The organism is Stenotrophomonas sp. TWI1149 (genome assembly GCF_039673155.1).
Classification (GTDB): Bacteria; Pseudomonadota; Gammaproteobacteria; order Xanthomonadales; family Xanthomonadaceae; genus Stenotrophomonas; species Stenotrophomonas maltophilia_AA.
In genome coordinates, this window is the sequence record NZ_JBDJLB010000017.1 from 1 (window position 1) to 57267 (window position 57267).

52 protein-coding genes (1 of these 52 only partly in view) are annotated in these 57267 nt (G+C 68.7%); 12 read left to right on the plus strand and 40 right to left on the minus strand.

Annotated elements, in window-relative coordinates; all coding sequences use genetic code 11:
- Positions 1–53: 53 nt before the first annotated feature.
- Complete coding sequence (locus ABE424_RS17390; protein ID WP_346492820.1) at positions 54–956, minus strand: LysR family transcriptional regulator; 903 nt, start codon at positions 954–956, stop codon at positions 54–56.
- Between the two features lie 126 nt (positions 957–1082).
- Between ABE424_RS17390 and ABE424_RS17395 the strand changes: the two genes are divergently transcribed.
- Together ABE424_RS17395 and dkgB are read left to right on the plus strand one after the other, a co-directional pair.
- The gene (locus ABE424_RS17395; protein ID WP_346492819.1) at positions 1083–2297 is read left to right on the plus strand and encodes an MFS transporter; all 1215 of its coding nucleotides are present in this window, start codon (positions 1083–1085) and stop codon (positions 2295–2297) included.
- Positions 2298–2439: 142 nt separating this feature from the next.
- Complete coding sequence (dkgB, locus tag ABE424_RS17400; protein WP_346492818.1) at positions 2440–3243, plus strand: 2,5-didehydrogluconate reductase DkgB; 804 nt, start codon at positions 2440–2442, stop codon at positions 3241–3243.
- Positions 3244–3393: 150 nt separating this feature from the next.
- Here the strand turns inward: dkgB and ABE424_RS17405 are convergent, their stop codons facing one another.
- The 3 genes from ABE424_RS17405 to mgtE all read right to left on the minus strand — a co-directional run bounded on the left by ABE424_RS17405 (position 3394) and on the right by mgtE (position 8311).
- The gene (locus ABE424_RS17405; protein ID WP_346492817.1) at positions 3394–4089 is read right to left on the minus strand and encodes an alpha/beta hydrolase; all 696 of its coding nucleotides are present in this window, start codon (positions 4087–4089) and stop codon (positions 3394–3396) included.
- Positions 4090–4136: 47 nt separating this feature from the next.
- On the minus strand, positions 4137–6866 hold the full coding sequence (locus ABE424_RS17410; RefSeq protein WP_346492816.1) for a bifunctional acetate--CoA ligase family protein/GNAT family N-acetyltransferase: 2730 nt from the start codon (positions 6864–6866) through the stop codon (positions 4137–4139).
- Positions 6867–6940: 74 nt separating this feature from the next.
- Positions 6941–8311: a magnesium transporter gene (gene mgtE / locus ABE424_RS17415; RefSeq protein WP_176987840.1), complete on the minus strand. Its 1371-nt coding sequence runs from the start codon at positions 8309–8311 to the stop codon at positions 6941–6943.
- Positions 8312–8656: 345 nt separating this feature from the next.
- On the opposite strand from mgtE, the gene ABE424_RS17420 reads away from it, so the two are divergent.
- Positions 8657–10462, plus strand: a complete 1806-nt coding sequence (locus tag ABE424_RS17420; RefSeq protein WP_346492815.1) for a monovalent cation:proton antiporter-2 (CPA2) family protein — start codon at positions 8657–8659, stop codon at positions 10460–10462.
- 72 nt (positions 10463–10534) lie between these two features.
- Here ABE424_RS17420 and ABE424_RS17425 read toward each other — a convergent pair whose 3' ends face one another.
- The 21 genes from ABE424_RS17425 to ABE424_RS17525 all read right to left on the minus strand — a co-directional run bounded on the left by ABE424_RS17425 (position 10535) and on the right by ABE424_RS17525 (position 31247).
- Positions 10535–13870 carry an ankyrin repeat domain-containing protein gene (locus ABE424_RS17425; protein ID WP_346492814.1) on the minus strand — a complete coding sequence of 1112 codons (3336 nt, stop codon included), beginning with the start codon at positions 13868–13870 and terminating at the stop codon, positions 10535–10537.
- On the minus strand, positions 13863–14129 hold the full coding sequence (locus ABE424_RS17430) for a YcgL domain-containing protein (RefSeq protein WP_346472261.1): 267 nt from the start codon (positions 14127–14129) through the stop codon (positions 13863–13865). The genes ABE424_RS17425 and ABE424_RS17430 overlap by 8 nt, the downstream gene beginning before the upstream one ends.
- A gap of 229 nt (positions 14130–14358) precedes the next feature.
- Positions 14359–14796: an excinuclease ATPase subunit gene (locus ABE424_RS17435; protein WP_319207511.1), complete on the minus strand. Its 438-nt coding sequence runs from the start codon at positions 14794–14796 to the stop codon at positions 14359–14361.
- Between the two features lie 75 nt (positions 14797–14871).
- Entirely contained in the window at positions 14872–16113 is a 1242-nt protein-coding gene (locus tag ABE424_RS17440; RefSeq protein ID WP_346492813.1) for a beta-ketoacyl-ACP synthase, read from the minus strand.
- Entirely contained in the window at positions 16113–16844 is a 732-nt protein-coding gene (locus ABE424_RS17445) for a 3-ketoacyl-ACP reductase FabG2 (protein WP_179459729.1), read from the minus strand. The genes ABE424_RS17440 and ABE424_RS17445 overlap by 1 nt, the downstream gene beginning before the upstream one ends.
- Positions 16841–17302, minus strand: a complete 462-nt coding sequence (locus ABE424_RS17450) for a hypothetical protein (RefSeq protein WP_179459728.1) — start codon at positions 17300–17302, stop codon at positions 16841–16843. The genes ABE424_RS17445 and ABE424_RS17450 overlap by 4 nt, the downstream gene beginning before the upstream one ends.
- Complete coding sequence (locus tag ABE424_RS17455; RefSeq protein WP_346492812.1) at positions 17299–18486, minus strand: beta-ketoacyl-[acyl-carrier-protein] synthase family protein; 1188 nt, start codon at positions 18484–18486, stop codon at positions 17299–17301. Before ABE424_RS17455 ends, ABE424_RS17450 begins: the two co-directional genes overlap by 4 nt.
- Positions 18483–19034, minus strand: coding sequence for a DUF3261 domain-containing protein (locus ABE424_RS17460; protein WP_346492811.1), 552 nt, complete (start codon positions 19032–19034; stop codon positions 18483–18485). Before ABE424_RS17460 ends, ABE424_RS17455 begins: the two co-directional genes overlap by 4 nt.
- A complete protein-coding gene (locus ABE424_RS17465; RefSeq protein WP_346492810.1) occupies positions 19022–20263 on the minus strand; it encodes an NAD(P)/FAD-dependent oxidoreductase in 1242 nt (413 codons plus the stop codon). Before ABE424_RS17465 ends, ABE424_RS17460 begins: the two co-directional genes overlap by 13 nt.
- 44 nt (positions 20264–20307) lie before the next feature.
- Positions 20308–22653, minus strand: a complete 2346-nt coding sequence (locus ABE424_RS17470; protein ID WP_346492809.1) for an MMPL family transporter — start codon at positions 22651–22653, stop codon at positions 20308–20310.
- Positions 22646–23266, minus strand: a complete 621-nt coding sequence (locus ABE424_RS17475; RefSeq protein WP_346492808.1) for an outer membrane lipoprotein carrier protein LolA — start codon at positions 23264–23266, stop codon at positions 22646–22648. The genes ABE424_RS17470 and ABE424_RS17475 overlap by 8 nt, the downstream gene beginning before the upstream one ends.
- Complete coding sequence (locus ABE424_RS17480) at positions 23263–23685, minus strand: thioesterase family protein (RefSeq protein ID WP_346479175.1); 423 nt, start codon at positions 23683–23685, stop codon at positions 23263–23265. The genes ABE424_RS17475 and ABE424_RS17480 overlap by 4 nt, the downstream gene beginning before the upstream one ends.
- Entirely contained in the window at positions 23672–25228 is a 1557-nt protein-coding gene (locus ABE424_RS17485) for an aromatic amino acid ammonia-lyase (protein WP_346492807.1), read from the minus strand. Before ABE424_RS17485 ends, ABE424_RS17480 begins: the two co-directional genes overlap by 14 nt.
- A complete protein-coding gene (locus tag ABE424_RS17490) occupies positions 25218–26165 on the minus strand; it encodes an acyltransferase (RefSeq protein ID WP_346492806.1) in 948 nt (315 codons plus the stop codon). Before ABE424_RS17490 ends, ABE424_RS17485 begins: the two co-directional genes overlap by 11 nt.
- Positions 26162–26947 carry a glycosyltransferase family 2 protein gene (locus tag ABE424_RS17495; protein WP_346492805.1) on the minus strand — a complete coding sequence of 262 codons (786 nt, stop codon included), beginning with the start codon at positions 26945–26947 and terminating at the stop codon, positions 26162–26164. Before ABE424_RS17495 ends, ABE424_RS17490 begins: the two co-directional genes overlap by 4 nt.
- Entirely contained in the window at positions 26940–28625 is a 1686-nt protein-coding gene (locus tag ABE424_RS17500) for an AMP-binding protein (RefSeq protein WP_346492804.1), read from the minus strand. Before ABE424_RS17500 ends, ABE424_RS17495 begins: the two co-directional genes overlap by 8 nt.
- The gene (locus tag ABE424_RS17505) at positions 28618–29169 is read right to left on the minus strand and encodes a hypothetical protein (RefSeq protein ID WP_176987822.1); all 552 of its coding nucleotides are present in this window, start codon (positions 29167–29169) and stop codon (positions 28618–28620) included. The genes ABE424_RS17500 and ABE424_RS17505 overlap by 8 nt, the downstream gene beginning before the upstream one ends.
- Before the next feature lie 22 nt (positions 29170–29191).
- Positions 29192–29449 carry an acyl carrier protein gene (locus ABE424_RS17510; protein ID WP_346492803.1) on the minus strand — a complete coding sequence of 86 codons (258 nt, stop codon included), beginning with the start codon at positions 29447–29449 and terminating at the stop codon, positions 29192–29194.
- A 20-nt stretch (positions 29450–29469) separates the two neighbouring features.
- Positions 29470–29730, minus strand: coding sequence for a phosphopantetheine-binding protein (locus ABE424_RS17515; protein ID WP_019185497.1), 261 nt, complete (start codon positions 29728–29730; stop codon positions 29470–29472).
- Positions 29717–30520, minus strand: a complete 804-nt coding sequence (locus ABE424_RS17520) for a lysophospholipid acyltransferase family protein (protein ID WP_346492802.1) — start codon at positions 30518–30520, stop codon at positions 29717–29719. Before ABE424_RS17520 ends, ABE424_RS17515 begins: the two co-directional genes overlap by 14 nt.
- The gene (locus tag ABE424_RS17525) at positions 30513–31247 is read right to left on the minus strand and encodes a beta-ketoacyl synthase chain length factor (RefSeq protein ID WP_346479180.1); all 735 of its coding nucleotides are present in this window, start codon (positions 31245–31247) and stop codon (positions 30513–30515) included. The genes ABE424_RS17520 and ABE424_RS17525 overlap by 8 nt, the downstream gene beginning before the upstream one ends.
- 181 nt (positions 31248–31428) lie before the next feature.
- Here ABE424_RS17525 and ABE424_RS17530 point away from each other — a divergent pair, with 181 nt between their 5' ends.
- Positions 31429–32451, plus strand: coding sequence for a pteridine-dependent deoxygenase (locus ABE424_RS17530; protein ID WP_346492801.1), 1023 nt, complete (start codon positions 31429–31431; stop codon positions 32449–32451).
- Positions 32452–33127: 676 nt separating this feature from the next.
- Here ABE424_RS17530 and cydB read toward each other — a convergent pair.
- Both cydB and ABE424_RS17540 read right to left on the minus strand, forming a co-directional pair.
- Positions 33128–34141, minus strand: a complete 1014-nt coding sequence (gene cydB / locus ABE424_RS17535; RefSeq protein ID WP_176987818.1) for a cytochrome d ubiquinol oxidase subunit II — start codon at positions 34139–34141, stop codon at positions 33128–33130.
- 1 nt (position 34142) lies between these two features.
- Positions 34143–35540: a cytochrome ubiquinol oxidase subunit I gene (locus tag ABE424_RS17540; protein WP_346492800.1), complete on the minus strand. Its 1398-nt coding sequence runs from the start codon at positions 35538–35540 to the stop codon at positions 34143–34145.
- Positions 35541–35870: 330 nt separating this feature from the next.
- Here ABE424_RS17540 and ABE424_RS17545 point away from each other — a divergent pair, with 330 nt between their 5' ends.
- The 5 genes from ABE424_RS17545 to hemF are packed head-to-tail and all read left to right on the plus strand — an operon-like array spanning position 35871 to position 41963.
- Positions 35871–38237 (plus strand): S9 family peptidase, encoded by a 2367-nt coding sequence (locus tag ABE424_RS17545; protein ID WP_346492924.1) that lies wholly within the window; start codon positions 35871–35873, stop codon positions 38235–38237.
- A gap of 28 nt (positions 38238–38265) precedes the next feature.
- Entirely contained in the window at positions 38266–38685 is a 420-nt protein-coding gene (locus tag ABE424_RS17550) for an NUDIX domain-containing protein (RefSeq protein WP_346492925.1), read from the plus strand.
- A gap of 30 nt (positions 38686–38715) precedes the next feature.
- Positions 38716–39315, plus strand: coding sequence for a hypothetical protein (locus ABE424_RS17555; protein WP_346492923.1), 600 nt, complete (start codon positions 38716–38718; stop codon positions 39313–39315).
- 52 nt (positions 39316–39367) lie between these two features.
- Positions 39368–41014 carry a hypothetical protein gene (locus tag ABE424_RS17560; RefSeq protein ID WP_346492922.1) on the plus strand — a complete coding sequence of 549 codons (1647 nt, stop codon included), beginning with the start codon at positions 39368–39370 and terminating at the stop codon, positions 41012–41014.
- A gap of 52 nt (positions 41015–41066) precedes the next feature.
- A complete protein-coding gene (hemF, locus tag ABE424_RS17565; RefSeq protein ID WP_179459709.1) occupies positions 41067–41963 on the plus strand; it encodes an oxygen-dependent coproporphyrinogen oxidase in 897 nt (298 codons plus the stop codon).
- Between the two features lie 61 nt (positions 41964–42024).
- Here hemF and ABE424_RS17570 read toward each other — a convergent pair whose 3' ends face one another.
- Both ABE424_RS17570 and polA read right to left on the minus strand, forming a co-directional pair.
- Positions 42025–42498, minus strand: coding sequence for a YetF domain-containing protein (locus tag ABE424_RS17570; protein ID WP_176987812.1), 474 nt, complete (start codon positions 42496–42498; stop codon positions 42025–42027).
- Positions 42499–42855: 357 nt separating this feature from the next.
- Positions 42856–45627, minus strand: coding sequence for a DNA polymerase I (polA, locus tag ABE424_RS17575; RefSeq protein ID WP_346492921.1), 2772 nt, complete (start codon positions 45625–45627; stop codon positions 42856–42858).
- A 97-nt stretch (positions 45628–45724) separates the two neighbouring features.
- On the opposite strand from polA, the gene ABE424_RS17580 reads away from it, so the two are divergent.
- Both ABE424_RS17580 and ABE424_RS17585 read left to right on the plus strand, forming a co-directional pair.
- Positions 45725–46006, plus strand: coding sequence for a DUF2782 domain-containing protein (locus ABE424_RS17580; protein ID WP_176987810.1), 282 nt, complete (start codon positions 45725–45727; stop codon positions 46004–46006).
- Positions 46007–46088: 82 nt separating this feature from the next.
- Complete coding sequence (locus ABE424_RS17585) at positions 46089–46328, plus strand: hypothetical protein (protein WP_176987809.1); 240 nt, start codon at positions 46089–46091, stop codon at positions 46326–46328.
- Between the two features lie 192 nt (positions 46329–46520).
- Here the strand turns inward: ABE424_RS17585 and ABE424_RS17590 are convergent, their stop codons facing one another.
- The 10 genes from ABE424_RS17590 to rpmB all read right to left on the minus strand — a co-directional run bounded on the left by ABE424_RS17590 (position 46521) and on the right by rpmB (position 54826).
- Entirely contained in the window at positions 46521–46967 is a 447-nt protein-coding gene (locus ABE424_RS17590; protein WP_346492866.1) for a universal stress protein, read from the minus strand.
- Positions 46968–47043: 76 nt separating this feature from the next.
- On the minus strand, positions 47044–47613 hold the full coding sequence (locus tag ABE424_RS17595; protein ID WP_176987807.1) for a sugar O-acetyltransferase: 570 nt from the start codon (positions 47611–47613) through the stop codon (positions 47044–47046).
- A 49-nt stretch (positions 47614–47662) separates the two neighbouring features.
- Entirely contained in the window at positions 47663–47920 is a 258-nt protein-coding gene (locus tag ABE424_RS17600; RefSeq protein ID WP_346492865.1) for a hypothetical protein, read from the minus strand.
- A gap of 199 nt (positions 47921–48119) precedes the next feature.
- Positions 48120–48674, minus strand: coding sequence for a hypothetical protein (locus ABE424_RS17605; protein ID WP_346492864.1), 555 nt, complete (start codon positions 48672–48674; stop codon positions 48120–48122).
- Positions 48675–48815: 141 nt separating this feature from the next.
- Complete coding sequence (locus ABE424_RS17610; RefSeq protein ID WP_346492863.1) at positions 48816–49142, minus strand: low molecular weight protein tyrosine phosphatase family protein; 327 nt, start codon at positions 49140–49142, stop codon at positions 48816–48818.
- Positions 49143–49157: 15 nt separating this feature from the next.
- Complete coding sequence (gene uvrD, locus ABE424_RS17615) at positions 49158–51347, minus strand: DNA helicase II (protein WP_346479190.1); 2190 nt, start codon at positions 51345–51347, stop codon at positions 49158–49160.
- 63 nt (positions 51348–51410) lie between these two features.
- The gene (locus ABE424_RS17620; RefSeq protein WP_346492867.1) at positions 51411–52802 is read right to left on the minus strand and encodes an FAD/NAD(P)-binding protein; all 1392 of its coding nucleotides are present in this window, start codon (positions 52800–52802) and stop codon (positions 51411–51413) included.
- Positions 52803–52838: 36 nt separating this feature from the next.
- Complete coding sequence (gene cls, locus ABE424_RS17625) at positions 52839–54257, minus strand: cardiolipin synthase (protein ID WP_346492862.1); 1419 nt, start codon at positions 54255–54257, stop codon at positions 52839–52841.
- 154 nt (positions 54258–54411) lie between these two features.
- Positions 54412–54579, minus strand: a complete 168-nt coding sequence (gene rpmG, locus ABE424_RS17630; RefSeq protein ID WP_172407465.1) for a 50S ribosomal protein L33 — start codon at positions 54577–54579, stop codon at positions 54412–54414.
- A 10-nt stretch (positions 54580–54589) separates the two neighbouring features.
- Complete coding sequence (gene rpmB, locus ABE424_RS17635) at positions 54590–54826, minus strand: 50S ribosomal protein L28 (RefSeq protein WP_019185625.1); 237 nt, start codon at positions 54824–54826, stop codon at positions 54590–54592.
- A gap of 317 nt (positions 54827–55143) precedes the next feature.
- Here rpmB and ABE424_RS17640 point away from each other — a divergent pair, with 317 nt between their 5' ends.
- Positions 55144–56358, plus strand: a complete 1215-nt coding sequence (locus ABE424_RS17640) for a glycosyltransferase (protein WP_346492861.1) — start codon at positions 55144–55146, stop codon at positions 56356–56358.
- An 84-nt stretch (positions 56359–56442) separates the two neighbouring features.
- On the opposite strand, the gene ABE424_RS17645 is transcribed toward ABE424_RS17640, so the two are convergent.
- Positions 56443–57267, minus strand: partial view of a CusA/CzcA family heavy metal efflux RND transporter gene (locus tag ABE424_RS17645; protein ID WP_346492860.1) — the end only. The gene runs 2358 nt beyond the window's last position; the window shows 825 of its 3183 coding nt (coding positions 2359–3183); its start codon lies off the right edge, out of view; the stop codon is at positions 56443–56445.

The window sequence follows — 57267 nt, forward strand, 5'->3', positions numbered from 1 at the left end:
GGCCGGCAACCGTATGCAGCAGGCATCGCGAAAATGCCGGCCAGCGGCCGGCACTACCGGACGTAGGGGGTGCCCACCATGGCCTCGGCCAGGTGATCGAGGAACGAGCTGATCCGCGCCGAGACCGCCGTGTTGCGGTAGTACACGGCGTGGATCGGCTGGCGCACTTCCACGGTGATTTCCGGCAGCAGCTGCACCAGGTCGCCGGCCTCGCGGTCGCGGTGGGTCATGAAGTCGGACAGGCAGACGATGCCGACGCCTTCCAGCGCGAGCCGGCGCAGCGTTTCGCCGCTGGACACCGCCACCGCCGGGCGCACGTGCAGCAGCGCGTCGGTCGCGCCGGGCAGTGGCCAGTGGTTGAGCGAATCGGGCTCGTTGAAGCCGAGGAGGGTGTGCTCGCCGAGTGCCGCCACATCGCGCGGGGTGCCGTGCTGCTGCAGGTAGGCCGGGCTGACCATCACGCGCAGGCGGCTGTGGGCCAGCGGCCGCGCATGCAGGGTGGAATCGGCCAGCGGCCCGATCCGGATGGCGACATCGGTGCGCCGCTCCAGCAGGTCGATGTAGCGCTCGCTGCTGTTGAGCTCCAGGGCCACGTCGGGATAGCGCGCCCGATAGCTGGCCACCAGCGGGGCGATCACGTGCAGCACGAAGGGCATCGCCGCATCCACGCGCAGGCGGCCGGCCGGGCGTTGGCGCCGCGCGGCGATCTGCTCCTCGGCCGCTTCCACGGAGGCCACGATGGCGCGGGCCTGGGCCAGGAAGGCGTCGCCTTCTTCCGTCAGCTGCAGGCGCCGCGTGGTACGGGTCAACAGCGTGGTGCCGAGCTTTTCCTCCAGCCGGCCCAGCGCCCGGCTGACCCCGGAGGTGGTCTGACCCAGTTGCTCGGCGGCGGCGGTGATCGAGCCGCTGTCGATCACGGCGATGAAGGCCTGCATCTCATCCAGGGTCGTTTTCATGGCGGCGGCACGGTGGAGGTGCTCCATTATTGACCATGGGGCAACAGTGATTGGCGTGAAGGCCGCTTTTTCCGCAAGAGTACGGCGCGCAGACTGCGCAGCCTCATTCCCCACCGGTATCCGTCCATGTCCCGTGGTATCCCCTTGGCCTTGTTGGCGTTGACGCTGGGTGCGTACGCCATCGGCACCACTGAATTCGTCATCGTCGGCCTGATTCCGACCATCGCCGCCGACCTTGGCGTCACCCTGCCCTCGGCCGGGCTGCTGGTGTCGCTGTATGCATTGGGCGTGGCGGTCGGTGCGCCGGTGCTCACCGCGCTGACCGGCCGGGTGCCGCGCAAGACCCTGCTGGTCGCACTGATGCTGCTGTTCACCCTCGGCAATGTGATCGCCTGGATGGCCCCGGGCTACGGCTCGCTGATCGTGGCGCGCGTGCTGACCGGCCTGGCGCACGGTGTGTTCTTCTCGATCGGCTCGATCATCGCCACCTCGGTGGTGCCCAAGGAAAAGGCCGCCAGCGCGATCGCGATCATGTTCACCGGCCTCACCGTGGCGCTGGTCACCGGCGTGCCGCTGGGTACCTTCATCGGCCAGCACCTGGGTTGGCGCGCCACCTTCCTGGCCGTGGCCGCGCTCGGCGTGATCGCGCTGATCGGCAGCCTGCTGTTCGTCCCGCGCAACCTGCAGCGCAGCGCGCCGGCCACGTTCGGCCAGCAGCTCGCCGTGCTCGCCCAGCCACGCCTGCTGCTGGTGTATGCGATCACCGCGCTCGGCTACGGCGGCACCTTCCTGTCGTTCACTTACCTGGCCTCGATCCTGCAGGACGTCACCGGCTTCTCCGCCAATGCGGTCAGCGGCGTGCTGCTGGTGTATGGCGTGTCGGTGGCGATCGGCAATCTGTGGGGCGGCCGGCTGGCCGACCGTCGCGGCCCGATCCCGGCACTGAAGCTGATCTTCGCGTTGCTGGCCGCCGTGCTGTTCGTGCTCACCTTCACCGCCTACAACACCTGGCTGGTGCTGCTGACCGTGCTGGCGCTGGGTGCGGTGGCCTTCGGCAACGTCCCGGGGCTGCAGGTGTACGTGGTCAAGCAGGCACAGCGGTTCGCCCCGCAGGCCGCCGATGTGGCCTCGGGCCTGAACATCGCCGCGTTCAACGTCGGCATCGCGCTCGGTGCCTCGCTGGGTGGCCTGGTGGTCGATCACTTCGGCCTGATGCACACCCCGTGGCTGGGCGCGCTGGTGGTGATGGGTGCCTTCGGCCTGACCGCATGGAGTGGCCGCCTGGACCGTCGCGATGGTGTGGCCGACCGCGCCGAAGGCATCGCGGTGAGTCCGCATTGATCGATCCGGACCGACGGTTCGCCTTACCAGACAGCAGTCGCCCAACGATTCGTTTCACGCAACCGCAGCCGACCAACGGTCGGCTCTACGTCGCTTTACGGTGCACGGCGTAGCCTGCACCTCACCCCATGAAGGAGTTTCCATGAGCATTCCCGCATTCGGCCTCGGCACCTTCCGCCTGAAGGGCCAGACCGTGATCGACTCGGTGCGCAACGCACTGGACGTCGGCTACCGCGCCATCGATACCGCACAGATCTACGAGAACGAGGCCGAGGTCGGCCAGGCCATCGCCGAATCCGGCGTGGCCCGCGATGATCTGTTCCTCACCACCAAGATCTGGATCGCCAACTTCCAGCACGACGCGTTGCTGGCCAGCCTGCGCGAGAGCCTGCGCAAGCTGCGCACCGACCACGTCGAGCTGACCCTGATCCACTGGCCGTCGCCGAAGGATGCCGTGCCGATGGCCGAGTACCTGGGCGCGCTGGCCGAGGCCAAGTCGCTCGGGCTGACCCGGCAGATCGGCATCTCCAACTTCACCATCGCCCAGACCCGCCAGGCCATCGACATCCTCGGGGCAGACGCGATCGCGACCAACCAGATCGAAGTCCACCCGTACCTGCAGAACCGCGCGCTGATCGCGTTCCTGAAGGAACAGGGCATCCATGTCACCGCCTACATGAGCCTGGCCTACGGCGAAGTGCTCAAGGACCCGGTGATCCAGGCCATCGCCGACCGCCACCAGGCCACCCCGGCCCAGGTCGCGCTGGCCTGGGCGTTGCAGCAGGGCTACGCGGTGATTCCGTCCTCGACCAAGCGCGACAACCTGGCCGGCAACCTGCTGGCGGTCGAGCTGCGCTTGAGCGATGAAGACATGGCGCAGATCGCCACGCTGGATCGCGGGCATCGCCTGGCCAACCCGGAAGCGATCGCGCCGGCCTGGGATTGATCGGTAGCGCCCGACCGTTGGTCGGGCGTGGGTGGTGCGTGCCGACCAACGGTCGGCACCTACCGGAAGAGCCCGCGCCCGATCAACGGCGTGGACATCATCGGGTAGTGCCGGCCGCTGGCCGGCATCACCTGAAGTGCGTGGCCGGTATCACCGCAACCAGTCCCGCATTGCCGCGCTGACCTCGTCGGGCTTTTCCATCGGGGCCAGATGCCCACAGTCGGGCAGCACCACCAGGTTCGAGTGCGCCACCAGCGCATGCATCTCCTCGCTGATCGCCAGTGGGGTGACGCGGTCGTTCGCACCGCACACGATCAACAGCGGATCGCGGTATCCGGCCAGCACATCATGGCCATCCACGCGGTCCAGTGCGCTCTGGCGCAGGAACACCTCCGCGCCCAGCCGCGCGGTCATGTCGCGCACGCGCTGGACCAGCACGTAGTCATCCAGCCGCGAGGCATCGATATAGCTGCGCATCAGAGTGTCGCCGAAGCCGTGGAATTTCCCGGGCAGGCGCACGCTGGCCCGCTGGGTCTGGCGCTGCCTGGCACGCTCGGGCGAGTCGGCATGGATCGAGGTGTCGATCAGGGCCAGCCGCAGCACCCGCTCCGGTGCGGTGCGCAGGATCGCCTGCGCCACGAAGCCACCCAGCGAGAATCCCGCCAGCGCAAAGCGCGCCGGTGCCTGTGCCAGCACGTCCTCGACCACCGCCTGCATCGTCTCGCCGCGGGTCTGGTCGCCGACGATGCAGTCGGCGATATCGGACAGGTCGGCGATCTGCGCACGCCAGAGTTCAGCGTCGTTGAGCAGGCCAGGGAGCAGCAGCAGGGGGAAGCGATCGGTCATTCCCTATTGTCGCCCCGCCCACGTGCATGCGCCGTACCGCGATCGGCTCAGTGCGTTGCAGGATCGGGCGCCTGCGGCACTTGTACGTTCTGCACCGGCAGCGTCACCACCATCACCGTCGAATCGTCCGGGTCGAGCTTGGTCTTGAAGCCCAGGCTCTGGCACATCGCCAGCATGGTGCTGTTCTCGCGCAGCACCTGGCCTTCGATGATGTTCAGGCCGAGCCACTGGGCGTACTCGATCATGATCGCCATCAGCCGCCAGCCGATGCCATGGCCCTTGAGGTCGGAGCGGATCAGGATGCCGTACTCGCCGCGGTCGTAGTCCGCATCGGCGTGCAGGCGCACCGCGCCGAGCATGTCGCCGCTGCGCGGGTCGATGGCCACCAGCGCGATGGAACGCGCGTAGTCGAGCTGGGTCAGGCGCGCGATGAATTCGTGGCTGAAGTGCTTCACCGACTGGAAGAAGCGCAGGCGCAGGTCGTCATCGGTGACGCGCGCGAAGAACGCGCGGAACAGCGCGTCATCCTCGGGGCGGACCGGGCGCACGAAGGCCGGCGCGCCGTCGGACAGGGTGATGGTGCGCTCCCATTCCTTGGGATACGGGAACACCGCGAAGCGCGGATGGCCGCGGCCCTTGTGCAGCTTGCGCGACGGTGCGATCGCCACGCGCGCATCCAGCGCGATCACGCCATCACGGTCGGCCAGCAGCGGATTGATGTCGAGCGTGCGGATCTCGGGAATGTCGGCGGCCAACTGGGCGAGCTTGACCAGGATCAGGGCGACCGCGCGTTCGTCGGCGGCCGGGACATCGCGGTATGCCTTGAGGATGCGCGACACGCGCGTGCGCCCGATCAGTTCGTGCGACAGGCGCAGGTCCAGCGGTGGGAGGGCGATGGCCTTGTCGTCGATCACTTCGACGGCGGTACCACCACGGCCGAACACGATCACCGGGCCGAAGGTCGGGTCGTCGGCAATGCCGGCGATCAGCTCGCGCGCCTTCGGCCGCACGATGGTGGGTTGCACCAGCACGCCATCGATGCGCGCATCCGGTCGCTTCTCGTGCGCGCGCGCGATGATCGAGGTGGCTGCCGCATGCACGGACTGCAGGGTACTGAGGTTCAAGCGCACGCCGTCGACATCGGACTTGTGCGGGATGTCGGCCGAGAACACCTTGATCGCCACCGTGGCGCCCTGCTCCAGCAACGGCTGGGCCAGGTCCATCGCCTCGTGGGCATCACGGGCCTGCATCACCGGTGCCGATGGAATGCCGTAGGCGGTGAGCAGCTGGTGGGTGGCGATCGGGTCCAGCCACTGCTGGCCGGCGGCGAGCGCGGCGTCCACCAGCGCGCGGGCGCCGGCGGTATCGACCACGAAATCCTCCGGCAGGCTGGGCGGAGTTTCCATCAACGCGGCCTGCGCATCCCGGTAGCGCACCAGATGCTGGAAGCCGCGGACGGCCTCGGCTTCGGTGGGATAGGTCGGCACGCGCGCGGCGTTGAGCGTGGCGGTGGCACGGTCGTCGTTGCCCAGCCAGACCGCGAATACCGGCTTGTCGCGGTGATGGCGGGGACGCAGGCCAAGCGTGCGGGTCAGGGCCTGCGCGGCATCGGCCGAGGAGGTGAACGCGGTGGGCACGTTGACCACCAGCACGGCGTCGTTCTCGGTATCGGACATCAGCGCTTCGATCGCGGCGGCGTAGCGGTCGCCATCGGCATCGACCACGATGTCGACCGGATTGCTGCGCGACCAGCCTTGCGGCAGCACCGCATCGAGCTGGGCGACGGTGGCCGGCGACAGCTCGGCCAGGCTGCCGCGCAGGGCCAGCAGCTGATCCACCGCCAGCCGCCCCACCCCGCCGCCATTGCTCAGGATCGCCAGCCGGCGACCGGGGAACGTGCCGAGCCGGCCCAGCGTTTCGGCGGCGGTGAACAGTTCGTCCAGCGCGCTCACGCGCAGCAGGCCCGCGCGGTTGAACGCCGCGCCGTAGACCGCATCGGCGCTGGCCAGCGCCTGCACGTGGGTATCGGCATCGGGGTTGATGCGGATGTGGCGGCCGGATTTGACCACCACCACCGGCTTGGCGCGCGCGGCGGCACGCGCGGCCGACATGAACTTGCGCGCGTCGCGGATCTGTTCGACGTAGAGCAGGATCGCGCGGGTGCGGTAATCGGTGGCGAAGTAATCGAGCAGGTCGCCGAAATCGACATCCAGCGTGTCGCCCAGCGAGACCACGGCGGAGAAACCGACCGAGCGTGCCACGCCCCACTCCACCAGGGCCGCGGCAATCGCGCTGGACTCGGAGATCAGGGCCAGGTCACCGGCCTGCGGGAAATGCGCGGCGATGCTGGCGTTCAAGCGCGCGTGCGGGGCAATCACGCCCAGGCAGTGCGGGCCGAGGATGCGCAGGCCCTTTGGCCGGGCGGCCGCCTCCACCTGCGCGGCCAGCGAGCCCGGGCCTTCGCCCAGGTTGGCGGTGAGGATGATCGCCGCACTGACGCCGCGCTCGGCGGCGGTGGCCACCACCTGCGGCACGATGCTGGCCGGGGCGGTGATCACCACCAGTTCCGGGACCCAGTCCAGGTCCTTGAGCCGCTTCACGGTGCGGATGCCGTCGATTTCGCTGTACCGCGGATTGATCCAGGCGACCTTCCCGGGGAACCCGGTGTCGCGCAGATTGCGCATCACCGCACGGCCGGCGGAGCGTTCACGCGGGCTGCCGCCGATCACGGCGACCGACTGCGGGCGGAAGACGGCTTGCAGGTGGTAGGTGCTCATGCGACCAGACAGTAACAGGGACGGAGGTGGTTAATAACCACCTCCGTCCCTGTTATTAACTACCTCCGTCCCCGTTAAAGGAGGGTGCCGCGCAGGATCATCGCGGCGATGCTGAAGTAGATGACCAGGCCGGTGACGTCGACCAGCGTGGCCACGAACGGGGCCGAGGCGCTGGCCGGGTCGAAGCCGAGGCGCTTGAGGATGAAGGGCAGCATCGAGCCGGACAGCGAGCCGAAGGTGACGATCCCGACCAGGGCCGCGCCGATCGTCAGCGCCAGCAGCTGCCAGTGCTCGCCGTAGTCGTGCAGGCCCAGCAGCTGCCAGGACACGATGCGGATGATCGCCAGCACCCCCAGGATCGCGCCCAGGGTGATGCCGGTCGGCACCTCGCGCAGCGCCACCTTCCACCAGTCGCGCAGGCGCAGCTCGCGCAGGGCCAGGCTGCGGATCAGCAGCGAGGTGGCCTGCGAGCCGGAGTTGCCGCCCGAGCTCATGATCAACGGGATGAACAGCGTCAGCACCACCGCGCGCGCCAGTTCATCTTCGTAGTGCTGCATCGCGCTGGCGGTCAGCATTTCGCCGAGGAACAGCACGCTCAGCCAACCCGCCCGCTTGCGCAGCATCTCGAAGAAGCCGATCTGCATGTACGGCTTTTCCAGCGCTTCCATGCCGCCGAACTTGTGCACGTCCTCGGTGGATTCTTCGATCAGTGCATCCAGGATGTCATCCACGGTGACGATGCCGAGCACGTGGTGCTGCGCATCGACCACCGGGATCGCGAGCAGGTCGTGGCGGCGGATCAGCTGCGCGACCTCTTCCTGGTCCATCTGCACCTCCACCGTCACCGGCGGGTTGACCTGGGCGACGTCGAGGATGGGTTCCTCCGGCAGCCCGGTGATCAGCCGGCGCATGGTCACCACCTGCACCAGCGCGCGGGTATGCGGGTCCAGCACGTAGATCGCGTAGACGGTCTCGCGGGTGCGCTCGACCTCGCGGATGTGCTGCAGGGTGCGCCCGACCGTCCAGTCCGAAGGCACGCTGACGAACTCGGTGGTCATCAGCGCACCGGCGGTGTGCGCCGGGTAGCTCAGCAGCTGCTGGATCGCCTTGCGCGCTTCCGGGCTGAGCAGTGGGATCAGGCGCGCACGCTCGTCCTCGTCCAGCTCGTGGACGATATCGGTGGCGCGATCGTCAGCCATCAGGCCGAGCAGGGCGGCCGCGCGGGCAACGGGCATCGCCGCCACCAGGTCGCCCCCGCGGTTGAGCTCGGGCTGTTCGAGCATCTTCACCGCACGCGGCAACGGCAACGCGGCCAGCGTGTCGGCGGCGCGCGACAGGCTCAGCGTGTTGAGGAATTCCACCGCATCGGCGGTGTTGAAATTATCGAGGGGTGCGCTCAACGAGGCGGCATCGGCCACCGGGCGCAGCAGGTCTTTCTGGTTCATCGTATTCGCCTGTGGGTATCGCATTGCGCGACGCCAACGCTGGCGAACCGACCCGTGTCAGGCGGTAGCCATCGCTGGCGTCGAGCAAGGTCGACTTCTACTGTCGCTGGACATGGGTTGGAGACTCCGGAGGGGTGTACTGCCGACGGCGGACGCGCCAGCAGCGGCGGGCAGTCTGGACCCGGGTGTGACGCAGGTCAACCCTTGGGCCGCGGCCCGTTCGGGTGACAGTGGCCTTCGGCGTCCATGCCGGCCGCATAATGGTGCGTGGCCCCGGCCACGGGCCCCGGCTGCCGGGGAGGTTTTCCACCCGCACGGCACACGATCCCATGAGCAGGTTCTCCCATGCATAGCGGCGCGCTCGAGCTGGCCCTGGTGCTGCTGCTGGCCGCGGTGATCGCGGTACCGGTGTTCAAGAAGCTCGGCCTCGGCGCGGTGCTCGGCTACCTGGCCGCCGGCGTGGTGCTCGGCCCGGATGGCCTGGGCTTCGTGCAGGACGCCGACCGCATCCTCAGTGCCGCCGAGATCGGCGTGGTGATGCTGCTGTTCGTGATCGGCCTGGAACTGTCCCCCGCCCGCCTGAAGGTGATGCGCCGCTCGGTGTTCGGGGCCGGCGCGCTGCAGGTGGCGCTGAGCGCGCTGGTGCTGGGCAGCCTGCTGATGCTGGATCACTTCCAGTGGAAGAGCGCGTTGATCGTCGGCATCGCGCTGGCGCTGTCCTCCACGGCGGTCGGGCTGCAGCTGTTGTCCGAACACAAGGCGATCAACAGCGATTACGGGCGGCTCGGATTTGCGATCCTGCTGTTCCAGGACCTGATCGCGATCCCGTTGCTGGCGGCGATCCCGCTGCTCGGCGGTGCGCGCAACGACACCCTGCAGTGGAATGACGTGGCGATCGCCCTCGGCGCGCTGGCGGTGGTGATCCTGTGCGGCCGGCCGGTGCTGCGCCGGCTGTTCAACATCATCGCGCGCACGCGCAGCCCGGAAGTGTTCACCGCGACCGCGCTGCTGGTCGTGCTCGGCACGGCGTGGTTCATGCAGGAGGCCGGCCTGAGCCCCAGCCTGGGCGCCTTCCTGGCCGGTGTGCTGTTGTCCGATTCGGAATTCCGCCACGAGCTGGAATCGCAGATCGAGCCGTTCAAGGGCCTGCTGCTCGGCCTGTTCTTCATCGCCGTGGGCATGGGCATCGATCTGGACCGCATCGTCGCCGAGCCGATGATGATCACGGCGGGCGTGGCGATCCTGCTGGTGGTGAAGTTCGGCCTGCTGTTCGGCATCGGCAAGCTGGCCAAACTGCGGACCCGCCACGCGGTGCTGCTGGGCAGCGTGCTGTGGCTCGGCGGCGAGTTCGCGTTCGTGGTGTTCAACGAGGCGCAGCGCGCGCATCTGCTCGGCAATGCCAACCATGACCGGCTGGTGGCGATCGTCGGCCTGTCGATGGCGATCACCCCGCTGCTGATGATCGGCCTGATCCGCCTGCTGGGTCGCGATGAGGGCCCCAAGGCCCCCGCCCAGCCTGCCGACACCGTCGATATCAACGATGTGCAGCCCCAGGTGATGATCGCCGGCATGGGCCGCTTCGGCCAGGTGGTGGCGCGCCTGCTGACCGCGCAGAAGATTCCGTTCGTGGCGCTGGAGTCGAATCCGGACACGGTCTCGGACCTGCGCCGCTTCGGCAACAAGCTGTATTACGGCGACCCGACCCGGCCGGAAATGCTGCGTGCCGCCGGCGGCGAGCACATCCGCGTGTATGTGGTCACGCTGGATGATCCGGACGCCAACATGCGGGCCACGCGGCTGATCCGGCGCATGTACCCGGATGCGGTGGTGCTGGTGCGCGCGCGCAACCGACAGCATGCGTGGCGCCTGATGGACATGTCCGCCGAGCCGTTCCGCGAAGTGTTCGGTACCAGCCTGGAACTGAGCGAACGGATGCTGATCGCGCTCGGCATGTCGGTGGAGACCGCGCGCAACCATGTGCAGCGTTTCCGCGAGCACGACGAGAAGCTGCTGCGCGACCAGTACCTGGTCTACGACGACGAAGCGGCGGTGATCCAGACCTCGCGCGATGCGCGTGCGGACCTGATGCATCTGTTCGAGGCAGATGCGGAGAGTGATGGGAAGGGTGCGGACGGCACCCCACCGCGTTGATGAACCTGCGGGTGCACCTGCCCGTGCATCATTGAGCGCTGCCGGCCAGCGGCCGGCACTACCAGGCGGGGCTCAGCCGTTATCGCGCAGGAACCGGGCCATCGATGACACCCCCGGCACCAGCGGTTCGAATTCGCCGGCGACGTCGATGAAACCACGCATCACCGCGATCTCGCGCGGGCTGCGGTTGAGTGCGTCGCGCACGTCCGGGTCGGCGCCGGCACGCAGCAGGCGCTGCACCAGCAGCGGCAGGCCGTGCAGGGCCGCCAGATGCAGCGGGCCGAAGCCACGCGGATCCCGCACGTCCAGCGAGACCTCTTCGTCCAGCAGGCGCTCCACCGCGGCGAGCACGATCTGCTCGTCGCAGGCGGTACCCGGTTCGGCGCGGGCGCCGAGCAGCAGCAGCAACGGCGTGACCGAGCCGGCGGCGGCCTGGTCCGGTTCGGCGCCGGCCAGCAGCAGCGTGTCGAGCAGCGCGAGCAGACGCGAGCGGTCGCGCGCACTGAAACCGTATAGCGCGGCGCAGTGCAGCGGGCCGAGCTGCTGGGCGTCGCCCGCATGGACGTTGGCACCGGCGGTGAGCAGGCGCGAGACGATGTCCGGCAGGCCCAGCGCCGAGGCCAGCATCAGCACGGTGACACCGCCCGGCAGGCGGTATTCGAGTTCGGCACCGGCATCGAGCAGGGCCGAAACGATCTCGATCTGACGCATGCTCACCGCGGCCGACAGCGGCGTGGCGCCACTGGCCGCGGCATGCTGCGGATTCGCGCCGCGGGCGAGCAGCAGGTCGACCACGGCCAGGTGACCGCCACCGGCGGCACGCAGCAGCGCGGTGCAGCCCTGGGCGTCGACCACATCGACGCCGAAGCCGAGATCGATCAGGCGGCGCACGGCATCGGCATCGCCGGCCATCGCCGCAGCCGGCAGGTCGCCGTCGCGCAGCGCGCGGCGCGGCAAGGGCCATACCCGCCAGTCCAGCCAGTCGGCGAGGTCGCGGCGACCGATCGACAGCGCCACGCCCAGCGGCGTCTGGCCGTCGGCCGCACGCGCTTCGGGTGAGGCGCCCTGCTGGACCAGCAGCTTGATCGAGCCTTCGCGTGCGAGCGCGGTGGCCAGATGCAGCGCGGTCATGCCATGGCTGTCGCGCGCTTCGCGGTCCACGCCCTGGGTGAGCAGCGCCTGCTGCAGGCGCAGCCAGCCCAGGCGCACCGCCAATGACAGCGGCGGGTCGCCGGCCGGCGACGGCGCGAACGGATCCGCGCCGCGTTCCAGCAGTTCCAGGGCGAGCTGTTCCAGCCCGCGCGAGGCGTGGTCGTGCTGGGCGCAGGCGCTCAACAGCCGTGCCAGGCCACCGCGACCGGCCGGGGACAGGCCACGGCGCAGCAGCACCTGCAGCGCAGGCACCGCGTCGATGCCCCGCGCCAGCAGCGCGAACATCGGGGTATCACCGCAGGCATCGAGCACTTCGGGCGCCGCGCCGTGCGCGAGCAACCAGTCCAGCGCCTGTGGATCCAGCGCCAGTTCGGCATCGTGCAGCAGCGCACCGAGTTCCTCCGGCGCGCACAGGCGGGCCAGCGCGGCCATGCCCTCCACGTTGCCGAAGCTCAGCGCTTCGCGCAGCAGTTCCAGCGGCGGGCGGTCCGGCAACGAGGGCGCGGCCGCATCGCTGTCACCAGACATCACCAGGCCATCGCTGACCGCGGACGGCAGCGGGTAGGCGGGATCCAGCAGCGAAACGATCGCCCAGCGCCCGGCGCCGGCGGCGATGTCCACCGCACGGCGGCCCTGTGGATCGGCCACGTCGACGGCGATGCCCAGGTCGCGCAGGCGGCGCACCAGCAGCGGCGACACGTTGTCCGCCATGCAGGCCAGCAGTACCGCATTGCGTCCTTCGCCATCGACCGCATTGAGGTCGGGCTGGTGTGGCAGCAGGTGTTCCACCACGCCGGCACGGCCCCCGCGCGCGGCTTCCAGCCACGGCGTGCGCGCCAGTGCATCGCGCGCTTCCAGATTGGCGCCGGCGGCCAGCAGCACATCGATGATGTCGACATGGCCGGCCAGCGCGGCTTCGTGCAGCGCACTGCGGCGCTGGCGGTCGCGCGCGTCGGCGCGGGCCTTGTGCTTGAGCAGCAGCTGCACACCGGCCGGATCGTCTTCTTCGGTACCGGCGGCGGCAAGCAGCACGGGCGTACCTTCGGCCGGCTCGGTCTTCGCGCCGCGTTCGAGCAGGAACTTGGCCAGGCGCCAGTTGCCGACCTGGCAGGCGACCGCCAGCGGTGACCAGCCATCGTCGTTGAGCGCATCCACTTCGGCGGCGGCATCGCGCAGCAACGCGGCGACGCCGGGATCGGAACTGCGCGCGGCATGGTGCAGGGGAGTGTTGCCTTCGCTGTCCACCGCACGCGGGTCGGCGCCGTTGGCGAGCAGGGTCATCACCGCCTCGGGGCGACCGTGCCAGCTGTCGCGGGTGGCGGCCAGCAGCGGGGTCATGCCGCGATGCGGCGCGTTGACGCCCACGCCGCGGGCGATCAGTTCACGCAGCAGGCGCAGGTCCGGCAGCACCGCGGCGAGCACGGCCAGGCTGCGCTGGTCGCGCCAGGCCGGATCAGGCAGGCCGTGCGGGTCCGCGCCGGCCTGCAGCAGCTGCAGGGCGCGGTCGACCCGACCGCTGCGCGCGGCGTCGTACAGCGCCGGCTGTTGTTCGTGCAGGCCGATCGATTCCAGCGGCGTGGGCTCGGCGTGGTGCCCGGCGAACGGATCCTCGCGGTCGCCACTCATCTGGACCGGCAATGTCGCCGTCAACGCGTCGGCCGGGGCGATCGCCTGCAGCAGCACGTGCGCCAACGGCGACAGCAGCACGACCGCAGCGGCGATCGGCCAGTGCAGTGCGTCCGACACCAGCCCCGGCCACGCCGGCAGCACCACCAGCGCGCAGACCAGCACCACCAGCGCGGCGACGGCCAGGCCGCGCCAGGCGGTCAGGTCGCGCCCGGCCAGGGTCTGCCAGTGGCGCGCCAGGCTGCCTTCGCTGCGCTCCACGTCATTCCACAACGGCCAGGTCCGCCAGACCCCGAGCAGCGCGGCGCTGACCGCCACGCTCAGGCCCAGCACGGCCGCCAGGCTGCCGCTGTCGTGCAGTGCGCTCAGTGGCCAGGCCACCAGCAACGTCAGCAGCAGCGGGCCGAGGGACCACAGCGCCAGCAGCGCGGGAGCATCCTGGCGCGCCACCTGTGGCAGCGCTTGCAGCGGCCGGGTGCGGCGCCACCACGACACCGCCAGCGCGAACGCCGGCTGGGCCAGCGCGGCGCATACGGCGCCGGGCACGCCACCGACGGCCGCAGCCAGGGCCAGCAGCACGCCGAGCGTGGCGGCGGAGGCAACGGCGCGGGGGCGTTGGGCGTCAGTCATTGCGTCGCGGGATCCGGACCGGCGCCAGGGGCGGCGGCGGCAGCTGCAGGTGGAATCCCCGCTCGGTCAGGTTCTGGCGCACTTGTGCGACATCGGCCTGGGCGAGGCGACGGTCGGGAGTCAGGGCCACTTCGAGAACGAACTGGAACGGCGCCAGCGATGCCTTCACCGCGTCCGGGATGACCGAAAAGTCATCACGAACGGCGAGATAGACGAAGCTGTCCTGCTTGCGTTGGCTTTTATAGACGTAGGCTTGCATGCCGCAGGGCTTTGCCCAGGGTAGTGAATGGCAATGATTGTGGAGGAAAGCCGGCACAGGTGAAAGCTGCGTGCACGGTCTGCTGTCGGTTTTCCGTCGCGGGCCAGCATGGGGTTCATCAATGTCGCGATGTCGTTCAGCTGGGCGCCGCTGCAGTCTGCCCACGCCGCCGTGATGAATGCGTCGCTTTCCGCCGACCACCGCCCCGGGGGACGGTGGTCGTGCGTGCTTATTTCACCTTGGCGTAGGTGCCCTTCAGCGCCACGCCGGCCAGGATCGCGCCCGCATAGCATTCGTAGTTGGTGGTGCTCTTGAACTCGTTCTTCTTGTAGTAGCTGACGATGTCGACCACGGCATTGGCACCGCGCGACTTTGCGCCATCCTGCAGCGCGCGCAGCGCCGACAGGGCCACCCAGCGGCAGGCCTCGGCATCGCTCTTGTTGGCGGCGTTGGTCTTCTTGTTGGTCACGTCCTCGCCTAGGCGTTCCACCACGCTGACCTTTTCACCGGCCAGATAGAACTTCACGCTGCCGTCGATGCCGACATTGCGGGCTTCAGCGGAATTGACCAGCTCATGCAGCGACTGCTCGACACGGGTGTCGCGGGCCTGGGCGGTGCTGGCAACGGCGAGCAGGGCGGTGGCGGCGATCAGGGCAAAACGACGCATTCAACTTTCTCCTTGTTGGGGGGATGCGAGGGGTCTACGGAACGGCCGGCCCGCGACGCGGGCCGGAAACGGCGGTCAGTCCTGCCAGCGGCGGAAGATCAACGAGGTGTTGATGCCGCCGAAGGCAAAGTTGTTGCTCATGACGTAGTCGGTCTGCAACGCGCGGCCCGCGCCGGCGATGTAATCCAGCGCACCGCAGCGGGGATCGACCTCATGCAGATTCAGGGTCGGGGCGAACCAGCCCTCGCGCATCATCTCGATGCTGAGCCAGGCTTCGAACGCACCGCAGGCCCCGAGCATGTGGCCGACGTAGCTCTTCAGCGAGCTGATCGGCATGCCCGGCCCGAACACCTGGTGGGTGGCCTGGGTTTCGGCGATGTCGCCGTGCTCGGTGGCGGTGCCGTGTGCGTTGACGTAGCCGATCTGATCGGCGGCCAGCCCGGCATCTTCCAGCGCCAGCCGCATCGCCTGCGCCATGGTGCCGGCGCTGGGCTGGGTGACATGCTGGCCATCGCTGTTGGTGCCGTAGCCGACCACTTCGGCCAGGATCGTGGCCCCGCGCGCCTGTGCATGCTCCAGTTCTTCCAGGATCAGCGTGCAGGCGCCCTCGCCCAGCACCAGGCCGTCGCGGTGCGCATCGAAGGGGCTGGGCGTGGTCTGCGGCGCGTCATTGCGCACACTGGTGGCGAACAGGGTGTCGAACACCGCCGCGGCGGTGGCGTCGAGCTGCTCGGCACCGCCGGTGACCATCACCGTCTGCTTGCCGCTGCGGATCGCCTCGTAGCCCGAGCCCACGCCCTGGCTGCCCGAGGTGCAGGCGCTGGAGGTGGTGTAGACGCGGCCGGACAAACCGAAGAACACGCCGATGTTCACCGGCGAAGTGTGGCTCATCATCTTCAGGTAGGTGGTGGCGCTGATGCCTTCGGTGGTGTGCTCATGGAGCATCCGGCCGAACTCGGCGGTGGCTTCGTGGCTGCCCGAGGACGAACCGTAGGCGACGCCGGCCATGCCACTGCGCAGCACCGGATGGCCCAGCAGGCCGGCCGTCTCCAGCGCCAGTTCGGTGGCGCGCACCGACATCACCGCCACCTTGCCCATGCTGCGGGTGGTCTTGCGGTTGTAGTTGGAGGGGAGCTCGAATTCCTCGGCCGGGGCGGCCAGGCGGGTATTCAGGCCATCGAACACTTCCCACTCGGGGATGTAGCGCACCGCGTTGGTCCGCGCCTGCAGGCGCGCGCGGATGCTCGCCCAATCCTGCCCAAGCGGGCTGATGGCAGCGGCACCGGTGACCACGACGCGACGATCGGGACGGGCCATCAGACCATGCCTCCGTTGACCGAGATCACCTGTCGCGTGATGTACCCGGCCGATTCGGAGAGCAGGAAGGACACGGCCGCAGCGACCTCGTCCGGCTGGCCAAGGCGGTTGGCGGGAATCAGCTTGAGCGCGTGCTCGACCACTTCTTCATTGACCATCTCGGTCTCGATCAGCCCCGGCGCCACGCAGTTGACGGTGATCGCGCGGCTGGCCAGTTCCAGCGCCAGCGCCTTGGTGGCGCCGATGATCCCGGCCTTGGCCGCACTGTAGTTGGTCTGGCCGCGGTTGCCGACCAGGCCGGACACCGAGGACAAGGTGACGATGCGGCCCGGCTTGCGCCGGCGCACCAGCGGCATCACCAACGGATGCAGCACGTTGTAGAAGCTGTCCAGGTTGGTGTGGATGACGGCATCCCAATCCTCGGCCGGCATCGCCGGGAAGGCGCCGTCACGGGCGATGCCCGCGTTGCAGACCACCCCGTAATAGGTGCCGTGCTCGGCGATGTCCGCTTCCAGCGCGGTGCGCGCGGCGTCACGGTCGGCCACATCGAACATCAGCACCCGGGCCTGGCGGCCCAGGGCCTGGATCTCGGCCACCACGGCCTGCGCTTCCTCGATGCGGCTGCGGCAATGCACCACCACATCGAAGCCGTCGCGCGCGCAACGCAGCGCCACGGCACGGCCGATGCCACGGCTGGCGCCGGTCACCAGCACGGTCAAATTCCCTGTCATGCCTCTCCAGTCTCCAGATAGGCCATCGCATCCGTGGGTTCAAACACGGAGACGTTGGCGACCGCCATTTCGATATCGCCTGCCAGGATCCGGCAGGCGAACATGCCCAGGCCATTCTCGCCCAACAGCTCGCAGTTCGCCTCCACCCGCAGGCAACTGCCGGCGGCGAAGAACGGCTGGTGGGCGGTGTAACGGCGGGTGCCGAGCAGGAAGCCGATCGACGGCGCCCGGCCGGCATGGCGCGCGCGGCACCCGGCCCAGGCGGCGATCGCCTGGGCCATGTATTCGACCCCGACCCAGGCAGGCACACCGTCGGGGGTGCAGAACAGACCCTGCGCCGGCACGTCCACCTCGACCGCGATGGATGCGTCCTCCCAGGCCACCACGCGGTGGATCAGGCGCATGCTGTCGCGGTGCGGGAGCACCGCGTCGATGTCATCGGGCAGCGGCATGCTCATCCCCGGGCCAGCGCCAGCACGGCATTGCTGCCACCGAAGGCGAACGAGTGGCTGAGCACATGCTGCAGCGGCCGCGCGGCGCACGTGCCCGGTGCCACCAGCGCCAGCCCCGGCAACGCGTCATCGGCCTGCCCGTCCCACCAGTGGGTGGGCAGCTGCTGGTCCGGGTTGTCCGCCAGCGTCATCCAGCACAGCGCCGCTTCGATCGCCCCGGAGGCACCGAGCGTGTGCCCGGTCAGCGGCTTGGTCGAGCTGGCCGGCACCTGCGTGCCGAGCACCGCCGCGACCGCCTGGCTTTCCATCGCATCGTTGTGGCCGGTGGCGGTGCCGTGCAGGTTCACGTAGTCGATCTGCGCCGCGGCCAGGCCGGCCCGGTCCAGCGCCTGCTGCATGGCATCGATCGCGCCGCGTGCCTGCGGGTCCGGGGCGGACATGTGGTGCGCGTCGGAGGATTCGCCCCAACCCGCCAGACGCACCGGGCCCGGCTCGCGCGTCATCAGGAACAGCGCCGCGCCTTCGCCGATGTTGATCCCGCTGCGGTTCACCGAGAACGGATTGCAGCGCGACGCCGAGACCGACTCCAGCGCGCTGAACCCGGCCACGGTGAAGCGGCACATCGAATCCGCGCCGCCGGCGACCACCGCATCGACCGCGCCGGCCTGCAGCAGGCGCGCGGCCGACATCAGCGCCTTGGCGCTGGAGGAACACGCGGTGGAGATCGTCCACGCCGGGCCGGTGCTGCCGATCCGCTCGCGCACGAAACGCGCGGCGGTCCCCATTTCCTGCTGCGCATAGTGGAAATCGGCCGGCCATGTGCCGTCGCGATGGTAGCTGCGCAGCGCGCTCTCCGATTCGCCGATGCCCGAGGTGCTGGTGCCGATGATCACCGCCACGCGCTCGGCACCAAAGCGGGCCACGGCGGCAGCGACGGCCTCGCGGATCTGGACGAGCGCAGCGTCGAGCAGGCCGTTGTTGCGGCCACGCAGGGCCACCGGCAGCTCGGCCAGGTCCGGCAACGGCGCATGGACCTCGCCCAGCGCCAGCGTGCGGCCGGGCAGGATGGCATCGTTGTCGCGCAATCCGCCGGGCTGTGCCGCGAACAGGCCGCCGCGCACCTCGGCGCGGTCGGCGCCCAGCGCACAGATCACGCCCAGTTCGTTCAGATAGACCGCACTGCTGCTCACTCTTGGCCCTGCCCCATGTCCATCGATTCGATCACCAGTTCATAGCCCTCGGCCAGGTTGCGCAGGCGCACGCGGCCATCGGGCAGCGTGTCGCGCACCAGCCAGGGTTTGCCGCCCTGCTCCAGGCTCCGCACGCCATCGGTCTCCTGCAGGGTCCAGCCGGCCGGCAGCGCGGCGCGGATCGCCGCCGCCGGCCAGAGCGAGAACTGCAGGTCGTCCAGCACGCGTTCACCGCGCACCTGCGGCGGCAGCCACGGCGCACGGGTCTGTTCCAGGTGCTGCCCGTCCCAGACCATGCGCACGCCGGTCTGGCCCATGGCCTGCACGGCCAGCCGCACCTGCCCGGCATCCACTTCCAGCAGCGCATCCAGCTCGCGCTCGTGGCTGCCGAAGCGGAACTGGAGGCGCTGCTGCAGCTGCACCGGCTGCGGCAACGCCGAGGGCGCCAGCTGCAGCGTGGGCAGCTGTACCAGCGGCGTGGGCATCCGGGTGCTGGCACACGCGGTCAGCAGCAGGCTCAGCAACAGGGTCAGGATCAGGCGCTGCACAGTTCCTCCAATACGCGCAGGCGCCGGCCACTGGCATCGGCGACATACGGGTTCTGCGTGTCCCAGGCGTAGCCGGCCAGGATCGAAGAGATCATGCGGCGTACCTCCGGCTGCGGATCGGGATGGTAGATGATCTTCTGGAAGCCGCCGGCATACCAGGCCTCGACGAAGCGCCGGAAGGTCTTCACGCCGGCGCGCAGCGGCACCGAGAAGTCCTGCTCCCAGTCCACCGTTTCGCCGGCCTGTTCGCGTGCCAGGCAATCGCTGGCCAGTTGCGCCGATTTGAAGGCGATGGTCACGCCCGAGGAAAACACCGGGTCCAGGAACTCGCCGGCATTGCCCAGCAGCGCATAGCCCTCGCCCCACAATGAAGAGACGTTGGCCGAATAACCGGTGATGGTGCGCACCGGCAGCACCGCCCACTCGGCGTTCCTGAGCAGTCGGGTGAGGTTCGGGTCTTCGCCGACGATCGCCTGCAGCTTTTCCAGATCGGTACCGGGGTAGCGTTCGAAGAAGGCCGGCTCGGCCACCACGCCCAGCGAGCAGCAGCCGTTGGAGAACGGAATCGTCCAGTACCACACGTCCACGTGTTCGGGATGGGTGGTGATCAGGATCTTGTTGCGGTCGAAACCCGCGCCGGCGGGAATGTGGTCGCGCACGTGGCAGAAGATCGCGCCGCGCACCGGGAAGTTCGACGGCGACTCCAGCTTCAGCAGGCGCGGCAGCAGCCGGGCGAAACCACTGGCATCGAGAATGAAGCCGGCTTCGATGGTGTATTCGCTGCCATCCGGGCGGCGCACCTGCACCCGCGCCGGGCGCCCGGGCTGCACCGACAGCACTTCATCGCCGAAGCGCAGCGTGGCGCCCATGCGCTCGGCACCGCGCGCCAGCACGTCATCGAAGTCGGCGCGCTGCACCTGGTAGGTGGTGCCCCAGCCGGGCGAGAACTTGTCGCGGAAGTCGAACTCGGTGGTCGCGTCGCCGCGCACGAAGGCCGCGCCGTTCTTGTACTGGAACCCCGCCTGCACCACGTCCTGCAGCAGACCGGCAGCCTCGATGTACTCCATGCTCTGCGGCAGCAGGCTCTCGCCGATCGAGAAGCGCGGGAACTGCTGGCGCTCCAGGATCAGCACCTGGCGACCCTGCTGGCGCAGCATCGCAGCGGCCACGGAACCGGCCGGGCCGGCGCCGATGACCAGGATGTCAGTTCGTTCCACGTGCGGGTTCATCGGATACATCCTTGATCAGATCATGAAAGGGGAAACGCGGTCGCTCAGTGCGGCGCGTCGTGCGGCGGTGGTCGGAACAGCGGCGAAATCAGCCAGACCAGGCCGATGCCGAACAGCAGGGTCAACCCGAACGCCCGCAGCGCCGGCGTGGCCGACAGCCCGAGCAGGCCGAAGGACAGCCAGGTACTGGCCGCCCCTACGCAGACCGCAAGCCAGGCACTGGCATCGCCGCGGTGTTCGATCAGGAAGATGCCGTAATCGATGCCCATGCCGAGCAGCAGCATCAATGCGAGCACGTTGAACAGCTGCAGCGGCTGCCCGAACAGGCCCAGCAGCGCCAGCGTCAGCGCGCCGGCGACCAGGGTCGGCGCGAGCACGCGCCAGGCCTGCCCGCGGTAGCGCCAGTACAGCACCGCGAACACCAGCGCGATGCCGATCAGCAGCAGGCCGCTCATCAGCTTGCGGTAGTGCTTGAGCAGCTGCGAGAAATCGGCGGTGCGGTCGACCCAGCGCACGCCGTCGATGCCCTTGGCCTGCGCTTCCAGCAGCGTCAGCGCATCGGCGCGAGAGAGGTCGTCGACCATCACCACCGAGGCCACGCCCTGCCCGACCGTGCCCAGCCACAGGTGGCGGAACGGCCTCGCCGCCGGCGAGGCGAGGAAGGCGTCGGCCTGCAGATCCTGCGCGGCGTAGGCCGGGCGCAGCAGTGGCTCACCGACGGCCTCACCGACCTGGGCCAGCACCTGCGGCTCGACCCTGGCAGTCAACGCGGCGTCGGCGTGCTGCCGCTGCTGCGAAGGCAGCCAATCGCTGATCGCGCGGTACCCCCCGATCTGCTTGTCGGCCTCGAGCACGCGCAGGCGGTCGATCAGCGCTTCTTCGCGCTGCAGCACCTGTTCGGCGGTGTCGCCCTGCACCAGGTAGAACTGGGCCGGGCTGGGCATGCCGAGCATCTGGCTGATGCGGATCTGCTGGGCGATCAGCGCGGGCGGCGACGACTGCAGGCTGCGCAGATCATCGTTGGTCTGCAGGCGGGCGATGCCGAGCGCGGACAGCACGGTGACCACGCCCAGGAACACCGCGGCCCTGCGCCCATGCAGGCGCGGCCAGCGCTCCAGCGTGGCGCCGAGCCAGCGGGCGAACCCGGTGCGGCGGATCTCGCCGCCATCCAGCCACGGGAACCAGAAGATCACGGTCAGGAAGGCGGCCGCGAGGCCGACCACCGAGAACAGCGCCATCTGGCGCAGGCCCGGGAACGGCGCCAGGCCCAGCGCGAGATAGGCCAGCGCACTGGTCAGGAGGGCCAGCCACAGGCCGGGCAGCAGATGCCGCAGCAGCTTCCAGCGGCGGTCGGCGGGCTCGGCCTGGCGCGAGGCGAACCAGTGGATGCCGTAGTCCTCGGCAACACCGACCAGCGACGCACCGAACACCAGGGTCAGCACGTGCACCTTGCCGAACACCAGCACGGTCACCGCCAGCGCGACACCGCAGCCGATCAGCAGCGAGGCGGCAACCAGCAGGATCGGGCGCAACGAGCGGAACGCCAGCCACACCAGCAGCAGCACCGCCGCCAGCGAGCCCCAGCCGATCGTGTTGATTTCCCAGCTGGCCTGCACTGCCGCCGCTTCGGCATGCAGCGGCACGCCGGCACGCAGCACCTCCAGGCCCGGTGCCTGCTTCGTGGCGGCTTCCGCGGCGATATCCAGCAGCAGATCGATGTGCCGCTCGCCGTCCAGCTTGAATGCCGAACCGACCGTGTCGTACTGCACGATCGACCAATGCTTGCCGTCGGCCTCCAGCAGGCCGTCATCGCCCATCTGCAGGCCCGAGCCCAGCGCGCGTTCCTGCCACCACTGCGGCCACAGCGACAGCGGATCCTGGCGCCATTCGGTCAGGCGCGGTGCGCCCATCGGACCGTACAGCGCCGCCAGTGCCGACGCTGCCAGGCCCTCGGTGGGCTCGTCCTGCAGGCGCTCGCGCTGTGCGCTGGTCAGCAGGCGGTCGCGATACGGTGCGTAGAACGCGCGGGCCTGATCGAACCAGCCCTCGATCGAGCCGCTCTCCTGCAGCAGCGGGCTCTCGCCCTGCTCTGCCTTGATGGCGTCGCGGAAGGCCGCCTCGGCCGCCTTGGTCCGTGCCGCATCGGTGCTGCCCAGCAGCACCACGATCTGACGTGCATTGGCATCGGCGATGCGCCGGGTGACATCGGACAACAGGCGGTCATGCGCATCCTGTGGCAACAGCGCGAGGATGTCGGTATCGATCCGGGATTCGCTCTTCCACAGCTGCCACTGCTGCACGCCGAGGCCGACCAGTACCAGCAGCCACACAATGGCCAGCCAGCGCCAGATGCGCTGCAGGCGGCCGTTCGAGGTCAGCACGTCATTCAAACCTGCCGCCCTCGTCCGCGCTCAGCGTGGCCGGCGTCTCGCTCATGCCCGCAAAGTGGATGCGGGTGACGTCCTGGTTGGCCTCGTTGATCTGGACTTCGCGCACGTAGCGGTCGCCGCTCAGGGTGAGCTGCGCGAACACCTTGCCGAGCATCGCCGAGCGCGGGGTCAGCTGCATCTTCCAGGCGTTGCCGGGCAACACCTCGACCTTGACCGTGAACTGCGCCGACAGCGCCTGCGCATCCCCGCTCATCAGCGCGAACATGATCGCGTTGACCGAGCGCATCGCCGGTTGCTGGCGGCCATCCATTTCGACGCGACTGCTGCCATCGCGTTGCCGGCTGAGGATGCGGTCACGGGTGACCACCACCTCGGAGGGGAACGGCTTGAGCGTGGTCCAGATCACCCCATGCGCCTGGGCCAGCACGAAGCGGCCCTGCGAGCGCAGCGGGTTCTTGAAGCCGGCGACCTGCTTCTCCTGGGTGAACTCGCCGCGCAGCACGTCGACCTTGGCCACGCGCTGTTTGACGACATCCACATCGGTGGCGGCCCACGCCGGGGCGACCACCGCCAGCATCACCAGCACGCACACCGTGCGCAGGAAACGGTTCATTGCGGTTGCACTCCCAGACGCTCCCACAGTACCGGCGGGCACAGGTAGAGCATTTCATTGGTGGCCGCGTCGACCGCGACCTGGATGGTATGGGCGCGGGTCAGCGTGGCACCGCTGTCCGCATCCAGGATCTCGTAGGCGATCTTCAAGCGGTTCTCCCACTCGGTGATCGTGGCGCGCACGCGCAGCGCCTGGCCGTACAGCAGCGGCCGGATGTACTTCACCCGCGCATCGACCACCGGCCACAGGTAGCCGGAATCGCGCATCTGCGGGTAGTCGTAGTCGTGGCGCTGCAGCAGCGCGCAGCGCGCGATCTCGAAGTACTTGAAGTAGTTGCCATGCCAGACCACCTGCATCGCATCGCAGTCGTGGAAGGCCGGCGACAGCGCCACCTCGAAGCTCAGCTCAGGCGTCGACATACAGCTCCCAGCGCTGTGCGCGGATATCGTCCAGCAGGGCGCGCAGCTCGCCATCCAGCGCGCGGTCTTCCTCGATCAGGGCGATGCGCCCGGACAGGTCCTGGTACATCGCGGCCAGGTCGCCGTGCAGGGTCGCCTTCATGCCGACACGCTCGCGCAGGGCCACGCCCTGGCGGGCGGTGATCAACAGCGCGGCGACGACCTGTTCGGTCAGTTCGATCACGCGCAGGCAATCGCGCGCGGCGATGGTGCCCATGCTGACCTTGTCCTGGTTGTGGCATTCGGTGGAGCGCGAGAATACCGAGGCCGGCATGGTCTGCTTGAGCGCTTCGGCGGTCCAGGCCGAGACGCTGATCTGCAGCGCCTTCAGGCCATGGTTGATCGCCGCACGCTCACCGGTGGCGGCCGACAGGTTGGCCGGCAGGCCGTGGTTGTAGCGCGCGTCCACCACCAGGGCCATCTGCCGGTCGAGCAGATCGGCCAAGTTGGCGATGGTGTTCTTCAGCGCATCCATCGCAAAGGCGATATGGCCGCCGTAGAAATGGCCGCCATGCAGGATGCGCTCGCCTTCGACGTCGATCAGCGGATTGTCGTTGGCGCTGTTGAGCTCGGTTTCGATCAGCTGGCGGAAGAACGGCAGTGCGTCCTGCACCACGCCGATCACGTGCGGGGCGCAGCGCAGCGAGTACCGGTCCTGCAGGCGCTGTTCATTGCGCGGCGGGCGGTCGCTGTGCAGGTCCTGGCGCAGGCGCGCGGCGATCTGCATCTGGCCCGGATGGGGCTTGGCGGCGAACAGCATGTCATCGAAATGGTGCGCGTTGCCGTCGCTGGCCAGCACGTTGAACGCGGTCAGGCGCGTGGCGAGCTTGGTCAGGTAATCGGCGCGGTCATACGCCAGGCAGGCCAGCGCGGTCATCACGGCGGTGCCGTTCATGATCGCCAGGCCTTCCTTGGGCCGCAGCCGCAGCGGGGTCATGCCGATCTCCGCCAGCACCTCGGCGGCCGGGCGGCGCGCACCCTGGTACATCACCTCGCGCTCGCCACACAGCACCGCGGCCACGTAGGACAGCGGGGTGAGATCGCCACTGGCGCCGACCGAACCCTCGGCGGGAATCAGCGGCAGCACATCGTGGTGCAGCAGCGTGGCCAGGCCCTGCAGCAGCGGGTGGCTGACCCCGGACATGCCGCGCACCAGCGAGGCCAGGCGTGCGGCGATCACCGCGCGGGTTTCCTGCGGATCCAGGAAGCGCCCCAGGCCACAGCCGTGATAGGTGAACAGGTGATGCGGCAGCTCGGCCACCAGTGCCGGCGGAATGTTCACCGTGCACGAATCGCCATAGCCGGTGGTCACCCCGTAGATGACGCCATCTTCGCGCAGCAGGCGATCGAGAAAGTCCGCGCCGCGCTGGATGCGCGCGGTGAACGCGGCATCGTCGGTGACGACGGCCCGGGCCTGGCGCTGCGACAGCGCGACCACGTCTTCGATGGTCAGCGGCGCATCGCCGAAGCGGACGGAGGGTGCCTGATCGGCCTTACTTGCCATGAGATGCCTGATCCCAGAAGGGGAAGAAATTGAACCAGTCCAAGGGTGCCTGGGTGACCTGAACTTCCAGCCACCGGGCGAAATGTTCGGCCTGCGCGGTCAGCGCGGCGTCACGCGAACCGCGCGGCAATACGATGCGGTCGGTGAACTGTTCGAAGCGCACCTGGTAGCCACGGCCATGATGCAGGCAGGCCATGGTGTAGACCGGGCAGGCCAGCGCCGCGGCCAGCACATAGGCGCCGATCGGGAACTGCGCGGTGTGGCCGAGGAACGAGGCCGGTACGGTGCGCCCGCCACGCAACGGCACGCGGTCGCCGACGATGGCCACGAAGCCGCCCGCCTCCACCCGGCGCTGCAGCTCGACCGCGGTGGCCGGGCCCATGTCGGTGACCTGCAGCAGCTCCACCGAGGCCAGCGGATCCAGCCGCTGCATCAGGCGGTTGAAGCGCTGCGCGTGGGCGGTGTGCACCAGCACGGTGATGTGGAAGCCCGGCACCCGCTCGGCCAATACCTGGCACAGCTCCAGGCAGCCGATGTGCGCGGTGAGGATCAGGCCGCCTTCGCGGCGCGCGATCTTGTCCAGGACCAGGTCGCGCTGCAGGTAGATGTGCTCGGGTGGATAGCGGCCACCCAGGCCGAGCAGCTTGTCGAGCATGGTGTCGGCAAACAGCGCGAAGTGCTTCAGGCTCTGCCAGCGTCCCGGTGTCGAGGCGAACACGCCGGTATGCGCCTGCAGGCGCTCCAGGTACTGCAGCGAGGATTCGCGCGCGACCCGGTTGGTCAACCAATGGCAGAGCACCACCGGGTAGACGCACAGGCGGAACGGCCAACGGCCGAACCAGCGATGCACCCAGCACAGGAACAGCACGCCGGCGGCCGAGGTGGACTCGCCGATGTCGGCCCAGTGCGGCGCGCTTCCGGGTGCGGGCGTGGTCATGCGCGCGGGCCCGCGATGCGCTGCCACAGCAGCCGCGGCGCGCGCCACAGCATCCCGAAGAACAGGCGCGCATGCATGCGGCTGATGCGCACGTTGTCGCGCCAGACATCGAAGTGCGACACGCCATCGCTGGGATAGGTGACCGCGGTCGACACGCTGATCACCTTGATGCCGCGCCAGAACAGCCGCACCAGGATCTCACTGTCGAAGTCCATGCGCCGGCCGATGGTTTCCTCGCCGATCAGGCGCGTCACCGGTGCCAGCGGGTACAGCCGGAAGCCGCACATCGAATCGCGGATCTGCAGCGACAGCGTATTGATCCAGACCCAGATATGCGTGGCATAGCGCCCATACAGGCGCGCCTTCGGCACGCTGGCGTCGTAGACCGGGATGCCGCAGATCACCGCCTCCGGCTGCGCCTGCGACAGCGCCACGAAGCGCGGGATGTCGGCGGTTTCATGCTGGCCATCGGCATCGATCTGCAACACGTGGCTGTACCCCAGGCGCGCCGCTTCGGCGAACCCGGCCAGCATCGCGCCGCCCTTGCCCTGGTTGACCGGCAACCGCAGCAGCGTCACCTGCGGTGCGTGCGCGCGCGCCAGCGCATCGAGCACCTGCGCGCACGGCAAGTGAGAACCATCGTCGACCAGCAGGCACGGTACGCCACTGGCCAGCACGCCCTGCACCACCGCGCCGATCGCGTGCGCGTGGTCGTACACCGGGATCACCACCAACGGGGCGAAGGCCGGCCTGCTCACGCGGGTAACGGTGTCCTCACGCATCGCCGAACACCACCCGGCCGCTGGCGTGCACGCCATGGTCGGAGACATAGCGGAAGCTCATGGCGGACTTGGCGGCATCCCAGCCCAGGCTCAGCTGCAGGCAGTCGCCCGGGCGCGCCACGTGCTGGAACTTCACCGCGTCCATCCGCAGGAACCGCGGCGGCATCGTGAACGCGCTGCGGCCGTAGTGGATCGCCCAGTCCAGCTGGACCACGCCCGGGAGGATCTTCGCCTGCGGGAAGTGCCCGTCGAACGCGACCAGGTCCGGATCCAGCACGAACTGCAGCGCGGCGGTGGTGGCATCGCGCTGCTGCCACTCGGCCGTGGGCATCACCGGGCGGAACAGTGCGGCCAATGCCGCGACCGTGACCTTGCCCTGCGCGTTGAAGGGCAATGCGTCGATGAAACGCCAGCGACGCGGCCGGGTCACGGCGTCGTGGCTGCGCGCCAGGTGTGCGACGAGCTGCTGCGCCTGGCGGCGGCGCTCGGCATCGTCCCACTGGGCGGCACCTGCAGCCTGCGGCACCACCACGGCGGCCAGCTGTTCGCGCGCGCCGGGCAGCACCAGCACGCGCACGTCCTGCACCGCCGGGTGCGCACGCAGCTGCTGCTCCAGGCCATCCAGCGAGACCCGGCGCTCTTCGATCTTGACGATGCGGTCGGCGCGGCCGAGCAGGCGGAAACTGTGGCCGTCATCGGCCACGGCCCGATCCTGGGTCAGCCACCAGTCGTCGCCGTCCAGGTGCGGCGAGCGGACCGCCAGGCAGCCCGCGTCGATCCGCCACGCCACGCCCGGCAGCGGATGCCACTGCGGCTGCTCGGCACTCCAGCGGCGCCAGGCGATGCCACCGGTCTCGCTGCTGCCGAACACCTCGGTCGGCGCCACGCCCATCAAGGCGCGCACCTGCAGCGCGGCCTCGGTCGGCAATGGCCCGCCGGAGGAGAACACCGCGCGCAGCTGGCCGCCCAGCGAGGACCAGTCCAGCTGCTCGGGCAGGCGTTTGAGATGGGCCGGGGTGGCCACCAGCACCGACGGCTGGCCGCCCAGCGCGCTGACCAGGTCTTCGTGGAAGAACCGCCGCGGCTGGATCGCGCGCCCGGCCACCAGCGGCCACAACACCCGGAACAGCAGCCCGTAGATGTGCTGGTGCGAGACCGTGCCCTGCACCTGCGCGCCATCGAGCTGCTCGCCGAAGGCGGCCTGCAGCGCATCCACCTCGCGGGTCAGCTGGCGCATGCGCTTGACGATCGCGCTCGGCGCGCCAGTGCTGCCGGAGGTGAACACCACCAGCTCCAGCACCGCCTCATCCAGCGGCTGCAGCACCCGCGCCGGGTCGACCTCCGCATCCGGCTGCAGCGGTGCGTACCGCGCCGGCACGTCACCGGCGAATCCGGCCACGCGCGGGCTCAGCCCTTCCAGCGTGGCCGGGAGGTTGTCGCCGCCGAGGAACACGCGCTTGCCGGCATGCCAGGCACCCAGCAGGGCGGCGGCGAAGGTGAGCGTGTCATCGAAATACAGCGCCCAGTCGGTGCCGGGCGCGCGCGCGAATGCCTGCTGCCAGCGCAGCACCTGCGCACGGAACTGCGGGTGGTCCACCACGGTGTCGCCGGCGATGCCGACGATGCGGCCGGGCCGCGCCGCCAGCGCCAACCGGTCAAGGGCGATCCACTCAGCCATGCGCGTGCGCCGCCTTGACCCGTCGCCGGACCAGCCATTCCCCGCCAAACAGCGCACCCATCATCACGTAGGCCAACACTCCGTTGTAGAACGCCCAGACCTGGTTGGACGCCCACAGCGCCGTGGCCAGGGCCAGACTTCCGTTGAGAACAAAGAAGCCGCACCAGATCCAGGTGACGCGGCGGGTATAGAGCACCGCGAACGGCGGCAGATCCGGCTCGCTCAACCGCGCCAGGCGCTCCACGGCACTGGGCCCGAAGCGCAGGCTGGTGGCGAAGATCACCAGCATCACCGCGTTCACCAGTGCCGGGTACAGCTTCAGCGGCAGCGCCTCGTTGAAGGCCGTGGCGATCAGGGCGAGCAGGCCGGTGCCGAGCGCGGCCACCCACCACACCGCCTGGCGGGTGGTCAGCGCGCGCAGCGCGGCCAGGGTGAACAGCAGCAGCGACAACCAGCGCGGCTCGAACCGGCCGAGCGACAGGTAGACCACCAGCGGGTATGCCAGCGACAGCAACGCAAACGCCGCGACGCGTACCCGGACCATGGTCAGTCTTCAGCGATGGCCGTCAGGCGGCCGCTTGACCGGGCAACAGCCCGTGCACCACATCCACGATGTCCTGCACGGTACGCACCTGCTTGAACGCTTCCGGCTGCAGATTGCGGCCGAGCAGCGGCTTGAGCTGCACGATCAGGTCGACCGCGTCGATGCTGTCGATGTCCAGGTCGTCGTACAGGCGCGCGGCGGGCGTGATGCAGCTCGGCTCGATCTCAAAGCTGTCCTTGAGGATCTTGACGATGCGCTCGAAAAGTTCGGTCTTGGTCATGGGTAAATCCTGACGCGCCGTTAGGACGGCTGGCGTGCGGCGACAAACTCGCTCAGGGCACGCACGCTGGAGAAATGGCGACGGGTCTCTTCCGAATCGGCTGACAGGCTGACACCGTACTTTTTCTGCAGGGCCAATCCAAGTTCCAGCGCGTCGATCGAATCCAGGCCCAACCCCTCCACGAACAGGGGGGCGGCGGAATCGATGTCTTCGGGAGTGATGTCTTCCAGTGAAAGCGATGAAATGATCAATTCCTTGATCTCGTGCTCAAGTGCCTGCACGGGTCGGGTCTCCAGCGAAGTCGAAGTAATGGGCAAGATGATCGGTCACACGCCTGGCCGCCAAGGCATCCCCCCTGGGCGCATCGCCGGTCTCGTTCAGAAACGGGGCAATCGGGAGATCTTCCCCGACTTCCAGCTGAACGTGAAATCGCCGTGATGGCACACGATACCATTTCTGGCCCTTGGTCAGGGTCGGCGGGGTGCAGGTGATCCGCACCGGGGTGATGTCCAGCCGGCCCCGCACGGCGATGTTGGCCGCCCCGCGCTGCAGCTTCGGCGGCTGGCCCGGCACCGTGCGGGTGCCCTCGGGGAAGATCACCAGGGTGCCGCCGGCCCGGACCGCGGCGATGCAGTCGTCGACCAGCCCGGCACCGTCGTCATTGGAGACATAGCCCGCTGCCCGGACCGGGCCGCGCATGAACGGGTTGCGCGCCACCGCCTGCTTGACCACGCAGTCGGCATTGGGGAGCTGGGCGATCAACAGCACCACGTCGATCAGGGTCGGGTGGTTGGCCAGGATCAGCAGACCGTTGCGCTGGAGGCGCTCGCCCCCGCGGATGTCATACGTCATCAGCCCGAGCCGGTGCATCAGGCCGACATGGGTGGCGAACCCGGCCTGCACCAGCCGCCGGGCCAGCACGCGCCGGCGCACCGGATCGCGGATCAGCAGCAGCGACAGGAACAGCAGGCCGCCCAGCACCAGCCCGCCGATCCCGAAGGCGGCAAAGCTCAGGCCCGTGCCCAGCACCCGCCAGGCACGGTTGATCCGGGCCGGCCAACGCTCAGCCATGGCGCTGCCAGGTCCAATGCTGGCCGTCGGCATCCAGCCCCAGCGCAGGCCCGCCGTCGAGCAGGAAGCGCAGGGCTTCCAGGCCGTGCGGCAGCCCCTGGGAGGGACGGTCCTCGCCGCCGGCGCCCCAGCCCAGCGACAGCCGGGTGCCCGGGCCGTCGGCCGGTCCCAGCCGCCAGCACCAGGCGAAGAACGGGTCGGGCTCGTCGGCGAAGCCGGCGTAGATCGGTGGCAAGGGGGATTCATAGACCACCAGCCGCACCTCGGGCGCGCCATCGGCGAGCAGCCCGAAGGCCTCGACGCAGGCGGTCTCGACCGTGGCGCGGCCGGCCGCGAGGGCCAGATAGTTGCCCCGATGCCCGCGGGCGATCGAATACAGCGCGGCGATCGCGTTGTGGACCGACAGCCCGAAGCCGGTCGGCGACATCGGCTGGTCCGCGCTCAAGGTATTGAGCAGTTCCATCGAGCGGGCCACATCGCCATGGCGCGAGGCGAACACCAGCGGCACCTGGCCACCGTCGTCGGGCTGCTCGCACCAGCACGCGGTCTGGATCGCCATGCGCCCCAGCCGTTCGATCCGGCGCCGCTGCATGGCCGGCACTTCGGACAACGCCGGGGTATCGTCGCCGGCCGGCAGCCAGGGGGCCTTCGCCCACGCCTGCCACTCCGCCCGGGTCGTGATGCCCGGCGCCCACGCCGCCCAATCGATTACAGAAAACTCAATCATTCCCGCCAACATGATGGATGGGTACCAAGAGAAGGCACGAGCCATGGTGGCAACGCAGAACGGCCCCCCATGCCAGCCATTCCACGCCTGTCGTCGACATCGCCTGGCACCGGTGGCGGTGCCGAGAAAGGAGCGCACGCTATCATGACACTCTCGGCACTGGCAGCATTCACATTCTGAAATGAGCAACACGATCGACAACGCAACGGCCCCGGCAGTCGCCCCCCTTTCCTCCGGACCTGCGTTGTTCCATGTCGCCTACGTCCCGGCGGCGCAGCGTGACGCGGCCCTGGCCGACCCGCGCACCCTGGCGGTGTTCGGCTTCGGCCTGCACCCCGCTCCGCTGGCGGACCCGCGCTGGCTGCAGGTGCCGCTGGCCGAGCAGGGCCCGGCGCAGGTCGAGGTGTGGCGTGGTGGCACGCCCGTCGAGCACGGTGTCACCGACGGCGTGCGCTGGTCGCACAACGGCCAGCTGCTGTTCGGGGTGCTGGACATCGACGAGATCGACAGCGACATCGAGACCGCCGCGGCCGAGGCCTACGCGCGGATGAGCGCGTTCCTGTCGCGCTGCGGGTATCCGCATCTGTTGCGGACCTGGAACTATCTGGATGCGGTGACCGAGGGCGAGGGTGATCAGGAGCGCTACCGGCGTTTCTGCGTGGGCCGCGTGCGGGGCCTGCGGGAACTGGATGAAGCCGCGCTGCCGGCGGCGACGTGCATTGGCCGTTTCGATGGCGAGCGCCGCCTGCAGGTGTACTGGTTGTCGGCGCGCGAGCCGGGCCAGCCGTTGGAGAATCCGCGCCAGGTGAGCGCGTTCCGCTATCCACGCCAGTACGGGCCGCAGTCACCGAGTTTTTCGCGGGCGCTGCTGCCGCCGTTGGCCACGGGCCTGCCGTTGCTGCAGTCGGGGACGGCGGCGATCGTGGGGCATGTGTCGCAGCACACGGGGGCGGTGGATGAGCAGTTGCGGGAGACGCTGACGAATCTGCAGAGTCTGGTGGATACGGCGCGCGGTCAGCGGCCGTCGCTGTCACCGGTGTTGGGCTCGACGTCGGTGCTGAAGGTGTATGTGCGTCGTGCGGAGGATATGGCGGCGGTGGCGGCGCAGATGGCGGCACTGCCGACGGCGCCGCCGTTCGTGGTGTTGCACGCCGAGGTGTGTCGTGCGGAGCTGCTGGTGGAGATCGAGGGGCTGCACGGCTGAGTTCCCGGCGGCTGTCCTCCCCTTCGCCGGCTGCAGGCCCTGTAGTGCCGACCGCTGGTCGGCTGCTCTTTTTCTCGGCTGCTCTTTTCGCCGTTAACCACTCTTTAAGCAGCTGCAAGCCTTCAGAAGCCTAAAGCTTTGGTTTGCCGGTCGTGCCTGGCCTGGGTCGGCGTGGGTGGGGTGTCGGGACCCGCTGCAAGTCCCGCTCCGCGGCCCGGCCCAGCCGCTGACGGCTGTGCGTTCAGTCGCATGCGAGGCAGTGCCTCGCGAGCAATGCGCCTTCACCCATGTAAGCTCATTGCCATCCATGGCAACACATGGTCCCGCCACCCCACCCACACCGCCCCTCCGACAGTTGGCTGGTGCGCATGGGTAACATCAACAGCAGACCGCGCCCGATCGGTTGCCTGACACTTCTTCTTGATGAATATGGCGATCTCTCGCTGTGGCTCTGGCTCTGGTAGAGCCGACCGCTGGTCGGCTGCTCTTGCACCAGCTTTTGCTGTTGCCATTTCCCACCGGCAACGCGACGTGTCCAGGGAGAGGGTGGCTACCCCCTGACGGGACCGTCGGGCGCCATGGATGGCGCCCGTCGAGCCCCCATGGATGGGTTTACGGCGCGTCCCGGCAGGGGGTGGCCGCCCTCGCCCCATCAGGACAACGACCAGCCGACGCCTCAGTGATACCCCACATCCGCCCGTACCTTGCCGCGGAATACCCGGTATGACCACGCCGTGTAGCCCAGGATCACCGGCAGCAGGATCACCAGCCCGACCAGGCTGAAACTCAACGACGATGCCGGCGCGGCCGCCTGCCACAAGGTCATGCTCGGCGGCAGCAGGTAGGGCCACATGCCCAGCACCAGGCCGATGAAGCCGAGCACGAACAGGGCCAGCGTCAACAGGAACGGCGGCAGGTCGCGCTTGGGGTGCATCGCGCTGCGCCACAGTGCGGTGGCCACCGCCAGGGTCAGCAACGGCACGGGAGAGAGCCACCAGAAATTGCCATCGCTGAACCAGCGCGCCATCAGGCGCGAATCCAGGAACGGCAGCCAGGCGCTGACCAGCCCCATGAACACGATCACCGCCACCACCAGCGGGCGGGTCAAGGTGCGGGCGAAGGTCTGCTCGCGGCCTTCGGTCTTGAGGATCAGCCACGTGCTGCCCAGCAGCGCGTAACCGAACACCACCGCCGCGCCGGTCAGCATCGAGAACGGGCTGAACCAGCTGAACGCGCCGCCAACGTAACGGCCGTCCACCACCTGCAGGCCCTGCACCAGCGCGCCCAGGATCACGCCCTGCGCGAAGGCGGCCAGCAGCGACCCCAGGCCGAACGCCACGCTCCACAGTTTGCGCGAGCGGTGCGCCTTGAAGCGGAATTCGAACGCCACGCCGCGGAATACCAGCGCCACCACCAGCAGCAGGACCGGCAGGTACAGCGCCGACAGCAGCGCCGCGTAGGCCTTCGGGAAGGCCGCCATCAGGCCGGCCCCGCCCAGCACCAGCCAGGTTTCGTTGCCGTCCCAGATCGGGGCGGCGGTGTTCATCATGATGTCGAGCTGTTCCTCATCCTCGGCCATCGGCGCGAGGATGCCGATGCCGAGGACGAAGCCATCCAGCACCACGTACATCAGCACCCCAAAACCGATCACCGCGAACCATGCCACGGGCAGCCAGGTCGTCATTTCCATCTCAGCGCTCCTCCAGCGGTTCATCGGCACCGGACAGCGGCCGCGCCGGGGTGTGGCTGCCGGCATCCAGTTTCGGTGCCTGATCGTGCGGCTTGGGACCGGTACGGATGATCTTCACCAGGTACCAGACGCCCCAACCGAACACGAACGCATAGCCGACGATGTACACGCCCAGCGACAACGCAGTCATCCACGCGCTCTGCGGACCCACCGCATCGGCGGTACGCAGCACGCCGTAGACCACCCACGGCTGCCGGCCCATCTCGGTCACGAACCACCCCGAGATCAGCGCGATGAAACCACTGGGCAGCATCCAGTTCCAGCCGCGGATCAACCAGCGCGACTGCAGCAGTTTGCCGCGCCACCACTGGAACGCGGAGACCCAGGCCAGCAGCAGCATCAGCGTGCCCAGCCCGACCATCACCCGGAACGCGAAGAACACCGGTACCACCGGGGGCCGATCACTGGCGGGCACCGAGGTCAGCGGCTCGAAGCTGCCGTCCAGCGAATGGGTCAGGATCAGGCTGCCCAGGCGCGGGATCGCGATTTCGTAGTCATTGCGTTCGGCCTTTTCATTGGGCACCGCGAACACCACCAGGGGGACGCCCTTGCCCTCGCCTTCGGAGTGCCAGTGCGCTTCCATCGCCGCGATCTTCATCGGCTGGTGCTTGAGCGTGTTCAGCCCGTGCATGTCGCCGACGAAGATCTGCACGGGGACCGTCAACGCGGCGAAACCCACCGCCGCCAGCAGCATCTTGCGCCCGGCCTCGCGGTGCACGTCCTTGCGCAGGTACCACGCGCCCACGCCGCCGATCACGAAGCACGTGGTGATGAACGAGCCCAGCGCCATGTGCGCCAGGCGGTACGGGAAGGACGGGTTGAACACCACCTGCCACCAGTTCTGCGGGTGCACGATGCCGTCGATGATTTCGTAACCGGCCGGCGTCTGCAGCCAGCTGTTGGAGGACAGGATCCAGAACGTGGACACCAGCGTGCCCAGCGCGACCATGCAGGTGGAGAAGAAATGTAGCCGCGGCGAGACCTTGCCCCAGCCGAACATCATCACGCCCAGGAAGCTGGCCTCCAGGAAGAACGCGGTGAGCACTTCATAGGTCAGCAGCGGCCCGATCACCGTCCCGGCGACCTCGCTCAGCCGTGGCCAGTTGGTGCCGAACTGGAAGGCCATGACGATGCCGCTGACCACGCCCATGCCGAAGGACACGGCGAAAATCTTCTGCCAGAAGAAATACAGCTCGCGCCAGACCGGATTGCCGGTACGCAGCCAGCGCGATTCGACAAAGGCCAGCCAGCTGGCGGTACCGATCGTGAAGGCCGGGAACAGCACATGGAAACTGATGACGAACCCGAACTGGATCCGCGACAACAACAACGCGTCCACGTGACGCCTCCGGGTGGTTTCTGGAAATCCGCACCAGTCTGGGCCGGTATCCGTGAAAGGCACATGCGACCCGGTGACGCGCTGCTTCACTTTGTCGCAGGTGGGTCGGGCGCTGGGCTCCCATACCCTTTCCGGCGAATGTCCCCCGGCGTCGGCCTGCGGCCGCCCCCTCCTCCTTTATTTCGCCTCCAAGGGTATGGGGGCCCAGCGCCCGACCCACCGACCACCGTTTTGCCTTCCGCAGGAGCGCACGCCCATGACCTGTGGCCCCTTCCTGCGGTCCTTGCGGCTGCTACGCTTGCCGGGTTTTCTACTACGGTGCCGCCCGCAATGCCCAGAACGCTGCCTTTGTCCCTGCTGCTGCTCGCCGCTCTCGGCGGCGCTGCCCATGCGGCGCCGACGCCGATCACCATCGAGCAGGCGATGGCCGACCCGGACTGGATCGGTCCGCCGGTCGAGAGCGCGTGGTGGTCCTGGAACAGCCAGCAGGTCGAGTACCAGCTCAAGCGCACCGGCAGCCCGGTGCGCGACACCTTCCGCCAGCCGGTGGCCGGTGGCGTGGCCGCCCAGGTCGGCGATGACCAGCGCGGCACCCTCGACGTGGACAGCCCGGTCTACGACAGCGCGCGCCAGCGCTCGGCCTTCGTGCGCAATGGTGATGTGTTCGTGCGCGACCTGCGCAGCGGCGCGCTGACCCAGCTGACCCGCAGCACGGAGAAGTCCGACGTGGTCAATTTCGCCCGCGACGGCGGCGTGATCTGGCGCACCGGCCAGGGGTGGTTCCACTGGACCGCCGCCGCCGGCGTGCAGCAGGTGGCCAGCCTGAAGGCCGAGAAGAACCCGGACGACGCCCCCAAGGCCGACACCCTGCGCGAGCAGCAGCTGCGCACCCTGGCCACGCTGCGCAACGATCGCGCCCAGCGCGAGGCGCTCAAGGCACAGGAAGCCAGCTGGCGCCGTGCCGACGGCACCCGCGCGCCGGGCCCGGTGTATCTGGGCGCCGACGTGGAGATCGTCGACAGCGTGCTCTCGCCCGATGCGCGCACCCTGATCGTGGTGACCAAGCCGAAGAGCTTCGATGAAGGCCGCGGCGGCAAAATGCCCAAATACGTGACCGAATCCGGTTACGAAGAGTTCGAAGACACCCGCACCCGCGTCGGCCGCAACGATCCGGAACCGAACGCGCTGTGGCTGGTCGATGCCGTCGCCGGCACGGTCAAGCCGCTGTCGCTGGACGGCCTGCCGGGCATCGCCACCGACCCGCTGGCCGCGCTGCGCAAGGCGGCCGGCAAGGATGCCCTGAAGGGCAACCGCCCGGTGGAAGTGCTCGGTGGCCCCGGTGCGCCCGGCATCCGCTGGAGCCCCGATGGCCAGCAGGCCGCGATCATGCTGCGTGCCAACGACAACAAGGACCGCTGGATCGCCACCGTGACCCCGACCAGCGGCAAGCTGGAGACGCGTCATCGCCTGACCGACAGCGCCTGGATCAACTGGAGCTTCAACGATTTCGGCTGGTCCAACGACAACCGCACGCTGTGGCTGCTGTCCGAAGAATCCGGCTATTCGCACCTGTACACCCAGCAGGGCACGGCGAAGCCGCAGGCGCTGACCGGCGGCAAGTGGGAAACCTCGATGCCGGTCCCCAGCGCAGACGGCCGCGGGTTCTACGTCCTGTGCAACCAGCAGTCGCCGGGCGACTACGAAGTGTGCGCGGTGGACAGCGCCAGCAGGCAGGTGCGTGAGCTGACCTCGCTCAATGGCGTGGAAGACTTCTCGCTCTCCCCGGACGGCCAGCAGTTGCTGGTGCGTTACTCCGGCGCCTACCTGCCGACCCAGCTGGCCGTGGTGCCCACCGCGGGTGGCCAGGCCAAGGTGCTGACCGATACCCGTAGCGCCGAATTCAAGGCGCGCGAGTGGATCCAGCCCAAGCTGGTGCAGGTGCCGTCCAAGCACGGTGCCGGCGTGGTCTGGGCCAAGTACTACGGCCCGGAGACCTTCGCGCCGGGCAAGCAGTACCCGATCGCCATGTTCGTACACGGCGCCGGCTACCTGCAGAACGTGCACCAGCGTTACCCCGCCTACTTCCGCGAGCAGATGTTCCACAACCTGCTGGTGCAGAAGGGCTACATCGTGCTGGACATGGATTACCGCGGCAGCGAAGGCTATGGCCGCGACTGGCGCACGGCGATCTACCGCAACATGGGCCATCCGGAACTGGAAGACTACAAGGACGGCCTGGACTGGCTGGTCCAGACCAAGCAGGGCGACCGCGACCACGCCGGCATCTACGGCGGCTCCTACGGCGGCTTCATGACCTTCATGGCGCTGTTCCGCTCGCCGGGCACGTTCAAGGCCGGTGCCGCGCTGCGTCCGGTGGTCGACTGGCACCAGTACAACCACGGCTACACCGCCAACATCCTCAACACCCCGGACATCGACCCGGAGGCGTACCGCACGTCGTCACCGATCGAATATGCCGAAGGCCTGCAGGATCACCTGCTGATCGCGCACGGGATGATGGACGACAACGTGTTCTTCCAGGACTCGGTCAACCTCACCCAGAAACTGATCGAGCTGCACAAGGACAACTGGACGATCGCGCCGTACCCGCTGGAGCGCCACGGCTACGTGCGTGCCGATTCCTGGCTGGACCAGTACAAGCGCATCCTCAAGCTGTTCGAAGAGACCCTGAAGTAATCCAGCGATGACGTCGGTGCCCCCTGACGTGCAGCACGCCGCGGCGACGATCGATATCGTCGCCGCGGTCGTTTTCGATGCCGGCGGCCGCGTGCTGGTGGTGCGCAAACAGGGCTCGGAGACCTTCATCCAGCCCGGCGGCAAGTACGAGCCCGGCGAGGCGCCCCTGGTAGCCCTGGCGCGCGAGCTGCAGGAGGAACTCGGTGTCACCCTGGTGGCGGGAAGCGCCGTGGCGTTGGGCCGCTTCGAGACGTGGGCGGTGCATGAAGCCGGGCATCGTGTGCGCGCCGATGCGTATCTGGTGACGGTGACCGGTTTGCCCCGGGCGCAGGCGGAAATCGCCGAACTGGCCTGGGTGCCGCTGCGCCCGCCGCATGGCGTGCGCTTGGCACCACTGAGCGCAGACCATATCCTGCCCGCGGCCGCGAACGCGGTGGCTGCGACCTAGACGTCGTGGCCTGCCCAACCAGGACACCGGATGTCAGCGTCGTTTCCCCCGCAATTGCCTTCGTTCACGCCACGCCCCAGCGGGGATGGCGCACCTGCGTTCCTCGCGCCCCTGCTCAAGTCCGTGCTGCTGGTCTGCCTGGCCTCGGCCGCGCTGTGGGCGGTGCTGGCGCTGATCTCCATTCCGTTGTCCGGTGCCGACACCCTGCAGGCGTTGCTGGCCGGCGAGGACCTGCACTGGCTGCCCGGCACGCTGCAGTGGCTGCTGGCGCATCCGGTCCTGGCCAACATGGTGCTGTGCGTGTCGAGCCTGGCCGGCGCCGTGTCGTGCTGGGGCATGCTGCGCCGCTGGCGCGGGGCGTGGGCGTCGTTCGTCGTGCTGCTCGCCGTGACCGCCGTACTCAACGGGGTGGTCGTGTGGGCCGTCGACGATGCGTTCCGGCATGTGCTGGCGCAGCTGCCGGCGCAGACCTATTCGCTGGAAATCCTGCAGCTTCGCAGAGACCTGCGGGTGCTGCGTGTGATCTGGACGGGATTGACCGGACTGACCGCTGTCGCGTTCGCGGTGCTCCATGTCTGGCTGATCGTGCGCCTGTGCGCGCCGGATGTGCGTGCGCTGTTCCGCCGCTGAGATTCCCCCGCAGCGCCCGCGTGCGCTGCACCACCCCCGCAAGGATGATGCTGTGACTGTTTCGATTCCCCTCCTGCGCCGCCACGGCTGGCGCGCGACGCTGTTCACCCTGCTCACGGCGGTCAGCCTGCCCGCGGCCGCCCAGGCCATGGTCTGCGGCACCTTCCTGGCCGAGGACACCGGCACCACGCTGACGCTGGAGAGCGCCAACCAGGGCTATCGGCAGATTCCCGGGCAGGCGCCCGAACCGTACCTGCTCAGCCGCCTTGGCAACGAGTTGAAGCTGGCCGACCTGGACAACGGCGGCGTCGGCGCGCTGACCGTGGAGGACGGCGGCCGCCGGCTCAGCGACCGCTTCAACGCGTACCGGTTGCAGAAGGCCGCCCCCTGTCGCCCCGCCACGGTGTTCCCCGCTGCGTCCTGCCGGGCCGAGATCGGCACCTGCCTGGACGACATGCTGTTCGCCAACAATGACCGCCTCCGCCAGTGGTGCCGCGAGGATGTCCCGGCCGCCTGCAAGCGCCTGCTGTCCAACTTCCAGTCCGAGGCGCACGAGGCCAGGACGCTGGCGGCCACGCAGGATGACAGCCCGGATATGGCCGAGCCGGAGGTCTGCAAGCCCGACGCCGCCCAGTACGACCAGGCCGCCTGCCTGGAGGCCGCACGTGACGCCATGGGCCAGGCCTTTGCCAAGGCCCTGGTCGGCGGGCTCGCGGCCGCGGCTGCCTCGCCGCTGCCGGCCGCGCAGCTCGATGAGATCACCACGATCTGCCAGGCACAGACCGGCGGCACGTTCTGCGCCAAGGCCGCGGAAGCCCTGTGGGAGGCCGGCCGCCTGGTCCCCGCCCGCGATGCCCTGCAGCGGGCCTGCAGCCGCGGCAAGGACCCGCGCGCCTGTGAGCGGGCGGCGCCGCTGGCCAAGCTGGATGCCAACGCACTGACGCCACTGGCGGCCACCGCACTGCCCTGCGGCAGCTACGTGGCCAGCCAGGGCCTGATGGACCATCTGCCGTTCGGCGATGGCGGCATGATCGACAGCGGCTTCGGCGGCAAGCTGCGCGCGCGCCTGGTCGACGGCGACATCCGCGTGCGCCACGACCAGGGCGACGACTTCGTGTTCAAGCGCCTGGCCAACGGCAACCTGATCGGCATGGACAGCTGGAACCGCTTCAGCTACTACGAGCGCACCGGCGAGGCGCAGCAGTGCAGTGCGCCGGTGGTCTTCGTCGAAACCCCGCTGCCGCAGGACTGCCCGACGCTGGGCCGTGAGGGCGGCGCCCAGGCCTGCTGCGCGGCCGGCAAGCTGCAGGGCTGCAATGCCGCCGGCCACCAGCTGGCCCTGCGCGACCGCTGGGCCGAGGCGGCGCCGTTCTATCTGAAGCTGTGCACGGCCGGTGTGCGCGAAGGCTGCGAGAACCTGGCCAGCGTCTACGAACACACCGGTGACGAACAGCTGCCCGAGCAGATGGCCGCCGTCTGCGCAAAGGATGGCAAAGGCACGCACGTCGCCTGCGATGTGCACGCGACCCGCAACTGGGGGCTGATGCAGGTCAGCGCCGGGCTGGAGCAGATCGCCGAGCGCATGGCGGTCGAAGCGGATGCGGATGCTGATGCGGACGTCGATGGTGAGGACACGCCGCCCAAAACGCCCGCCCCGACGAAAAACAGCAAGAGCACCAACCGAAAAGGCGGCCGTTGAGCTCACCCGGGCACACGCAGGCCGTGCACCGGCCTGCGGTAAAGTAGCGCCCATGAACGACTTCGACCGCGTCCGCGCGTATCTGACCGACCTGCAGGACCGCATCTGTGCGGCGATCGAAACCGCCGACGGCCAGGCGCGCTTTGCCGAAGATGTCTGGCAACGCGCGGAGGGCGGCGGTGGCCGCACCCGCATCCTGCGCGATGGCGCGGTGTTCGAGCAGGCCGGGATCGGGTTCTCCGATGTGGCCGGCACGCGCCTGCCGCCATCGGCCTCGGCCAACCGCCCCGAGCTGGCCGGTGCCTCATGGCGCGCCACCGGCGTATCGCTGGTGTTCCATCCGGCCAATCCGTACCTGCCGACCACGCATGCCAACGTGCGCTACTTCCGCGCCGAGCGCGATGGCGTGGCGGTCGCGTCGTGGTTCGGCGGCGGCTTCGATCTGACCCCGTTCTATCCGATCGACGAGGACGTGCGGCATTGGCACCAGGTCGCGCACGATCTGTGCGCGCCGTTCGGCGAGGAGCGCTATGCCGCGCACAAGCGCTGGTGCGATGAGTATTTCTTCCTGCGCCATCGCAACGAGACGCGCGGCGTGGGCGGCCTGTTCTTCGACGACCTGCACGGCGATTTCGAGCGCGATTTCGCCTACCTGCGCGCGGTCGGCGATGGCTTCCTGGAGGCCTATCTGCCGCTGGTCGAGCGTCGCAAGGACACCCCGTATGGCGAGCGAGAGCGCGAGTTCCAGCTGTACCGTCGCGGCCGCTACGTCGAATTCAATCTGGTCTACGACCGCGGCACGCTGTTCGGGCTGCAGAGCGGCGGGCGCAGCGAGAGCATCCTGATGAGCCTGCCGCCACGCGTGCGCTGGGAGTATGGCTTCCAGCCGGAGGCCGGCAGCGATGAGGCGCGGCTGGCGGATTACCTGGTGCCGCGCGACTGGGTGTAGCAGTAACGGGGACGGAGGTAGTTAAGCGCACGCGCTTAACTACCTCCGTCCCTGTTATTTTTTATTTCTTTGGCACGATCGTGATGTGCCCGTTGATCTCCAGCACCGCCAGGGCGACGTCGTCGATCGACAGGCAGCCCTGCTGGCGCATCGCGGCGTCCAGATCGGCCGGGGTGACCAGTTCGCGCTTGAGCACCGAATCGAGCACCTTGCCGTCGCGGGCGATCAGGATCGGCTCGCCTTCGACCAAGGTCTCCACACGACGGCTGCGCGTGCTCAGCCAGCCCACGCCGTAGTTGATCGAGATCAGGGTCGCCGCCAGCAGCAGGCCGCCGCCCAGGGAGGTGTCTTCGCCGAGCAGCGCGTTCTGCACCGCGTTGCCGAGCAGCACGATCAGCAGCACGTCGAAGGGCGTGATCTGGCCCAGCGCGCGTTTACCGGACAGCCGGACCATGCCCAGCACCACCGCGTACACCACCACCGCGCGCAGGATGAATTCCCACCACGGCATGGCCAATGCAAACAGGTCGCTCATTGCCTCTCCCCGGACTGGTCCGGGCAGCATGGGCCGGCACCCGGCGCGAGGCAATGGCCGGCGTCGCGGGCGGCCATGTTCCGACGCCACAAATAAAAAGCCCCGCCAACCAGGGGGAGGTTAGCGGGGCCGGGGAACGGGCGCTTGGGGAGGAGCCCCCGTTCCGAGATCTGCTCCAGGGGATGGGAGAGATCCACAACAGGCATTGCGCCTGTCGAGGTCTATAAAAGCACCCCGAACATTGATAGTTCGTGAAGGGGCCCAATTAATCCGGGCCTCTCCCTATAAACATTCATCCAACAGTCAGATTATCGCGGGGCACTGAACCAATTCAGCCTTTTGACTGTGATTCAGGCCTCAATGCGCCTCGTCCCAGTTGTCGCCCACGCCCGCATCCACCACCAGCGGAACACGCAGTTCGGCGGCGGAGGACATCAATTCAACGACTTTCAAACGCAAGGTGTCGAGGAAACTGCTTTCGGTTTCAAAGACCAGTTCATCGTGCACCTGCAGAATCATCTTGGCCTGGTCGCCGTGGTCCTGCAGCCAGCTGTCCACGTTCACCATGGCGCGCTTGATGATGTCCGCGGCGGTGCCCTGCATCGGGGCATTGATCGCGGCCCGTTCAGCACCGGCCCGCAGGCCCTGGTTGCGGGCGTTGATGTCGTTCAGGTACAGGCGGCGGCCGAACAGCGTCTCGACATAGCCCTGCTCGCGGGCCTGCTGGCGCATGCGCTCCATGAAATCGCGCACGCCCGGGTAGCGGCTGAAGTACAGGGCCACGTAGTCCTGGGCCTGGCCGCGGTCGATGCCCAGGTTGCGGGCCAGCCCGAACGCGCTCATGCCGTACATCAGGCCGAAGTTGATCGCCTTGGCGGCCCGGCGCTCGTTGGAGGTCACCTCGTCCAGGGGCCGGCTGAAGACTTCCGCCGCGGTCGCCCGGTGCACGTCCACGCCCTGCTCGAAGGCCCGCACCAGGCCCGGGTCCTCGGAGAGGTGGGCCATGATCCGCAGTTCGATCTGCGAGTAATCGCAGGCCAGGATCTTGCGCCCCGGCGGGGCCACGAAAGCGCGGCGGATGCGGCGGCCGTCCTCGGTGCGGATCGGGATGTTCTGCAGGTTCGGATCGGAGGACGACAACCGGCCGGTGGCGGCACCGGACTGGTGGTAGCTGGTGTGTACCCGCCCGGTGTCCTGGTTGATCATCTCCGGCAGCTTGTCGGTGTAGGTGCTGCGCAGCTTGGCCAGCCCGCGGTACTCCAGGATCACGCGGGGCAGTTCGTGCTGCTCGGCGATCGCCTCCAGCGCCTCTTCATTGGTGCTGGGCTGGCCCTTGGGGGTCTTCACCAGCGCCGGCAGCTGGAGCTCGTCGAACAGCACGGCCTGCAGCTGCTTGGGCGAATCCAGGTTGAACGTGCGCCCGGCCAGCTCGGTGGCCTTCTGCTGGGCGGCCAGCATGCGCGAGCCCAGGTCCTGGCTCTGCCGGCGCAACTCGGCCATGTCGATATGCACGCCATTGGCTTCGATCCGCGCCAGCACCGGCACCAGCGGCATCTCGATGTCGCGGTAGACGCCATCCAGCGACGGCGTGGCCTGCAGCTGGGGCTGCAGCGCGTGGTGCAGGCGCAGGGTCACGTCGGCATCTTCGGCGGCATAGCGGCAGGCTTCGTCCAGGCCGACCTGCGAGAACGAGATCTGCTTGGCCCCCTTGCCGGCGACCTCCTCGAACTTGATCGTGGTGTAGCCCAGGTAGCGCATCGCCAGCGAGTCCATGTCATGGCGCGTGGCGGTGGAATTGAGCACGAAGCTCTCCAGCATGGTGTCGTCGTGATACCCCTGCAGGTTCACGCCGTGGCGGCGCAGCACGTGCAGGTCGTACTTGCCGTGCTGGCCTAGTTTCTTCTTGGTGGGGTCTTCCAGGGCAGGACGCAGCGCCTCGAGCACCTGCTCGCGCGGCAGCTGCGCCGGCGCGCCGGGGTAATCGTGGCCGACCGGGATGTAGGCGGCCCGGCCCGGTTCGACCGCCAGGCTGATGCCGACCAGGTTGGCGCGCATGGCGTCCAGCGCGTCGGTCTCGGTATCGAACGAGATCAGCTCGGCATCGGCCAAGCGCTGCACCCAGGCCTCCAGCTGCCCGGTGGTCAGCACCATCTCGTACTCGCCCGGGGCGGAGAGTGCGGGATCGACCGGCACCACCGCGTCATCCGGCGTGGCACGGGCGTAGCCGGCCGCGGTGCCGCGCAGGCTGACCGGGGCATCGCTGGCAGCGGCCGGGGCCGGCACGGGGCCGCCCAGCTCCTTGAGGGCCTGGGTGAAGCCGTAGCGCAGGTACAGCTCGCTCAGCGACGGCACGTCCGGCTCGCGCAGCGGCAGCGTCTGCGCCGTCACTTCCAGCGGCACATCGGTACGGATCGTGACCAGCTCGCGGTTGAGCGGCAGGCGCTCCAGCGCCGCGCGCAGGTTTTCGCCGATCTTGCCCTTCATGGTCGGCGCCGCCGCCATCACCCCATCCAGGTGCTGGTACTCGGCCAGCCACTTGGCGGCGGTCTTGGGCCCGCACTTCTCCACGCCGGGCACGTTGTCGACCGCGTCGCCCATCAGCGCCAGCAGGTCGACGATCTGGTCGGCGCGCACGCCGAACTTCTCCATCACGGCCGCGTCCGAATCCATGCGGCTGCCGGTCATGGTGTTGACCAGCTCGATGCCCGGGCGGACCAGCTGGGCGAAGTCCTTGTCGCCGGTGGAGATGGTCACCTGCAGGCCCTCGCGGTGGCCCTGCAGGGCCAGCGTGCCGATCACATCATCGGCTTCCACGCCGGGGATGCGCAGGATGCTCAGGCCCAGCGCCTCGACGATGCGGCACATCGGCTCGATCTGCGGGCGCAGGTCGTCGGGCATCGGCGGGCGGTTGGCCTTGTAGTCGGCATACAGGTCGTCGCGGAAGGTCTTGCCGGGCGCATCGACCACGAAGGCGACGTACTCGGGGCGCTCCTTCAGGGTGGCGCGCAGCATGTTGACCACACCGAACAAGGCACCGGTGGGTTCACCGTGTGCGTTGGTCAGCGGCGGAAGCGCGTGGAACGCGCGATACAGGTAACTGGACCCGTCAATCAGGACTAATCGGCTCATATGACGATTCTACGCGCCCGGCCCTGACCGTCGTCGGCACCGGGCTCACGATCCATCGGGCATAATCAGGCCTTCTTCGCCCAAGGACTCCCGGCCCATGAAGATTCTGTTGCTCGCAGGCCTGCTCGCGCTGGCCGGCTGTGCCACCGGTGGTGGCGGCAGGCCCCCGGTCGATGTCTCGGGTGCCGACGTGCTCAAGACCGTCCAGGACAATGGCGACACCATCGAGGAATACCGGGTCGGTGGCCAGCTGCGGATGGTCAAGGTGACTCCGTCGCGCGGCGCGCCGTTCTACATGTACGACCAGAACGGCGATGGCCGCATGGACAGCGACAAGGACGGCGTCTCGCCGGTCTACTGGAAGCTCTACAGCTGGTGAACCCCGCTGGTGTCCGCCCCGCCGCCCCGCGCCCGCACGCGGCGGCCGGGGCAGCAAGCCCGTCCCTGCACGTCTACGCTCGATGACCACACCCGAACGCCGCAACGTCCCGAATCCGGCTGAACTGCGCGCCGGCCTGACCGCGGAGCAGCGCCAGGCGGTGGAGACACTCGAACATTTCGGCTGGCAGCTGCGCTTCGTGCGCCGCCCCCTGTTCCGTGATCCGATCCCGGTGCTGTTCGACCGCAGCGGCGAGCGTTACGTGGTGCTTCAGCCGGATGGCACGCTGGATGAATCGCAGACGTTGAAGCTGCGCGACTGACCGGACGCGCACGCTGCGCAACGGATGCGTAGTGCCGGCCGCTGGCCGGGGGCGCGGGGAGCGGGCGACGCGCGGAGGCGGCCAGCGGGCGGGCCGAGCGGTGGGGGCGGTTGCGGGTGCATCGGACTACCCGAGGAGCCGGCCAGCGGCCGGCACTACCGGTGTCTCCGTTACCGGATACCGCTTTCCCCGTTATCGGATGACCAGCACCGGCACCGTGCTGCGGGCCAGTACCTCGGCGGTCTGGCTGCCCAGCAGTACGCGGGTGACGCCGCGGCGGCCATGCGAGGTCATCACGATCAGGTCGCTGCCGCGCTCGGTGGCGGTATCGATGATGCCGTCGGCGGCATAGCGGTCCAGCACGTGCACGGTGGTGGTACGCAGGCCCTGCGCTTCGGCGGCGGCCTTGGCCGGCTGCAGCACTTTCTGCGCGGTCTCTTCGCGGTCGGCCTTGTACTCGGGCGTGTTCATGTAGCCCACGCTCCAGCCCATCGCGTCGTACATGCCGACCGCCCACGGCTCGGAGACAGTCACGATATCGACCTCCGCATCGAGGTCCTTGGCCAGCTCCAGGCCCTTGGCCAGGCCTTTCTCGGCCAGCTCCGAACCATCGGTGGCAATCAGGATGCGCTTGTACATGGCAGAGCTCCTTGGGGATGGGCAATGGGGACACCACCATTGCACACCCGATGTGGACGCGACGCCTTGAGCTGGATCAATCGCCGTGCGGCCGTGCCGGTACCTCCCGCGCGGGGTTGCCGACCACGGTCGCGCCGGCCGCTACATCGCGGGTGACCACGCTGCCGGCACCGACCACCGCATCGTCGCCGATGCTGACGCCGGGCAGTACGATCGCCCCGCCGCCGATCCAGACGTTGCGGCCGATCCGCACCGGCCTGGCCGACTCCAGGCCCTCGGCACGCGCCTGCGGATCGCGCGGGTGGTCGGCGGCGTAGAGCTGCACCGCGGGACCGATCTGGGTGCCATCGCCGATGCTGACCTCGGCCACGTCCAGGATCACGCAGTTGTAGTTGAGGAACACGCCCTGGCCCAGGCGGATGTTGTAGCCGTAGTCGCAATGGAACGGCGGCCGGATCACCGCACCTTCGCCGACCGCACCGAGCTGCTCGCGCAGCAGCGCGCGGCGCGCGGCCGGGCTCTCGGCCAGTGCCGCGTTGTAGCGGACCATCCAGACCTTGGCCGCGGCCATGTCGGCCTGCAGCTCCGGGTCGCCCGGGCGATACGGCTTCCCGGACAGCATCTTTTCCTTTTCGCTCGGACCCATATGGCCTCCTTCGGACAGAGGCTGATGATGCCGGTTGGCCGCCCGCCTGTCAGCGCGCCTTGTAGCGCGTGCCCAGCAATGCGACCACCGCGAAGACGATGCCACCCAGCCAGAACCACAGCGTCGGCCGGCCGACGTACACCACGCTGGGCGGCGGCTGGCAGCGCAGGCGCAGCAGGTCGAAGTCGCCACCGCCGGCCAGGCAGGTCTGGGCGTGCTGGAACAGGGCCAGCACCGGCTCGGCCCAGCCTGCCGACCATGTCAGCAGGACCAGTGCAGCAAGCAGATACGGAATTCCCTTGTTCACGAGTGCGCTCCCAGCGGACAGGGGCAGACTCTGGGCGCCGGCCCGGGGAGCGACAAGCGGCACGCGACGAACTGCGTGAAATCCGGGATGAGTCGGGGGCGATCGGGGATGAAGCGAGGCGCCCTGGCCCACCGCAACGCGGATAGCGCAGGCATGCGCTGCCCATGCTGCAGCGGCAAGCCACGCGCCGGACGGCTGATCAGGCGGTACGCACCACGCGTGCGCCCTGGCACAGCGGGTAGCTCGCCAGCAGATCGGCGATGCGCGCGTGCATCGTGTCGAACGAGGCGCCATACAGATACAGCGCGGTCTCGGTCGGGCCCTGCCACCAGCTGCAGATCTCGCCGTGGCCGTCGATGCGCTCGACGATCTGCTCGAACACATAGTTCGAATCGCACTGCTCGTAGACTTCGTCCGGCAGATCGGTGCCGTTGAGATACAAGGCCAGGCCTTCGGTAACGCCGAACGGCTGATCGGGAGCGCCTTCGCGCTGGATCAGCGAACCCTTCGGCGCGCCCAGCTGCTCCAGCAGCTCGATCACGCCGGGCAGCGAGGCCGGATCGTTCAACGCGATCTCGATATCGCCGTAATCCACTTCGCCTTCTTCGCTCAGCGCGGTGCCACCGCCGGTGATCTCACCCAGCTCGGCACTGCCCAGCAGCGCATCGAGCGGGTCTTCGAACAGCTCATGGCGATGCTCGGACTGGAGCCTGGCGTTCAATTTGACGGTGAGGTGCAGCGGCGAATCGGTCATGGCGGGGGCCTGTTCGAAGAGGGTGACGCCATTGTAGTGCCGGCCGCTGGCCGGCTCCCGACACCGCCACGGTAAAGCGCAGCCGGCCAGCGGCCGGCACTACCGCAGACGTCGGCGCATCCGCCGGGCGCCTGCCTCGGCTCACCGCAGCAGCGGTGGCACCTTGGCCTGCAGCAACGCAACCAGCGCAGGTGCCATGAACGCGTAATCGTCCGGAATATCCAGGCACACGATGCGCTTGCCACCGAGCCAGCGCTGGAAGCGGCTGGCCAACCGTCTGCGGTGAGCGCGCTCCATCACGACGATCAGATCGGCCCACTGCAGCAGTTCTGGACTGACAGGTACATCGGCATCGGGCTTGAGACCCGCAGAAGCGGTCTCGATGCCCGGCCAATCCGCAAACACCTGCTCAGCGGTGGGGCTGCGCAGGCGGTTCTGGCTGCAGATGAAGAGCACGTGGCGCGTCATCCGTGACACACCTGCTCAGAGCACCGTCAGATTGGCGTACGCCATCACCAGCCACTTGCTGCCGGCCTCGATGAATTCGACCTGCACGCGGGCGTGCTGGCCGCTGCCTTCGTAGTCGGTGACCATGCCTTCGCCGAACTTGGGATGGTTGACCATCGCGCCCAGCTTGAGCGGCGGTGCTTCCAGCGCCGCATGGCCCATCACCCGGTTGGCGCCGAGCGAGGTACCGCGCGAGACCTGCACCTTCGGGCGCACTTCGTTCACCAGCTCACGCGGGATTTCGCGCAGGAAGCGCGAGGGCACGTTGTAGTTGTCCTGGCCGTGGATGCGGCGCGATTCGGCATAGCAGAGCACCAGCTTCTGGCGCGCGCGGGTGATGCCCACGTAGGCCAGGCGACGCTCTTCTTCCAGTCGGCCACTTTCTTCCAGCGAACGTGCACTCGGGAACAGGCCGTCTTCCATGCCGGCCAGGAACACCAGCGGGAACTCCAGGCCCTTGGCGGCGTGCAGCGTCATCAGCTGTACGCCCTCTTCGCCGGCCTGGGCCTGGCCTTCGCCGGCCTCCAGCGAGGCGTAGGCGAGGAACGCGACCAGCTCGCTCATGTCCTGGGTTTCTTCGACATCGTCTTCGCGACGGACGAAGCGCGAGGCCACCGAGACCAGTTCGTCCAGGTTGTCCGCGCGCGATTCCGAATCCAGCGCGTTGCGGCTTTCCTTGGACCAATGCTCGCGCAGGCCCGAGCGCACCAGCACGTGGTCGATGCGTTCGGCCAGCGTCATCTCGTCGGCTTCGGCCTGGAGCTGGTTGACCAGCACCAGGAAGCCGGCCAATGCGTTGCGTGCGCGCGCGGCGAGCGTATTGCCCTGGGTGGTCAGCATGGTGGCTTCCCACAGCGAGATCGCGTGGGAACGCGCCAAGCGGCGCACTTCATCCAGGGTGCGGTCGCCGATGCCACGCGTCGGCGTGTTGACCGCGCGCTCGAATGCCGCGTCATCGTTGCGGTTGGTCATCAACCGCAGGTACGCCAGCGCATCCTTGATTTCGGCACGCTCGAAGAAGCGCATGCCGCCGTACACGCGGTACGGCACCTGCTCGGAGAGCAGCGCTTCTTCGAAGGCACGCGACTGCGCGTTGCTGCGGTAGAGCACGGCGACGTCGCCGTAGCTGCCGCCATCGCGCACCCACTGGCGCGCGCGCTCGACCACGTAACGCGCCTCGTCCATCTCGTTGTAGGCCGCGTACAGATCGATCGGGTCACCGTCGCCGCTGTCGGTCCACAACTCCTTGCCGATGCGGTCCGGGTTGTGCGCGATCACCGCGTTGGCCGCGCCGAGGATGTTGGCGGTGGAGCGGTAGTTCTGCTCCAGGCGCACGGTCTGCGCGCCCGGGAAATCCTTGAGGAAGCGCTGGACGTTCTCGACCTTGGCGCCGCGCCAGCCATAGATGGCCTGGTCGTCATCACCGACCACGAACACATGGCCGGTATCGCCGGCCAGTACGCGCACGAAGGCGTACTGGATGGCGTTGGTGTCCTGGAACTCGTCCACCAGGATTTCGCGGAAGCGCGACCGGTAGTGGGCCAGCAGCGCCGGGTTGTCGCGCAGCAGTTCATGCGCGCGCAGCAGCAGTTCGGCGAAATCGACCAGGCCGGCGCGATCGCAGCGCTCCTGGTAGGCGATATACGCCTGGCGCATGGTTTCCAGCCACGCGTCATGCGGCTCGGGCTGGATATGCTGCGGGCGACGGCCCTCGTCCTTCTGCTCGTTGATCCACCAGGCGATCTGCTTCGGCGGGAACTTGCCGTCGTCGATCTCCAACTGCTGGACCACGCGCTTGACCAGCCGCAGCTGGTCGTCCGAATCCAGCACCTGGAAGCTGTCGGGCAGCTTGGCGTCCTGGTAGTGCAGGCGCAGCAGGCGGTGGGCCAGGCCGTGGAAGGTGCCGATCCAGGCGCCACGGCTGCCCTGCGGCAGCTGCAGGTCGATGCGATGACGCATCTCGCCGGCGGCCTTGTTGGTGAAGGTCACCGCAAAAATGCCATGGGTCGGCACGCCGCAGACTTCATTGAGCCAGGCGATGCGGTGGATAAGCACGCGGGTCTTGCCGGAACCGGCACCGGCAAGCACCAGATGGTGGCCGGGCGGGGCGGACACAGCTTCGCGCTGGGCGGGGTTCAACCCGTCGAGCAAGTGGGAAACATCCATGTCCCCATTTTACCCTCGGGCGGGTCGCTCCGGGCCGTTACCCGGCGCCCGGATCGAACGGGTTCAGCCGCGCGCGGCCAGTTCGGCCTGTCCGCGCAGCTCCGGGATCGCCAGGCTCTCCCACAGGGTGCCGATGCGCAGGCTGCCGACCACCCGGATCGCCGGCTGCGGCTGGCCATGTCCATCGATCAGGCCGCCCTCTTCCACGGTCGTATCCAGGCCGAGGCCATGCGGACCCGGGCGCGCATGGCCGTCGGCCAGCAGCTGCCGGATCAGCGGATTGCGCATGGACAGCGCGCGGGTCTCCACGCCGGTGGCGTTGATCACCGCCGCCACGGTCAGCGGTGGGAGCCCGCTGCCCGGGCTGCGCCCGTGCAGCTGCAGCCCGGTTTCCTGCACCAGCACCGTGTCCAGCCGAGCGCGGTGGCGCTGCAGCTGGCCGCTGCGCTCCAGCTCGGCGACCTGGGCATGCACCGATTCGCCGATGCGGTGGCGGTGCACGTCCCAATAGCGCACCACGTGGCGCAGGAAGCGGCGCTGGTCCCCCTCGCCCAGGCTCAACCACAGCGCCTGGCCCATCGGCCGGATGCGGTCCATCACGCTCTGCCACGGGATGCCCTGGGCGACCGCCGCGCGGGCCTGCCCGCGCAGTTCGCGCACGCGCTGGCGCAGCGGCATCGCCAACAGCGGCTGCGGATCGAAGCTGACCGCCGCGCCGTGGGCGTGTGGCAACGGCAGCAGCGCGTGGCGCGACAGGACGAAGATGCGCCCACGGTGCCCGGCGGCGGCCAGCGCGACCACGCTGTCGGCCATGCTCAGGCCGGAGCCGATGATGGCCAGATCGTCATCGCCGGCCAGCACGCGTACGCCGTCGTAGTCCCAGGCTTCCACCACCTGCGCGGGCGGCAGGGCATCGGCACCGGCAACCGGCAGCGGGCGCATGCTGTTGCCGCAGGCCAACACCACCCGCCGCGCGTTCCAGGTCATGTCGTCGTCCAGCCGCAGCTGCACGCCGTGTGCATCGGGCTGCAGCGCGAACACCGGCTGTTCCACCACCTCCAGCGCCGCCGCGCTGTGCGCGCGCGCCTGCTCCAGCCGGGCGCGCAGGTAGGCGGCATAGTGGCGGCGCGGCACGAACTGGTCCGCGAGCACCGTGCGCGGCACGTCGGGAACCGCATCGCTGTCGAGCAGGTAATCGAGGAAATCCGCGGGCTGATCCGGCAGCGCGCTCATCTTGCCGGCCGGCACATTCAGCAGGTGCTCCGGCCACGGCGTGGCGTAGGCGATGCCTTCGGCCAGGACCGAGGCCGGCTCGAACAGCACGATGCGTGACGGCCGGGTTGCATGGCGCAGGGCGTGCAGCGCGACGAGGACGCCGGCAGCGCCGCCGCCGACGATGGCCAGATCACACTGGCGGTGGGTATCGGACGCAGTCATGCCCGGATTGTAGGCGATGCGCGTGGATCGGCCGTCCACGTGCGTCACAGCGCACTACATCAACGCATCGGCCAGCCGCGCGATCCCTTCGCGGCTGCGCTTCCATGCCGGTCGCTGGCGCCACGTCGCCAGGTCCAGTGGGTGCGCGTGTTCGAGATAGTCGGCTTCGATCTGCGCCAGCTGGCGCACCATGCCAGCGTCATAGCAGAGCATGCCGATCTCGGCATTGAGCGCGAACGAGCGGATGTCGAGATTGATCGAGCCGACCAGGGCGATGTCCTCATCGACGGTCAGGTGCTTGGCATGCAGGAAGTGTGGCGCGTACAGCGCGATCCGTACGCCGCTGCGCAGCAGTTCATCGTAGTACGCCTCCTGTGCCCACGAGGTCAGCCGCTGGTTGGTGCTGGCCGAGAGGATCAGCTGCACCTGCACGCCGGACAGCGCCGCGATGCGCAGCGCACTCAGGGTCGCCTCATCCGGCACGAAATACGGCGTGACCAGCACGATGCGCCGCCGCGCCAGATGGATCAGCGCGTTGACCGCATCGCGCGCATTGCTGAAGGGATACGCCGGGCCACTGGGCAGCAGCTGGGTCGGCACGTCGGCCGAGCACACCGGCACCGCCGTGAGTACGTCCAGGCGCTGCCCGGTTTCCATGTACCAGTCGCTGGCGAACACCGCTTCCAGATGCGCCACCACCGGCCCGCGCACGCGCGCCACCAGCTCCTTGTTGGGGTAGCCGGCGACGAACTGCGGCCCCGCCAGGTTCTGCGAGCCGATGTAGCCGACGCGGTTGTCGATCACCGCGATCTTGCGGTGGTTGCGCAGGTCCATGCGGCCGCTGCGGCGCCAGCGCAGGCCGCCGGGCAGCATCGCGCGCACGTCCACGCCCAGCGCCTGCAGGCGGCGCCGATAGTGGCGCAGCCCGCGCTTGGCGCCGACCGCATCGAGCAGCAACCTGCAGTGCACCCCACGCGCCGCGGCCCGCTGCAGGGCCTGCACGATGGCCTCGCCGACCGCATCGTCGAACATCAGGTAGTAGAGCAGGTGCACGCGCTCGCGCGCCTGGTCGATGTCCTCGATCAATGCCTGCAGCGAGGCGTCGTAATCGGTGAGCAGGTCCACCGCGTTGCCATGGATGGGCATGAAGTCGCCCTGGCGCTCGATCAGCGGCACGATTTCGGCGGTGGCCGTGTCCGGCGGGGGCGTCCAGCGCAGCGGTGGCTGCAGGGCCTGCTCCTCGCGGATCACCTGGGACGCTTCGGCCTGGCGCTGCACGCGCTGGCGCGACAGCCACGGATGGCCGAACAGCAGATACAGCGGCAGCCCGAGCAGCGGCACGAAGCCGACCAGCAGCAACCAGCTGCGTGCGGCACCGGGCGTGGTGCGGCTGGGAATCCAGAACAGCGCGGCCAGCCGGATCAGCCAATCCAGCATCAACAGCCACGAACCCAGCAGCCACTCGAACAGCATCGCGTCGCCCGTCGGGAGGGGAACCGCATTCTGCCATGGGCCGCTGCATGCAACCGGTAGTGCCGGCCGCTGGCCGGCTCCACGTATCGCCGGCCCATGAAAAAACCCGCCACGGGGGGCGGGTTTTTTCGGGAAGCTCAAGAATCCTTGCGGATTACTTGATCTTGCCTTCCTTGTACAGGACGTGCTTGCGCACGACCGGATCGTACTTCAGGAATTCCATCTTCCCGGGGGTGTTCTTCTTGTTCTTGTCCGTCGTGTAGAAGTGGCCAGTGTTGGCCGTCGAAATCAGACGGATCTTATCGCGCTTGCCTGCCATGATCGTTTACTCCTCAGACCTTTTCGCCGCGCGAACGCAGCTCAGCCAGAACGGAGTCGATACCGTTCTTGTCGATGGTGCGCAGGGCATGCGCGGAAACACGAAGCTTGACCCAGCGGTTTTCGCTGGCAACCCAGAAGCGGCGCTCGTGCAGGTTGGGCAGGAAACGACGACGGGTCTTGTTGTTGGCGTGCGAGACGTTGTTACCCGTCTGCACTCGCTTGCCGGAAACTTGGCATACGCGGGACATTGCGCACCTCGATAAAGTAGTTGTCAGCCCATAGCCCGGGCGACGGCGGCCTCGGCGGTTTCCCGCCACACGTCATGAGAATCAAAGGGTTACGCTGTCGAGGGCGGGCCGGATGACGTGTTCCCGGCCACCGATCCAAAGGTTTTTGGACACAGCGAGCCGCGCATTATGCCCGCTCCGGGGGCCTGCGGCAAGCTGGGCTGGCCCAGGCGCGCCATCCCGGTTCCGTGACAGCCCCTCCGCTAGGCTGCCCGGGCCTGCAACCCGGACGTGACGATGACCCCAGCGCCTTTGCTCTCCTTCGCCTGCGGCCTTTCATGAAGCTGCTCGCCCTGACCTACGGCACCGAAGGCGACACCCGCCCGCTGGTGATGCTCTGCCATGGGCTGATAGGCGCAGGCCATGAGGTGCTGTTGCTGGCCGAGCGCGGCACGCTGGAGACGGCGCGCCAGCTGGGCGTCCCGCATGCCGCGCTGGAGGGCGATATCCATGACGAGGTGGTGGCGCTGGTCTCGCGCGGCAACGCCCGGCTCGCCGCCTCGCAGGGCCTGGCGCGAATGGCGCAACGGCACGTGCCCGGCTGGATGCGCCAGGCCGATGCAGCAGCCGCCGGGTGCGATGCGGTGCTGACCGGCGGGCTGGCCGCCTTCGTGGGCCTGGCCGTGGCCGAACACCATGGGCTGCCGGTAATCGGCACGGGGATGATCCCGCTGACCCCGACCGCCGGCTTCCCCTCCCCGTTCCTGCCACGGCTGCGCCTGCCCGGCGCGCTCAATCGCCTCAGCTATACGTTGGTCAACCAGGCGGTGTGGCGGACCTTCCGCCGTCCGATCAACGCCGCGCGACGGGCATTGGGCATGCCGGGGCGCGCCTCCCCCTGGCGGGATCTGCCGATGCTGTACGGCATCTCGCCGAGTCTGCTGCCGCCTCCGCCGGACTGGCCGTCCAATCACCGGATCTGCGGTCAGTGGCGCGCGCCCGAACGTGGCTGGCAGCCGCCGCCGGATCTGCAGGCCTTCCTGGACGCTGGCCCCGCGCCGGTCTACCTCGGGTTCGGCAGCATGACCGGCTTTGATCGCGACCACGTGCTGCCCGCGCTGCTGGCGGCATTGGCGCCGCGGCGGGTCCTGCTGTTCCCGGGCTGGGCCGGGCTGCCCAGCACCCCGCTCCCGCCCAACGTGTTCGTGCTCGGGCCGACCCCACATGAAGCACTGTTCCCGCGCTGCGCGCTGGTCATCCACCACGGTGGCAGCGGCACCACGCATTCGGCCTGCCGGGCCGGGGTGCCGTCGCTGGTCATGCCGTTCGCTGCGGACCAGTTCTTCTGGGCGGACCGGCTGCAGCAGGTGGGCGTGGCACCGGCGGCGCTGTCGCCGAAGCGGTTGGACGCCGGGACACTGGGGCGGGCAATCGCGTTTGCAGAACGTGCCGATACCCGCGACCGCGCAGCCGCGCTGGGTCACGCGATGGCCGCCGAGAACGGCGTCAGCACCGGCGTCGCTGCCATCGAGGCATGGCTGTCACCTCGATAGCAGCGACCACGGCGCACACGGACTTTCTTGCGCCGCCTGAAGAATCACCCGACCAACGGTCGGGTGCTACCCGACGATCAAGGATTACCCACCAGCCCGTGCCGCGTCGTCCTTCCGATGCAGCCACCGGTACAGCACCGGCAGCACCAGCAGGGTCAGCAGCGTGGACGAGACGATGCCACCGATCACCACGGTCGCCAGCGGCCGCTGCACTTCCGAGCCGGCGCCCACGTTGAAGGCCATCGGCACGAAGCCGAGCGAGGCCACCAGCGCGGTCATCAGCACCGGGCGCAGGCGGCCCAGCGCACCGCCGCGTACCGCCTCCGGCAGCGGCATGCCGTGCTCGCGCAGGCTGCGGACGAAACTGATCATCACCAGCCCGTTGAGAACGGCCACGCCGGACAGCGCGATGAAGCCGACGCCGGCCGAGATCGACAGCGGAATACCACGCAGCGCCAGGGCGAGCACGCCGCCGGTCAGCGCCAGCGGCACGCCGCTGAACACGATGGCCGCATCCTTGACCGAGCCGAACGCCCAGAACAGCAGCGCGAAGATGATCGCCAATGTCACCGGTACCACGACCGACAGGCGCTGGCTGGCCGAGATCAGCTGCTCGAAGCTGCCGCCGTACTCGATCCAGTAGCCGTTGGGCACCTGCACATCCCGTCCGATCGCCTGCTGCAGGTCACCGACGAACCCGCCGAGATCGCGATCGCGCACGTTGGCGGTGACCACGATCCGGCGCTTGCCGTTCTCGCGGTTGATCTGGTTCGGCCCTTCGCTGTTGCTCAAGGTTGCCAGCTCACGCAACGGCACCGTGCGTGCACTGCCGCTGGTCCAGCTGCCCGCTCTGCTGGATTCATCGGCCGCATCCGCACGCGCGGGCTCCAGCGACACCGGCAGGTCCGC

Bases quoted from the DNA above. Each gene is read 5' to 3' on its own strand.
- ABE424_RS17595 (WP_176987807.1), bottom strand. From the start codon at position 47,613: ATGGGTCCGAGCGAAAAGGAAAAGATGCTGTCCGGGAAGCCGTATCGC.
- ABE424_RS17520 (WP_346492802.1), bottom strand. From the start codon at position 30,520: ATGGCTGAGCGTTGGCCGGCCCGGATCAACCGTGCCTGGCGGGTGCTG.
- ABE424_RS17505 (WP_176987822.1), bottom strand. From the start codon at position 29,169: ATGGTCCGGGTACGCGTCGCGGCGTTTGCGTTGCTGTCGCTGGCATAC.
- ABE424_RS17495 (WP_346492805.1), bottom strand. From the start codon at position 26,947: ATGCGTGAGGACACCGTTACCCGCGTGAGCAGGCCGGCCTTCGCCCCG.
- cydB (WP_176987818.1), bottom strand. From the start codon at position 34,141: ATGGAAATGACGACCTGGCTGCCCGTGGCATGGTTCGCGGTGATCGGT.
- ABE424_RS17480 (WP_346479175.1), bottom strand. From the start codon at position 23,685: ATGTCGACGCCTGAGCTGAGCTTCGAGGTGGCGCTGTCGCCGGCCTTC.
- cls (WP_346492862.1), bottom strand. From the start codon at position 54,257: ATGCTGTTCGAGTGGCTGCTGGGTTCGTGGCTGTTGATGCTGGATTGG.
- ABE424_RS17525 (WP_346479180.1), bottom strand. From the start codon at position 31,247: ATGATTGAGTTTTCTGTAATCGATTGGGCGGCGTGGGCGCCGGGCATC.
- ABE424_RS17395 (WP_346492819.1), top strand. From the start codon at position 1,083: ATGTCCCGTGGTATCCCCTTGGCCTTGTTGGCGTTGACGCTGGGTGCG.
- ABE424_RS17545 (WP_346492924.1), top strand. From the start codon at position 35,871: ATGCCCAGAACGCTGCCTTTGTCCCTGCTGCTGCTCGCCGCTCTCGGC.
- mgtE (WP_176987840.1), bottom strand. From the start codon at position 8,311: ATGAACCAGAAAGACCTGCTGCGCCCGGTGGCCGATGCCGCCTCGTTG.
- ABE424_RS17530 (WP_346492801.1), top strand. From the start codon at position 31,429: ATGAGCAACACGATCGACAACGCAACGGCCCCGGCAGTCGCCCCCCTT.
- ABE424_RS17590 (WP_346492866.1), bottom strand. From the start codon at position 46,967: ATGTACAAGCGCATCCTGATTGCCACCGATGGTTCGGAGCTGGCCGAG.
- ABE424_RS17435 (WP_319207511.1), bottom strand. From the start codon at position 14,796: ATGCGTCGTTTTGCCCTGATCGCCGCCACCGCCCTGCTCGCCGTTGCC.
- uvrD (WP_346479190.1), bottom strand. From the start codon at position 51,347: ATGGATGTTTCCCACTTGCTCGACGGGTTGAACCCCGCCCAGCGCGAA.
- ABE424_RS17605 (WP_346492864.1), bottom strand. From the start codon at position 48,674: ATGACCGATTCGCCGCTGCACCTCACCGTCAAATTGAACGCCAGGCTC.
- ABE424_RS17485 (WP_346492807.1), bottom strand. From the start codon at position 25,228: ATGGCAAGTAAGGCCGATCAGGCACCCTCCGTCCGCTTCGGCGATGCG.
- ABE424_RS17640 (WP_346492861.1), top strand. From the start codon at position 55,144: ATGAAGCTGCTCGCCCTGACCTACGGCACCGAAGGCGACACCCGCCCG.
- ABE424_RS17580 (WP_176987810.1), top strand. From the start codon at position 45,725: ATGAAGATTCTGTTGCTCGCAGGCCTGCTCGCGCTGGCCGGCTGTGCC.
- ABE424_RS17410 (WP_346492816.1), bottom strand. From the start codon at position 6,866: ATGAGCACCTACCACCTGCAAGCCGTCTTCCGCCCGCAGTCGGTCGCC.
- ABE424_RS17475 (WP_346492808.1), bottom strand. From the start codon at position 23,266: ATGAACCGTTTCCTGCGCACGGTGTGCGTGCTGGTGATGCTGGCGGTG.
- ABE424_RS17450 (WP_179459728.1), bottom strand. From the start codon at position 17,302: ATGAGCATGCCGCTGCCCGATGACATCGACGCGGTGCTCCCGCACCGC.
- ABE424_RS17610 (WP_346492863.1), bottom strand. From the start codon at position 49,142: ATGACGCGCCACGTGCTCTTCATCTGCAGCCAGAACCGCCTGCGCAGC.
- ABE424_RS17445 (WP_179459729.1), bottom strand. From the start codon at position 16,844: ATGACAGGGAATTTGACCGTGCTGGTGACCGGCGCCAGCCGTGGCATC.
- ABE424_RS17440 (WP_346492813.1), bottom strand. From the start codon at position 16,113: ATGGCCCGTCCCGATCGTCGCGTCGTGGTCACCGGTGCCGCTGCCATC.
- ABE424_RS17425 (WP_346492814.1), bottom strand. From the start codon at position 13,870: ATGACTGACGCCCAACGCCCCCGCGCCGTTGCCTCCGCCGCCACGCTC.
- ABE424_RS17405 (WP_346492817.1), bottom strand. From the start codon at position 4,089: ATGACCGATCGCTTCCCCCTGCTGCTGCTCCCTGGCCTGCTCAACGAC.
- ABE424_RS17510 (WP_346492803.1), bottom strand. From the start codon at position 29,449: ATGACCAAGACCGAACTTTTCGAGCGCATCGTCAAGATCCTCAAGGAC.
- ABE424_RS17430 (WP_346472261.1), bottom strand. From the start codon at position 14,129: ATGCAAGCCTACGTCTATAAAAGCCAACGCAAGCAGGACAGCTTCGTC.
- ABE424_RS17390 (WP_346492820.1), bottom strand. From the start codon at position 956: ATGAAAACGACCCTGGATGAGATGCAGGCCTTCATCGCCGTGATCGAC.
- ABE424_RS17490 (WP_346492806.1), bottom strand. From the start codon at position 26,165: ATGACCACGCCCGCACCCGGAAGCGCGCCGCACTGGGCCGACATCGGC.
- ABE424_RS17500 (WP_346492804.1), bottom strand. From the start codon at position 28,625: ATGGCTGAGTGGATCGCCCTTGACCGGTTGGCGCTGGCGGCGCGGCCC.
- hemF (WP_179459709.1), top strand. From the start codon at position 41,067: ATGAACGACTTCGACCGCGTCCGCGCGTATCTGACCGACCTGCAGGAC.
- ABE424_RS17465 (WP_346492810.1), bottom strand. From the start codon at position 20,263: ATGAACCCGCACGTGGAACGAACTGACATCCTGGTCATCGGCGCCGGC.
- polA (WP_346492921.1), bottom strand. From the start codon at position 45,627: ATGAGCCGATTAGTCCTGATTGACGGGTCCAGTTACCTGTATCGCGCG.
- dkgB (WP_346492818.1), top strand. From the start codon at position 2,440: ATGAGCATTCCCGCATTCGGCCTCGGCACCTTCCGCCTGAAGGGCCAG.
- ABE424_RS17570 (WP_176987812.1), bottom strand. From the start codon at position 42,498: ATGAGCGACCTGTTTGCATTGGCCATGCCGTGGTGGGAATTCATCCTG.
- rpmB (WP_019185625.1), bottom strand. From the start codon at position 54,826: ATGTCCCGCGTATGCCAAGTTTCCGGCAAGCGAGTGCAGACGGGTAAC.
- ABE424_RS17585 (WP_176987809.1), top strand. From the start codon at position 46,089: ATGACCACACCCGAACGCCGCAACGTCCCGAATCCGGCTGAACTGCGC.
- ABE424_RS17555 (WP_346492923.1), top strand. From the start codon at position 38,716: ATGTCAGCGTCGTTTCCCCCGCAATTGCCTTCGTTCACGCCACGCCCC.
- ABE424_RS17420 (WP_346492815.1), top strand. From the start codon at position 8,657: ATGCATAGCGGCGCGCTCGAGCTGGCCCTGGTGCTGCTGCTGGCCGCG.